The sequence below is a fragment of the Hymenobacter sp. PAMC 26628 genome (assembly GCF_001562275.1).
GTDB lineage: Bacteria > Bacteroidota > Bacteroidia > Cytophagales > Hymenobacteraceae > Hymenobacter.
In genome coordinates this window covers 3131933-3188405 of record NZ_CP014304.1, presented here as the reverse complement: position 1 = coordinate 3188405, position 56473 = coordinate 3131933, and the positions used below count along the sequence as shown (strand labels likewise).

At 63.5% G+C, this 56473-nt stretch carries 51 protein-coding genes and 1 pseudogene; 24 read left to right on the top strand and 28 right to left on the bottom strand.

Annotation, left to right across the window (positions count from 1 at the left end; all coding sequences use genetic code 11):
- Positions 1-26 precede the first annotated feature (26 nt).
- From AXW84_RS13890 to AXW84_RS13880, 3 genes are all read right to left on the bottom strand, one after another.
- Positions 27-896, bottom strand: coding sequence for a DUF58 domain-containing protein (locus AXW84_RS13890; protein ID WP_068234304.1), 870 nt, complete (start codon positions 894-896; stop codon positions 27-29).
- A gap of 227 nt (positions 897-1123) precedes the next feature.
- Positions 1124-2101 (bottom strand): AAA family ATPase, encoded by a 978-nt coding sequence (locus AXW84_RS13885; protein ID WP_068234301.1) that lies wholly within the window; start codon positions 2099-2101, stop codon positions 1124-1126.
- Between the two features lie 217 nt (positions 2102-2318).
- Positions 2319-2939: a DUF4159 domain-containing protein gene (locus tag AXW84_RS13880; protein ID WP_068234298.1), complete on the bottom strand. Its 621-nt coding sequence runs from the start codon at positions 2937-2939 to the stop codon at positions 2319-2321.
- 265 nt (positions 2940-3204) lie between these two features.
- Here AXW84_RS13880 and AXW84_RS13875 point away from each other — a divergent pair, with 265 nt between their 5' ends.
- On the top strand, positions 3205-3831 hold the full coding sequence (locus AXW84_RS13875; RefSeq protein ID WP_068234295.1) for a porin family protein: 627 nt from the start codon (positions 3205-3207) through the stop codon (positions 3829-3831).
- Positions 3832-3925: 94 nt separating this feature from the next.
- On the opposite strand, the gene AXW84_RS13870 is transcribed toward AXW84_RS13875, so the two are convergent.
- The 6 genes from AXW84_RS13870 to AXW84_RS13845 all read right to left on the bottom strand — a co-directional run bounded on the left by AXW84_RS13870 (position 3926) and on the right by AXW84_RS13845 (position 12693).
- Positions 3926-5251 (bottom strand): TldD/PmbA family protein, encoded by a 1326-nt coding sequence (locus tag AXW84_RS13870; RefSeq protein ID WP_068234292.1) that lies wholly within the window; start codon positions 5249-5251, stop codon positions 3926-3928.
- Between the two features lie 114 nt (positions 5252-5365).
- Positions 5366-7018: a TldD/PmbA family protein gene (locus AXW84_RS13865; protein WP_068234289.1), complete on the bottom strand. Its 1653-nt coding sequence runs from the start codon at positions 7016-7018 to the stop codon at positions 5366-5368.
- A 249-nt stretch (positions 7019-7267) separates the two neighbouring features.
- A complete protein-coding gene (locus AXW84_RS13860) occupies positions 7268-8602 on the bottom strand; it encodes a TldD/PmbA family protein (RefSeq protein WP_068234286.1) in 1335 nt (444 codons plus the stop codon).
- Positions 8603-8670: 68 nt separating this feature from the next.
- The gene (locus tag AXW84_RS13855) at positions 8671-9054 is read right to left on the bottom strand and encodes a four helix bundle protein (RefSeq protein WP_236943124.1); all 384 of its coding nucleotides are present in this window, start codon (positions 9052-9054) and stop codon (positions 8671-8673) included.
- A 43-nt stretch (positions 9055-9097) separates the two neighbouring features.
- Positions 9098-10753, bottom strand: a complete 1656-nt coding sequence (locus AXW84_RS13850) for a TldD/PmbA family protein (RefSeq protein WP_068234284.1) — start codon at positions 10751-10753, stop codon at positions 9098-9100.
- 284 nt (positions 10754-11037) lie between these two features.
- A complete protein-coding gene (locus AXW84_RS13845; protein WP_068234279.1) occupies positions 11038-12693 on the bottom strand; it encodes a TldD/PmbA family protein in 1656 nt (551 codons plus the stop codon).
- Between the two features lie 245 nt (positions 12694-12938).
- Between AXW84_RS13845 and AXW84_RS13840 the strand changes: the two genes are divergently transcribed.
- Both AXW84_RS13840 and AXW84_RS13835 read left to right on the top strand, forming a co-directional pair.
- The gene (locus tag AXW84_RS13840) at positions 12939-13304 is read left to right on the top strand and encodes a sugar-binding domain-containing protein (RefSeq protein WP_068234276.1); all 366 of its coding nucleotides are present in this window, start codon (positions 12939-12941) and stop codon (positions 13302-13304) included.
- A gap of 90 nt (positions 13305-13394) precedes the next feature.
- Positions 13395-14162 carry a glycoside hydrolase family 2 protein gene (locus AXW84_RS13835; protein WP_068234267.1) on the top strand — a complete coding sequence of 256 codons (768 nt, stop codon included), beginning with the start codon at positions 13395-13397 and terminating at the stop codon, positions 14160-14162.
- Positions 14163-14524: 362 nt separating this feature from the next.
- Here AXW84_RS13835 and AXW84_RS13830 read toward each other — a convergent pair whose 3' ends face one another.
- From AXW84_RS13830 to AXW84_RS23380, 3 genes and pseudogenes are all read right to left on the bottom strand, one after another.
- Positions 14525-15157, bottom strand: coding sequence for a hypothetical protein (locus AXW84_RS13830; protein WP_068234264.1), 633 nt, complete (start codon positions 15155-15157; stop codon positions 14525-14527).
- Positions 15158-15233: 76 nt separating this feature from the next.
- Complete coding sequence (locus AXW84_RS13825) at positions 15234-16217, bottom strand: P63C domain-containing protein (protein ID WP_068234261.1); 984 nt, start codon at positions 16215-16217, stop codon at positions 15234-15236.
- Between the two features lie 101 nt (positions 16218-16318).
- Positions 16319-16687, bottom strand: a pseudogene (locus AXW84_RS23380) (IS1595 family transposase); the annotation flags it as partial.
- On the opposite strand from AXW84_RS23380, the gene AXW84_RS13820 reads away from it, so the two are divergent.
- Positions 16688-17155, top strand: a complete 468-nt coding sequence (locus tag AXW84_RS13820; RefSeq protein WP_068227630.1) for a helix-turn-helix domain-containing protein — start codon at positions 16688-16690, stop codon at positions 17153-17155.
- On the top strand, positions 17146-17811 hold the full coding sequence (locus tag AXW84_RS13815; protein ID WP_082773621.1) for an IS630 family transposase: 666 nt from the start codon (positions 17146-17148) through the stop codon (positions 17809-17811). The genes AXW84_RS13820 and AXW84_RS13815 overlap by 10 nt, the downstream gene beginning before the upstream one ends.
- On the opposite strand, the gene AXW84_RS13810 is transcribed toward AXW84_RS13815, so the two are convergent.
- From AXW84_RS13810 to egtB, 3 genes are all read right to left on the bottom strand, one after another.
- Complete coding sequence (locus AXW84_RS13810) at positions 17808-18317, bottom strand: IS1595 family transposase (protein ID WP_071891335.1); 510 nt, start codon at positions 18315-18317, stop codon at positions 17808-17810. The two genes, AXW84_RS13815 and AXW84_RS13810, sit on opposite strands and share 4 nt — an antisense overlap.
- 441 nt (positions 18318-18758) lie before the next feature.
- Positions 18759-19730: an L-histidine N(alpha)-methyltransferase gene (egtD, locus tag AXW84_RS13805; RefSeq protein WP_068234258.1), complete on the bottom strand. Its 972-nt coding sequence runs from the start codon at positions 19728-19730 to the stop codon at positions 18759-18761.
- Between the two features lie 140 nt (positions 19731-19870).
- Positions 19871-21187: an ergothioneine biosynthesis protein EgtB gene (egtB, locus tag AXW84_RS13800; protein ID WP_082773894.1), complete on the bottom strand. Its 1317-nt coding sequence runs from the start codon at positions 21185-21187 to the stop codon at positions 19871-19873.
- 263 nt (positions 21188-21450) lie between these two features.
- Between egtB and AXW84_RS13795 the strand changes: the two genes are divergently transcribed.
- The 3 genes from AXW84_RS13795 to AXW84_RS13785 all read left to right on the top strand — a co-directional run bounded on the left by AXW84_RS13795 (position 21451) and on the right by AXW84_RS13785 (position 24941).
- Positions 21451-21708 (top strand): KGG domain-containing protein, encoded by a 258-nt coding sequence (locus AXW84_RS13795; RefSeq protein WP_068234256.1) that lies wholly within the window; start codon positions 21451-21453, stop codon positions 21706-21708.
- 368 nt (positions 21709-22076) lie between these two features.
- Positions 22077-23147, top strand: coding sequence for an o-succinylbenzoate synthase (locus AXW84_RS13790; protein ID WP_068234253.1), 1071 nt, complete (start codon positions 22077-22079; stop codon positions 23145-23147).
- Positions 23148-23639: 492 nt separating this feature from the next.
- Positions 23640-24941: an aspartyl protease family protein gene (locus AXW84_RS13785; RefSeq protein WP_068234250.1), complete on the top strand. Its 1302-nt coding sequence runs from the start codon at positions 23640-23642 to the stop codon at positions 24939-24941.
- A gap of 232 nt (positions 24942-25173) precedes the next feature.
- On the opposite strand, the gene AXW84_RS25000 is transcribed toward AXW84_RS13785, so the two are convergent.
- The 3 genes from AXW84_RS25000 to AXW84_RS24995 all read right to left on the bottom strand — a co-directional run bounded on the left by AXW84_RS25000 (position 25174) and on the right by AXW84_RS24995 (position 27473).
- A complete protein-coding gene (locus tag AXW84_RS25000) occupies positions 25174-25536 on the bottom strand; it encodes a hypothetical protein (protein WP_157887021.1) in 363 nt (120 codons plus the stop codon).
- A gap of 47 nt (positions 25537-25583) precedes the next feature.
- Positions 25584-26879, bottom strand: coding sequence for a hypothetical protein (locus AXW84_RS25385; protein WP_162268268.1), 1296 nt, complete (start codon positions 26877-26879; stop codon positions 25584-25586).
- 93 nt (positions 26880-26972) lie between these two features.
- Positions 26973-27473, bottom strand: a complete 501-nt coding sequence (locus AXW84_RS24995; protein WP_157887020.1) for a hypothetical protein — start codon at positions 27471-27473, stop codon at positions 26973-26975.
- A 204-nt stretch (positions 27474-27677) separates the two neighbouring features.
- Between AXW84_RS24995 and AXW84_RS13775 the strand changes: the two genes are divergently transcribed.
- The 3 genes from AXW84_RS13775 to AXW84_RS13765 all read left to right on the top strand — a co-directional run bounded on the left by AXW84_RS13775 (position 27678) and on the right by AXW84_RS13765 (position 31399).
- Positions 27678-28847: a hypothetical protein gene (locus tag AXW84_RS13775; protein ID WP_068234244.1), complete on the top strand. Its 1170-nt coding sequence runs from the start codon at positions 27678-27680 to the stop codon at positions 28845-28847.
- A 114-nt stretch (positions 28848-28961) separates the two neighbouring features.
- On the top strand, positions 28962-29441 hold the full coding sequence (locus AXW84_RS13770) for a phasin family protein (protein ID WP_068234242.1): 480 nt from the start codon (positions 28962-28964) through the stop codon (positions 29439-29441).
- A 272-nt stretch (positions 29442-29713) separates the two neighbouring features.
- Entirely contained in the window at positions 29714-31399 is a 1686-nt protein-coding gene (locus AXW84_RS13765) for an ABC1 kinase family protein (RefSeq protein ID WP_068234240.1), read from the top strand.
- A 23-nt stretch (positions 31400-31422) separates the two neighbouring features.
- Here AXW84_RS13765 and AXW84_RS13760 read toward each other — a convergent pair whose 3' ends face one another.
- The 3 genes from AXW84_RS13760 to AXW84_RS13750 form a co-directional block, all read right to left on the bottom strand.
- Complete coding sequence (locus tag AXW84_RS13760; RefSeq protein ID WP_157887019.1) at positions 31423-31935, bottom strand: hypothetical protein; 513 nt, start codon at positions 31933-31935, stop codon at positions 31423-31425.
- A 175-nt stretch (positions 31936-32110) separates the two neighbouring features.
- Complete coding sequence (locus AXW84_RS13755) at positions 32111-33847, bottom strand: phospho-sugar mutase (protein WP_068234235.1); 1737 nt, start codon at positions 33845-33847, stop codon at positions 32111-32113.
- 213 nt (positions 33848-34060) lie between these two features.
- Positions 34061-35314 carry a T9SS type A sorting domain-containing protein gene (locus tag AXW84_RS13750; RefSeq protein ID WP_068234232.1) on the bottom strand — a complete coding sequence of 418 codons (1254 nt, stop codon included), beginning with the start codon at positions 35312-35314 and terminating at the stop codon, positions 34061-34063.
- Positions 35315-35408: 94 nt separating this feature from the next.
- On the opposite strand from AXW84_RS13750, the gene AXW84_RS13745 reads away from it, so the two are divergent.
- On the top strand, positions 35409-35795 hold the full coding sequence (locus AXW84_RS13745; RefSeq protein ID WP_068239418.1) for a hypothetical protein: 387 nt from the start codon (positions 35409-35411) through the stop codon (positions 35793-35795).
- Positions 35796-35962: 167 nt separating this feature from the next.
- Complete coding sequence (locus AXW84_RS13740) at positions 35963-36328, top strand: DUF952 domain-containing protein (protein ID WP_068234229.1); 366 nt, start codon at positions 35963-35965, stop codon at positions 36326-36328.
- Positions 36329-36416: 88 nt separating this feature from the next.
- Here AXW84_RS13740 and AXW84_RS13735 read toward each other — a convergent pair whose 3' ends face one another.
- Positions 36417-38330, bottom strand: coding sequence for an ABC-F family ATP-binding cassette domain-containing protein (locus AXW84_RS13735; RefSeq protein ID WP_068234226.1), 1914 nt, complete (start codon positions 38328-38330; stop codon positions 36417-36419).
- 209 nt (positions 38331-38539) lie between these two features.
- On the opposite strand from AXW84_RS13735, the gene AXW84_RS24990 reads away from it, so the two are divergent.
- From AXW84_RS24990 to dinB, 5 genes are all read left to right on the top strand, one after another.
- Complete coding sequence (locus AXW84_RS24990) at positions 38540-38974, top strand: hypothetical protein (protein WP_157887018.1); 435 nt, start codon at positions 38540-38542, stop codon at positions 38972-38974.
- Positions 38975-39398: 424 nt separating this feature from the next.
- Positions 39399-40022 carry an IS630 family transposase gene (locus AXW84_RS13725; RefSeq protein WP_157887017.1) on the top strand — a complete coding sequence of 208 codons (624 nt, stop codon included), beginning with the start codon at positions 39399-39401 and terminating at the stop codon, positions 40020-40022.
- A gap of 7 nt (positions 40023-40029) precedes the next feature.
- Complete coding sequence (locus AXW84_RS13720; protein WP_068230147.1) at positions 40030-41094, top strand: IS701 family transposase; 1065 nt, start codon at positions 40030-40032, stop codon at positions 41092-41094.
- Between the two features lie 177 nt (positions 41095-41271).
- Positions 41272-42369: a Fic family protein gene (locus AXW84_RS13715; RefSeq protein ID WP_068234217.1), complete on the top strand. Its 1098-nt coding sequence runs from the start codon at positions 41272-41274 to the stop codon at positions 42367-42369.
- Positions 42370-42416: 47 nt separating this feature from the next.
- On the top strand, positions 42417-43496 hold the full coding sequence (gene dinB / locus AXW84_RS13710; RefSeq protein WP_068234215.1) for a DNA polymerase IV: 1080 nt from the start codon (positions 42417-42419) through the stop codon (positions 43494-43496).
- 114 nt (positions 43497-43610) lie between these two features.
- Here the strand turns inward: dinB and AXW84_RS13705 are convergent, their stop codons facing one another.
- Positions 43611-44948: a SusC/RagA family TonB-linked outer membrane protein gene (locus AXW84_RS13705; RefSeq protein WP_082773893.1), complete on the bottom strand. Its 1338-nt coding sequence runs from the start codon at positions 44946-44948 to the stop codon at positions 43611-43613.
- A gap of 600 nt (positions 44949-45548) precedes the next feature.
- Between AXW84_RS13705 and AXW84_RS13700 the strand changes: the two genes are divergently transcribed.
- The 4 genes from AXW84_RS13700 (at position 45549) to AXW84_RS24020 (ending at position 49652) form a co-directional block, all read left to right on the top strand.
- On the top strand, positions 45549-46523 hold the full coding sequence (locus AXW84_RS13700; RefSeq protein WP_071891327.1) for a ligand-binding sensor domain-containing protein: 975 nt from the start codon (positions 45549-45551) through the stop codon (positions 46521-46523).
- Positions 46524-46544: 21 nt separating this feature from the next.
- Positions 46545-47192 (top strand): ligand-binding sensor domain-containing protein, encoded by a 648-nt coding sequence (locus AXW84_RS13695; RefSeq protein ID WP_162268267.1) that lies wholly within the window; start codon positions 46545-46547, stop codon positions 47190-47192.
- A 208-nt stretch (positions 47193-47400) separates the two neighbouring features.
- Entirely contained in the window at positions 47401-48762 is a 1362-nt protein-coding gene (locus AXW84_RS13690; RefSeq protein ID WP_071891324.1) for a BNR repeat-containing protein, read from the top strand.
- A 140-nt stretch (positions 48763-48902) separates the two neighbouring features.
- Positions 48903-49652 carry a PA2169 family four-helix-bundle protein gene (locus AXW84_RS24020; RefSeq protein WP_068234203.1) on the top strand — a complete coding sequence of 250 codons (750 nt, stop codon included), beginning with the start codon at positions 48903-48905 and terminating at the stop codon, positions 49650-49652.
- Positions 49653-49883: 231 nt separating this feature from the next.
- Here the strand turns inward: AXW84_RS24020 and AXW84_RS13680 are convergent, their stop codons facing one another.
- From AXW84_RS13680 to AXW84_RS13665, 4 genes are all read right to left on the bottom strand, one after another.
- A complete protein-coding gene (locus AXW84_RS13680; protein ID WP_068234196.1) occupies positions 49884-50714 on the bottom strand; it encodes a tetratricopeptide repeat protein in 831 nt (276 codons plus the stop codon).
- Complete coding sequence (locus tag AXW84_RS13675; RefSeq protein WP_068234193.1) at positions 50711-51199, bottom strand: hypothetical protein; 489 nt, start codon at positions 51197-51199, stop codon at positions 50711-50713. Before AXW84_RS13675 ends, AXW84_RS13680 begins: the two co-directional genes overlap by 4 nt.
- Positions 51200-51340: 141 nt before the next feature.
- Positions 51341-53899 carry an ABC transporter permease gene (locus tag AXW84_RS13670; RefSeq protein WP_335339469.1) on the bottom strand — a complete coding sequence of 853 codons (2559 nt, stop codon included), beginning with the start codon at positions 53897-53899 and terminating at the stop codon, positions 51341-51343.
- A complete protein-coding gene (locus AXW84_RS13665; RefSeq protein ID WP_068234188.1) occupies positions 53892-54599 on the bottom strand; it encodes an ABC transporter ATP-binding protein in 708 nt (235 codons plus the stop codon). Before AXW84_RS13665 ends, AXW84_RS13670 begins: the two co-directional genes overlap by 8 nt.
- Positions 54600-54941: 342 nt before the next feature.
- Between AXW84_RS13665 and AXW84_RS13660 the strand changes: the two genes are divergently transcribed.
- Complete coding sequence (locus AXW84_RS13660) at positions 54942-55625, top strand: arylesterase (RefSeq protein ID WP_068234178.1); 684 nt, start codon at positions 54942-54944, stop codon at positions 55623-55625.
- Between the two features lie 8 nt (positions 55626-55633).
- The gene (locus AXW84_RS13655; RefSeq protein ID WP_068234175.1) at positions 55634-56158 is read left to right on the top strand and encodes a GNAT family N-acetyltransferase; all 525 of its coding nucleotides are present in this window, start codon (positions 55634-55636) and stop codon (positions 56156-56158) included.
- A gap of 16 nt (positions 56159-56174) precedes the next feature.
- On the opposite strand, the gene AXW84_RS13650 is transcribed toward AXW84_RS13655, so the two are convergent.
- Positions 56175-56402: a hypothetical protein gene (locus tag AXW84_RS13650; RefSeq protein ID WP_068234172.1), complete on the bottom strand. Its 228-nt coding sequence runs from the start codon at positions 56400-56402 to the stop codon at positions 56175-56177.
- Positions 56403-56473: the final 71 nt, after the last annotated feature.

Below are 56473 nucleotides of genomic sequence, written 5' to 3'. Positions count from 1 at the left end.
TTTCTCTTCGTTCGGAATGACAATAATCAACTTGCCCGGCGCCGCAAAAACTCGCGCAGGGCCCCGTCGAGTGGCGCGGCGGTGTTCAGCAAGTGGTAGTCGAAGCCCTGGCGGCGGGCGGCTTGGGCGGTGTCGGCCAGCCAGGCTTGCAGTTGGGTTTGGTAGGCGGCGCGCTGCTGGTCGGCGTCGATTTGCAGGGTTTGGCCGGTTTCGAGGTCGCGCAGCGTCACGGCGCCGCGGTAGTTGAAGGTCAGCTCATTGTCGGCCACTAAGTGCAGCAGCAGCACTTCGCCGCTCACGGCGCGCAGGCGCTTGAGGAGGCGGTTAATTTCGCCGTCGTCCTCGTACAAGTCGCTCACGCACACCGTCAGGGCCCGTTGGCGGCGGGCAGTGAGGGGCGCCAGCGTGGCCGCGTCGGGGAAGGTGCCGGCGGCGTCGGCCGTTTCGAGGGCGTGGTAGAGGCGCGGCAGCTGGCGGGCGTCGGCCCGGGGCGGGAGGTGGCGCAAGCCGCTGGGGCTGAGGATGGTCAGGCCCACGGCGTCGCCCTGGTGCTGGGCCAGGTAAGCCAGGGCCCCCAGCAGCAGCCGGCCGTAGTCGAGCTTAGTGAGGCCGTTGGCGTCGCGGTGGTTCATGCTGGCGCTGGCGTCCAGCAGTAGGTGCACGGTCAGGCTGGTGTCCACCTCCGATTCGCGTAGGTAGTAGCGGTCCGAGCGGGCCGCCAGGCGCCAGTCGAGCCGCCGCAGGTCGTCGCCCGGCTGGTAGGGCCGGTACTGGCTGAACTCCATGCCCACGCCGTGCCGCCGGCTGGCGTGGGCCCCCGCGAGGAAGCCCTCGGCCGCCCGTTTGGCGGCTAGCGGCAGGTTGCGCAAGGCGTGCAGGAGTTCGGGACTGAGCATTCTTTAGTTGTTCGTTGCTAGTTGTGCGTTGTTAATTGCTGGATTTAGGGCCCCCAGGTTAATTCCCTCAGGTCGTCATGCAGCGCGCAGCGAAGCACCTCTACTGCTCAACTAATCAATGATTACTGCCGCGGGAGAGATGCTTCGGCTGCGCTCAGCATGACGTTCTGTTTGCACAACGATTACCGCTCAACCGCGCGGACTCGCAGCGTCCGCGCTACAGCACGCTACACCTGCACCGCTTTTAGCAACGCTTCCACCGCGTCGTCGGGTGTCAAATTCTCTGCTTCGGCGTTGAAGTTCAGCAGCACGCGGTGGCGCAGTACGGGCGGGGCCAGGGCCCGGATATCCTCCAGGGTGGCGGCGAAGCGGCCTTGCAATAGGGCCCGGGCTTTGGCGCAGAGGATGAGTGCCTGGCCGGCCCGGGGCCCCGCGCCCCAGCGGCCGTAGTCCTGGATGAACTTCACCTCCGACGTGGCCGGGCGGGTGGCGCGCACCAGCCGGTTCACGAAGCCGAGCAGCTCGGGGCTGAGGCCCACCTGGCGCACCAGCTGCTGGAGCTGGCGCACGTCGTCTCCCCCCAGCACCGGGCGCACCTGGGCCCCGGCGGTGCCGGTGGTGCCGCTCAGCACGGCCATTTCCTCCTGCTCGGTGGGGTAGCCGATGCGCACGTACAACAAAAAGCGGTCGAGCTGGGCCTCGGGCAGCGGGTAGGTGCCGCTCTGCTCGATGGGGTTTTGGGTGGCCAGCAAAAAGAACGGTTTGGGCAGCGCGTGCTCCTGGCCGGCGTAGGTCACGTGGCCTTCCTGCATGGCCTCCAGCAGGGCGGCCTGGGTTTTGGGCGGCGTGCGGTTGATTTCGTCGGCCAGCACCAGGCTGGCGAAAATGGGCCCCGGGTTGAACTTGAACGAGCGGTGGCCCGTGCCGTGGTCTTCCTCCAGCACCTCGGTGCCGAGGATGTCGGTGGGCATCAAGTCGGGGGTGAACTGGATGCGGCGGAACGGCAAATCGGTGGCCGCGGCCAGGGTGCGTACCAGCAGGGTTTTGGCCAGGCCGGGCACACCCTCCAGCAGGGCGTGGCCGCCGGCCAGCAGCGCCACCAGCACCTCGTCGAGCACCGCCGACTGCCCCACGATGACTTTGCCAATTTCGGCCTTCAGCACCGGCAGCTTGGCCAGCAACGTGTTAACGTCTTGTTCGGTCATGTAAAATAGATCAAATGCGAAGGAACAGGCGCGGATAGAAAGAAGAACGGCGGGGTTGAAAACGCGGAAACGCGGTATTGGCAACTCAAAAAATCAATCTAGACCGTCATGCAGCGCGCAGCGAAGCATCTCTACCGCGGCAGTAATCAGAATTAGTTACGCGAAAAAGATGCTTCGCTGCGCGCTGCATGACGGCCTTTACTGCTCATAATTACCATCAGGTCAACGCATAAAGCAAAATATTGACCCCAAACTTGGTGTTGTCTTCGGCCAAAAAGCGCTTGTTGCGGAAGTCGTAGTCCCACTCGCAGCCGTAATCCTTGTTGGAGTACAGCACGCCCAGCCGGCCCTTGATTTCGACGCCCTTGAGGTAGTCGTGCACGAGGTCGTCGCCCCAGCCGTTCAGCTCGAAGCCCGTGTTCGGGGGCCCGTCTTTGAACTGGAAAAACTGCGAGTAGATGGGGTGGGTTTTGGGGATTTTCTTCAGGGCCTGAGGCCCAAAGCACACGCGCATCTGCTCCTCAAACGAGCGGGCAAACAGGCCGTCGATGTCGTGGTTGCAGTCGTCGACGAATACGAAGCCGCCGTTGCGCACGTACTGGGTGAAGTTCTTTTTCTCGGCCGCCGAAAACTGCACCAGCCGGTGCCCGCTCAGGTAGCAAAACGGGTAGCCGAACAGCGCGGGACTGTCGAGGGCCACCACTTTTTCCTTGGCCTCGACGGGCACTTTGGTGTACTGCACCAGCGAGTGCAGCAGGTTGGCGGGCATGCGCTCGTCCACCGCATCCCAATCGCCGGAGTGGTAGCTGAGGCGCACAAACGTGAAGGGAACCGGCATGCAGGAAAAAAAGGCGAACGGATAAACTTCCCAAATGAAACCAGAAAAATGCCAGGGTTGCGCCAACGCTCAGCATTTTAGGGCCCCTGGCCCGAAAATTTACCGCCGGGGCCCCGGGTGGGCCGGCGGCGGGGCGGCCATTGGCGCGGGCCCATTCAGGGCCCCGGCACAACTTTCGGGGGCGGGCTGCGTTGGCGTTCGTGGCGCCTGGCCGGGGCCTATTTTTGCGCCATTCATCCCCTCATTATTCTATTTCGAACCGGTTATGAAATTGCTAGCTTTCCCCCTCGCCGCCGCCCTGGCGGTGGCATTTGCCCCCAAGGCCCAGGCCCAGTTCGGCGTCAAGGCCGGCATCAACGCGGCCGAGCTGCGGGGCCGCGATGGCGAATCGTCGTCGTACAAAACGTACTACCACGTCGGCCTCATCTTCCAGGGCAAGCTTATTGGGCCCCTGTCCATTCAGCCCGAAATCCAGTATTCGCAGCAGGGCGGCAACCTGAAGGGCGCCTTCACCGACTACGACACCAAGCTGCACTACTTCTCGGTGCCGGTGTTGCTCAAGGTCACGCTGGGCCCTGTGTTTGTAGAGGCCGGCCCGCAGTTCGGCCTGCTTGTGGACGCGACCCGCAACGGCCAGGTGGAAATCAGCGGCACCAGCGGCTCGGCGGCCTACGCCAACGTGGACGGCCAGAACGTGAAGGACCAGTACAAGAAAACCGACCTCAGCGTGGCCGGTGGCGCGGGCCTCAAACTGGGCAACCTCACACTGGGGGCCCGCCTCGTGGCGGGCCTCAACGACATCAACGACGCCCGCAGCCTCACCGGCATCAACGACCCGAAGCTGCAAAACCGCGTGTTCCAGGCTTACGCCGGCATCCAGTTCGGCAAGTAACCAACTTGTAGCGTGGACTCTGCGAGTCCGCGCGTTGAACGGTGCCGCTGCAATCGTTCAACGCGCGGACTCGCAGAGTCCACGCTACAGTCGTTTATACGGCATCCGATAAGCTGGTGAAGGTGAAATCCCTGATTTTCAGGGGCGGCACGAGGCAGCCGGCCAAGCGTTGGGGCCGGCCGATGGCTTCGAGGTTGTTGAGCATGATGATGGGGCTCTCGTTGAAGCGCATGTTCTTGATGGGGAACTTGATGGCGCCGTTCTCGATGTAGAACGTGCCGTCGCGCGTGAGGCCGGTGTAGAGCAGCGTCTGCGGATCGACCTCGCGGATGTACCACAAACGCGTGATTAAGATGCCCTTGGCGGTGCCCTTGATGAGCTCCGCGGTGCTTTGCGTGCCACCGCTCATGATGAAGCCGCTGGGGAAAGCCGTGGCGGGCACGTTGTTTTTCTGGGCCCAGTAGCGCGAATACAGCATGTTTTTCACCACGCCCTTCTCCACCCAGCTCATGCGCTGCGTGGGCAGGCCGTCGCCGTCGAAGGCATTGCCGGGCACCTCCGCGTTCATCGGGTCGGAGTAGATGGTCACCTTGTCGTCGAACAGCTTCTCGCCCTTGCGGTTGCCGCCGCCCTTCTTGGTGAGGAAGCTGCGCCCCTCATCGGCCTCGCGGGCCCCCATGCCATACAACAGGCCGCCGAGCAGCGAAAGGTCGTCGCCGGCCATCAGCGCGGCCGGCTCCAGGATGACGGTGTACTTGCCCGGCTCAATGGCCTTGGCGTTGAGCGAGCCGGCGGCTTTGTCGGCCGCGCGCTGCGTGAGCGCCTTGGTATTCAGCTTGGCCGCGTCCGTCACGTCGGCAATGGCGTAGCCTGAGCCGCGGCCGTCGGCGGTGCGCACCGTCACCGAAAAGTCGGTGTTGGTGGACTGCTGGTAGGCGTCGAGGCCCTTATTGTTGCGCTTGGCCACAAAGCTGGTGCCGCCGTCGAGGAAGCCCGCGGCGGTCAGGTTTTTGGCCACGCACAGGTTGATGCTGTCGGCCGCGGCCTGGGCGCGGGCGGCGGGTGCGAGCACCGTAGGCGCCGCCGAGGGTGGCTGGAGGTAGGTCTGGGGCCCCAACAAGGGCACGTACTCGGGGCTTTCGGGGGCGAGGCGGGCAATTTCCTCGGCCCGCTGCACGCAGCGGCGCAGGGTGGCCTCGTCGAACTCGTTGCAGGTGGCCACGCCGCTGCGCTTGCCAAAGCGCGCCTCCACGGCCAGCGAAATCGTGTCTTGGGCGCCGGCCGTGCTCACGCCGTTGCGGGCGTAGCGGATGTTGCCGCTCGTGCGCCCGTTCAGCGAGGCCTCGCACTCGTCGGCCGTGCTGTAGCCCAGCACTTGCTTGAGCAGGGCCTGGGCATCGGTTTGGGAAAGAATGGGCATGATTTCTGGAATGTGAAAATCTGGAAATGAGAAGAATGTGAAAATGACGTGGCCGAATGAAGGGGCGTTTGGGGCCCTAATTTTTCACATCTTTCACATCTCACACATTAAAAATTACCCAATCTTGCGGGCCGTGTTGATGACGTTCACGCCATTGAAGCGGGTGGTGGCCGAGCCGTGGCTCACCGCCGAAATCTGGGCCGGCTGGCCCTTGCCATCGAAGAAGGTGCCAAACAGGCGATAGTCCGACTGGTCGCACGAGCCGGCGCACGAGCCCCAGAATTCCTGGGTGTTCGACTGGTACGCCACGTCTTCCAGGGGCCCCGTAATCTGGCCCTTCTCAATGGCGTAGAACATCTGGCCGCCAAATTGAAAATTAAATCGCTGCTGGTCAATGGAAAATGAGCCCGCCCCAGCAATGTAAATGCCCTTGTCGACCCCTTTGATCATGTCGTCGACGCTCATTTTGGCGGCGCCCGGCTGCAGGCTCACGTTGGGCATGCGCTGGAACTGCACGCTGCTCCACGAATCAGCGTAGCAGCAGCCGTCGGAGGCCTTCTGGCCCACGATGTGCGCCTGGTCACGAATCTTCTCGTAGTTCACCAGCTTGCCCTCCTTGATGAGGTCCCAGCGGCCGGTTTTCACGCCCTCGTCGTCGTAACCCACGGCCCCCACGGAGCCGGGTTGCAGCTTGTCGGCCACGATGTTGACTTGCTTCGAGCCGTAGGGCAGGCCCTTGGCTTTCCACGCCAGGGTGGCGAAGCTGGTGCCGGCGTAGTTGGCCTCGTAGCCCAGTACGCGGTCGAGTTCGAGCGGGTGGCCCACGCTCTCGTGGATGGTGAGGCCCAGGTGGCCGGGGTCGAGCACGAGGTCGTACTTACCGGGCGTCACCGACTTCATGGTGAGCTTGGCTTTGGCCTGCTTGCCGGCCAGGGCGGCGTCGGCGAGGATGTCGTAGCGCAGCTTGTAGCCCACCAGCTCGGTGCCGGCGGGGCCCCGCACCTGCTCGGTGGCGCTGGGGGTGAGGTACTCGTAGCCCAGGCCCATGGGCGAGCTAAGCGCCTCACGCGAGCGGAACTTGCCCGTGGCCTTGTCGATGGCCGTAACGCTGAAGGTGGGCCAGATGCGGTGCACGTCCTGGTCGATGTACGAGCCGTCGGTGCTGGCGAAGTACTTCTGCTCGTTCACCTGGAACAGGCTGGTGCCGATGTAGCTGGCGCCCGCGTCCAGGGCCCGGGCGTTGGCTTCCAGCAGCAAGTCCACCTTCTGCTTGATGGGCACCTCGAAGGCGTTTTGCTGGATGGGCGTTTTCCAGCTCACTTCGCCGTAGCCGGCCTGGGCAGCCAGCTGCACGGGCTCCTTCTGCACCAGGTGGTTGGCCTTGGCAATGGCCACGGCCAGCTGGGCGGTGGCGGCAATGCTGTCGGTGGTCACCACGCTCGTCGAGGCGAAGCCCCAGCAGCCCGCCACCAGCACCCGGATGCCCACGCCGTAGCTTTCGGTGCTCACGATGTTCTGCACCTGCTTCTCGCGGGTGAACACGTACTGGTTGAGGTAGCGGCCGATGCGCACGTCGGCGTAGGAGGCTCCGGCCGACTTAGCGGCGTTCAGGGCCGCGTCGGCCAGGCGTTTTTTCTGGGCCACGTCGGCCCCCGGTTCCAGCAGGCGGGCGGGGTCCACGCGGGTGTGGCCGAAGCCGGGCAAGCTGGGCAAAAACAGGGCCCCGGCGGCGAGGCCGCTCAAGCCCACAAAGTCGCGTCTTTTCATATTCAATGAATGAATGGGTGAATGGGTGAATGAGCGAATGGGTGAATGAGGTGGTGGATGGGTGGATGAGGGTTTTTGCCTTGTAAGGCCGTCATGCCGAGCGCAGCCGAGGCATCTCGCGTGCTTTACTAACTCAATCGATTGGTTTACAGCTGCACACGAGATGCCTCGGCTGCGCTCGGCATGGCGTTCTAGGGCCCGTCTACTCTCTCATTTACCCATTCACTCATTCCTCCATTCCCCCATTGGCTACACCGCGTCCGACAAGCTGGTGAAGGTGAAGTCGCGGATTTTCAGCGGCGGAATCAGGTTGCCGGCCAGGCGCACGGGCTTGCCGATGGCCTCCAGGTTGTTGAGCATGATGACGGGGCTCTCGTTGAAGCGGAAGTTCTTTACCGGAAACTTGATGGCGCCGTTCTCGATGTAGAAGGTTCCGTCGCGCGTCAGGCCGGTGTAGAGCAGCGTTTGGGGGTCGACGGGGCGGATGTACCACAGGCGCGTGACCAGGATGCCCTTGGCCGTGCCCTTGATGAGGTCGGCGGTGCTCTGGGTGCCGCCTTCCATGATGAAGCCGTTGGGGCTGGGCAGGTCGGGGATGCCGGCCTTCTGGGCCCAGAAGCGCGACGAGTACAGGTTTTTCACCACGCCCTTCTCGATCCAGGTGGTGCGCTGCTGCGGGCGCCCGTCGCCGCTGAAGGTGAGGTCGGCAATTTCGGGGTTGGTCGGGTCGGAGTAGATGGTCACCTTCTCGTCGAACAGCTTCTCGCCCTTGCGGTTGCCGCCGCCCTTCTTGCTCAGGAAGCTGCGGCCCTCGTCGGCCGAGCGCGCGTCAAACGAGCGCATTAGGGCCCCCAGCAGCGAAGCATCGGTGTTCGACACCAGGGCGTTGGGCTCCAGGATGACGGTGTACTTGCCCGGCTCAATGGCTCTGGCGCCCACCGAGGCAGTGGCTTTGTCGGCGGCCACTTTGGTCAGGCGCGTGGCGTCGAACTTGCTGGCGTCGGTGTAGTCGGTCGCGGCGTAGCCCGAGCCCGTGCCGTCGGGCGTGCGCACGGTAATGGAAAAGGCCACGTTCGACACTTGTTGGTAGGCTTCCAGGCCCTTGCTGTTGCGCTTGGCCACGAAGCCGGCCGAGTCGTTGAGGAACCCGGCCGAGCTCAGCTTCTTGGTGTCGCAGTACTGCATGCTGGTGGCCACCTGCTGGGCCCGGTAGTCGGGGGTGATGGCGGCCGTGGCCTGGGCGAACGACAGGGGCGAGGCCGTGTAGCTCTGGGGCCCCAGCAGGGGCAGGTACTCGGGGCTTTCGGGGGCGAGGCGGGCAATTTCCTCGGCCCGCTGCACGCAGCGGCGCAGGGTAGCGTCGTCGAACTGGTTGCAAGTAGCCGTGCCGCTGCGCCGGCCGAAGTACGAGGTGACGGCCAACGACACGTTGTCGGTGATGCCGGAGGTGCTGATGGCGTTGCGCGCCGAGCGCACGTTGCCCTCGAGCGAGCCGCTGAGGTTGGCCTCGCACTCGTCGGCGGTGCTGAAGCTCAGCACCTTTTTGAGGATGGTTTGGGCGTCGTCTTTGGAAATGATAGCCATTTTATAAAATGTGAAGATGTGCAGATGTGGGAAATGTGGAAATGCAGAAATTGAGAAATGTGGGGCCCTCAGGCGGCATTGGCTTTGCTGGAGATGATGATGCGGGCCAACAAGCGGCGCACGCTCAGCAGCGTTTCGGTGAGTGGAGCGGGCGGCGTGGGGTAAGCGGGCGCGTGCTGGTAGAGCTGAAGCCAATAGTCGGTTTCCTCGGCTTCCTTGGCGGCGATTTTGCACTTATGCACAAAATCGGCCCGGCTTTCGGCGTGCTGTGCTTCGCGCACGTTGGCGCCCACCGAAGTGCCGCACCGCAGCAGCTGGCGGGCCACCACGTAGCGCCGCCCGGCTTCCAATTCCTCCACATAAGCCAACACTGCCAGTGCTAGCTCGAAGGAGAGCCGCACCACCGGGTTGTCGGCTTTTGCTCCGCCATTAGCCATTGAATCGTTCGCCACATCCATCACATTTCCACATTCTCCTTATTTCCACATTAAAAAACTACCCCAGCTTGCGGCCGGTGTTAATCACGTTCACGGCGGTGAAGCGGGTCGTGGCCGAGCCGTGGCTCACGGCCGAGCTTTGCGAGGGCTGGCCCTTGCCGTCGTTGAAAGCGCCAAACAGGCGGTAGTCCGACTGGTCGCACGAGCCGGCGCACGAGCCCCAGAATTCCTGGGTGTTGGCCTGGTAGGCCACGTCTTCGAGCATTTCCGTGATTTTGCCCTTCTCGATGGCGTAGAACACCTGCCCGCCGAACTGGAAGTTGTAGCGCTGTTGGTCGATGCTGAACGAGCCGTTGCCGGCGATGTAGATGCCCTTGTCGACCTTACTCACCAGCTCGTCCACGCTCATTTTGGCGGCGCCGGGCTTCAGGCTCACGTTGGGCATGCGCTGGAACTGCACATCCTGCCACGACTGCGAGTAGCAGCAGCCGTCCGATTCCTTCTGGCCCACGATGTGCGCCTGGTCGCGGATCTTCTCGTAGTTCACCAGCTTGCCCTCCTTGATAAGGTCCCACTCCTTGCACTTGACGCCCTCGTCATCATAGCCCACGGCCCCCAGCGAGCCGGGTTGCAGCTTGTCGGCCACGATGTTGACTTGCTTCGAGCCGTAGGGCAGGCCCTTGGCTTTCCACGCCAGGGTGGCGAAGCTGGTGCCGGCGTAGTTGGCCTCGTAGCCCAGCACGCGGTCGAGTTCGAGCGGGTGGCCCACGCTCTCGTGGATGGTGAGGCCCAGGTGGCCGGGGTCAAGCACGAGGTCGTACTTGCCCGGCGTCACGCTTTTGCACGTCAGCTTCTGCTTGGTTTGCTTGGCGGCCCGGGCGGCGTCTTCCAGCATGTCGTAGCTGTTTTTATAGCCCACAACGTCGGAGCCCGCCGGGCCGGCCACCTTGTCGGCGGCCTTGGGCGTGAGGTACTCGTAGCCCAGGCCCATGGGCTGGCTCAGGGCCTGCCGCGAGCGGAACTTGCCGCTGGCGCGGTCCACCACCGTCACGCCAAACGTGGGGTAGATGCGGTGGATGTCCTGGTCGATGTAGGAGCCGTCGGTGCTGGCAAAGTACTTCTGCTCATTGATTTGGAACAGGGCCGAGTTCACGAACGACGCGCCATTGTCCAGGGCCGCGGCGTTGGCGGCCAGCAGCAAGTCCACCTTCTGTTTGATGGGCACTTCGAGCGCGTTCTGCTGGATGGGCGTTTTCCAGCTCACCTCCCCGTAGCCCTTTTGCGCGGCCAGCTGCACCTTTTCCTTTTGCACCTTGCTGTTGGCCTTGGCGATGGCAACCGCCAGCTGGGCCGTACTGGCAATGGCCGCCTCGGTCATGTTGTTGGTGGCGGCAAAGCCCCAGGTGCCGTTGGCAATCACGCGGATGCCCACCCCCATGGTTTCGGTGCTGCCGATGTTCTGCACCTGCTTTTCGCGGGTGAAGATGCTTTGGTTGAGGGTGCGCTGGATGCGCACGTCGGCGTAGCTGGCGCCGGCGCTTTTGGCGGCGTTCAGGGCCGCGTCGGCCAGGCGCTTTTTCTGGGCCACGTCCAGGCCCGGCTCCAGCAGCTGCGCGGGGTCGACGAGCATCCCGTTGCCGAAGCCGGGGATGCTGGGCAAATACAGGGCCCCGGCCGCCAGGCTGGTGAGTCCCACAAAGTCGCGTCTTTTCAAAGGGGTAAGAGTTTTAGGATGTGAGGAATGTGAAAATGTGGGGAGGTAGAAGGATGTGGAAATGTGGGAGGTGTGAGAATGTGGAGAATGAGGGAAAGTTATAGGGCCCCAGGCCGTCATGCTGAATAAGGCCGTCATGCTGAGCGCAGCGCAGCGGAGTCGAAGCATCTCTGCTGCTCAACTAATTATGATTACTGCCGCGGTAGAGATGCTTCGACTCCGCTGCGCTGCGCTCAGCATGACCATCTGGGGCCCTATCATTTCCATATCTCCCACATTAAAAATCACCCCAGCTTGCGGGCCGTATTGATGACGTTCACGCCGTTGAAGCGGGCGGTGGCCGAGCCGTGGCTCACGGCCGAGCTTTGCGAGGGCTGGCCCTTGCCGTCGTTGAAGGTGCCGAAGAGGCGGTATTCGGAGGCGTCGCATACGGCGGCCAGCGAGCCCCAGAATTCCTGGGTGTTGGCCTGGTAAGCCACGTCTTCGAGCATGCCCGTGATTTTGCCCTTCTCGATGGCGTAGAACACCTGCCCGCCGAACTGGAAGTTGTAGCGCTGTTGATCAATGGAATACGAGCCGCGCCCGGCAATGTAAATGCCTTTCTCGACCCCCTTGATCATGTCGTCGACGCTCATTTTGGCGGTGCCCGGCTGTAGGCTCACGTTGGGCATGCGCTGGAACTGCACGCTGCTCCACGAATCGGCGTAGCAGCAGCCATCGGAGGCTTTCTGGCCCACGATGTGGGCCTGGTCGCGGATCTTCTCGTAGTTCACCAGCACGCCGTTTTTGATGAGGTTCCAGCGCTTGGTTTGCACGCCCTCGTCGTCGTAGCCCACGGCGCCCAGCGAGCCGGGTTGCAGCTTGTCGGCCACGATGTTCACCTGCTTCGAGCCGTACTGGAAGTTGCCCGTTTTCCACTTATCAATGGTGGCGAATGAGGTGCCCGCGAAGTTGGCTTCATAGCCCAGCACGCGGTCGAGTTCCAGCGGGTGGCCAATGCTCTCGTGGATGGTAAGGCCCAAGTGGTTGGGGTCGAGCACGAGGTCGTACTTGCCCGGCACCACGCTTTTAGCCGTCAGCTTTTCCTTCACCTGCTTGGCCGCTAGCGCGGCGTCGGCGAGGATGTCGTAGCTGTTTTTGTAGCCGATGAGGCCCGTGCCGGCGGCCCCGGCAATCTGGTCGGCGGCCTTGGGCGTGAGGTACTCGTAGCCCAGGCCCATCGGGGCGCTCAGCGCGTCGCGCGAGCGGAACTTGCCCGTGGCCTTGTCGATGGCCGTGACGGAGAACGTGGGCCAGATGCGGTGCACGTCCTGGTCGATGTACGAGCCGTCGGTGCTGGCAAAGTACTTCTGCTCATTGATTTGGAACAGGGCCGAGTTCACGAACGACGCGCCATTGTCCAGGGCCGCGGCGTTGGCGGCCAGCAGCAAGTCCACCTTTTGCTTGATGGGCACCTCGAAGGCGTTTTGCTGGATGGGCGTTTTCCAGCTCACCTCGCCGTAACCTTTTTGGGGCGCGAGCTGCACCTTTTCCTTCTGCACCTTGCTGTTGGCTTTGGCCATTTGCACGGCCAGCTGGGCCGCTTTGGCCAGGCCGGCGTCGCTCACGTCGTTGGTGGCGGCAAAGCCCCAGGTGCCGTTGGCCAGCACGCGCACGCCGGCCCCAAAGCTCTCGCCGCTGGCCAGGTTTTGCACCTGTTTTTCGCGCGTAAAAATGCTCTGGTTGAGGTAGCGGCCGATGCGCACGTCGGCATAAGTAGCGCCGGCAGCTTTCGCGGCGTTTAAGCCGGCATCGGCCAGGCGCTTCTTCTGGGCCACGTCCAGGCCCGGTTCCAGCAGGCGGGCGGGGTCGACGGGCGTGCCGCCGAGGGAAGGGAAATTGGGCAGGAATAGGGCCCCGGTGGCCAGGCCGGTGAGGCCTACGAAGTCGCGTCTTTTCACAAAATGAAGCAGAGATTAGTGAGGCCGCCGCCGCAAAGTAGGACGGAAATACGATTTTCCTTACCGCATTTTTTTAGCCGGGTCGTTTTAAAGGTGAGGGGTGGGGCCCCCGGGTTGCACGGTGCCGGGGCCCCGGGGCCCAAAAAATACCTTGGCCGGGGGGCCGGGCCGTTGCTCCGGCTGGCTGGCGGTGGCCCGGTGCCCGAGCTGGGGCCCGGTTCCAACAATTAGCTGAGCTTCGCAGCATGATGTGCCAAATACAAAAGCTTAAGTGGCTGGTTCTCGCCCTCGTTTGCCTGGCCCGTGTCCCGGCATTTGCCCAAGCCACGGAGGTGCAGTACCTGACTGGGCAGGGCAAGGACGACCCGGTGAAGTGGGATTTCCAGTGCACCCGGGGCCACCACAGTGGCAAGTGGACGAAAATCGGGGTGCCCTCGAACTGGGAATTGCAGGGCTTTGGCAACTACAGCTACGGCTTTGGGAAGGAGGATGTGGAGGAGGCGGGCCTGTACCGGCGCACGTTTGCGGTGCCGGCCGCCTGGCGGCAGCGGCGCGTGTTCATCGTGTTCGATGGCTCGATGACCGAAACCGAGGTGAAAGTGAACGGGTAACTGGCAGGGCCCCCGCACCAAGGCTCGTTCTACCGGTTTCGCTACGACATCACGCCGCTGCTGAAGCCGGGCGGAAAAAACCTGCTGGAAGTGACGGTGCACAAAGTATCGGCCAACGCCTCGGTGAACGAGGCCGAGCGCACGGCCAATTTCTGGGTGTTCGGCGGCATTTTTCGGCCGGTGTTTTTGGAGGCCTACCCCGCCGAGCACCTGGCGCGCCTGGCCCTCGACGCCAAAGCCGACGGCTCGCTGCGCATCGATGCGTATTTAGCAGGCATTCAAAATGCTACCACGGTGCAGGCCCAGGTGAAAACCCGCGCCGGCCAGCCGGTGGGGCCCCCGTTCACGGCCCCCGTGGCGCCGGGCAGCGCCCAAGTGCAGCTGCGCGGGCAGTTCGCCAGCCCAGCGCTGTGGTCGCCCGAATTCCCGAACCTGTACCGGGTGGAGGTGACGCTGAAGAATGGCGCCACCGCGCTGCATTCGGCCACGGAAACCTTCGGCTTCCGCACGGTGGAGCTGCGCCGACGCGACGGCTTCTACGTGAACGGGCAGAAGATTATGTTCAAGGGCGTGAACCGGGGCGGGTTCTGGCCCACGTCGGGGCGCACCACCAGCCGCCGCATCAGCGAGCTGGACGTGAACCTGATTAAAGACATGAACATGAACATGAACGCTGTGCGCATGTCGCACCACCCGCCCGACGCGCTTTTTTTGCAGGTGTGCGACTCGCTGAGGCTGTTCGTGATTGACGAGCTGAACATGAGCAACGGCACAGTGCCCTGCATAATTTTGGCACTGGCGCGGGCCCGCACGGTGGCCGGGGCCGGCAGTCCGGCGTTGTTGAGCGAGGCGTGGTAGAACTCCCAATACTGCTGCAACCACCCTTTCCAGTCGGCGGCGGTGTCGCCCTGGCCCCCGAACCGGTGCGGGTTGGTCAGCGTCATCACCCGGTTCATGAGCACGCCGCTCGTCACGCGGCTAGTGTTGAGCGGACTCACGGCGTCGCGGGCTTCTTGCATGGGGTCCGACAAAGGCGGTGGGTACGTCTGGGCGCGGGCCGTCCCGGCCGCCAGGGCCAAGAGCAGCAAAAACACGTAAAGTTTTTTCATCAGGGCAGCGAAGAAAAAAGTGAAGGACAATTAGGAGAATGGCAAAAGGGGTGGCCGTTCTGCTAAAATTTAGCAGAATTTTACAGATGAGTTGGCCAGAAATAGGTACGTTTAGAAAGGAATTCGCACGGTCAGAGTATCTAATGCTTTCAGATCAACATCTTGGTGAGCACTAGTTTCTAATCCCTTATCGTTAGTGATGAACCAGTTAATACTTTTGGTCAACCCAGCAATGCACGGTCGAATCAGGGCGGTGTCGCGGGGATGACTTATGCGTTCCCCATTTCCTTCGTACCCGGAAATGTATATACTGATTCGGTTTTTGGGCGGTTCGTCGACGAGTTGGATGCGCACCCAGGCGGGGGCTTGCACGGGCACGCGCAAATCGTTGTTTTCCTGGCCGTTGCTCACGCCCACGTCGTAGCCCCAGTTGGTCAGGTAGCCCGGGTCGCGGAAGGCGCGCAGGCGGTAGCTGCCGCCTTCTTCCGCGTCGAAGCCGAAGGCGAAGCGGCCCTGCGCATCGGCCAAGTGCGGGGCCCCCAGCGCCGCGAAGCCCCCGCCGCTGCCCCCCACGCCGCCGCCGCGAAACGCCCAGACCTGCACCTGGGCGTTGGGCAGGGGCTTGTTGGTGCCCATCTCCACCACCTGCCCGGCCGCCGTCGTGGGGCCCTGGCTTTTGTCCGGGCCGAGCGCGCAGCCGCCCAGCAGCGCGGCCAGCCACCACCAGCCGCGGACGCTGCCCAAAAAAATGGTAATGTCCCAGCTATAGGTAGTAAGGTTTACTAAAAAACGGCCTTAAATAATTAAGGCCGTTTTTTAGCTATTCTTCGGTTACTTCTGGCGATTCGCTATCATCATAATCATCATAGCTTTCCAAATTAAGGGTTAATTGGTCATTGAGCTTTGGGAGCGAGCGATTAACCAGCCGCATAAAAGTATTCCAGTTGGGTGCGGCCCGCATCAAGGCGATAAGTACTTCAATGTGCCGCTGCAAGGCAGGTAGTCCAATATCATCCGTCATATACTGGAAATTCTTAACCTTGCGCCGCCCGTTGATTTTTGGATTACGCAACTGTAACTGTTCAAACAGACCGGGGGCAATTCGCTGATAAACGATGTCATTGGTGTACTTGCCAACGATACCAGGGCGCTTCATGGTTTTAAGGTCCAGGGGCCAGGACTTTAGCCGAAACATCTGAATGTAAAACTCATCATCGAATTGCTTGGCCCACTTCGCATAGTCCTTCAACAAATACTTATCAAGGATACGCTGTAGAGCCTCGCGACTTCTCACTGATTGAAAACCAGTGATTTCATCAACTAAAGCAGTGATGCCCACTTTTGCAAGTGCGTCATCAAGTTTCTCGGCATTAGCCCCTATTTCCTCGAATTGAGGTGGCAGCTTGCCGCGCAAATGCGTTTTGGCTATTGCCCTTACAATCTGCTGTAGTACTACTGCTGGATAGCCTAGGTAGAGTGTGCCATTAACAGTGAACGGAATAGGACTTTTCAGCACCACCCCTATCTCACTGTTATCTAATGAGATAATTCCATTGTTCTCAAGAAAATGGGCCAATCTAGCACCACCCCCGAAAGCCTTATACTTTTCGGTATTGCCACTGCCTCGCGTCACACCTAGTGCCCTTAGTAGGCCACGTTGCACAATCACACGCTCGTCATTGTCAAGGACAAAACACTGAATCGGCATCCCCTCTATTACAAGAGGTTTATCTAAGGAGCCATAGGCCGCTTTAGACACGTTTTTTGATTTATCGTCGCCTTGCGGCACAAGTTTTTCACTCATACAAAAGAGAGGGGAAAGGTGAACTAAAGAACTGCTGATGCGGGCGTGTAGGGGTTTAGCCCCCTGTAAAGAACCCGAAGAAATAAATCTGCTACTTTCTCTTTGCGAGCATTATAGCGGAAGCAAAACTCTGTCACATATTTATTCAAATGCTTTGGGGTTACATAGTGATACTGCCCTACAATACCGCGCTTTAGTAGGCTCCAAAAGCCTTCTAGCGTGTTTATATGTGCGTCGCCATTTACATATTCCCCAATGGAGTGCGCGACAACCGCGTGGATATAATCCTCCGTTAGCCCATTATAGGCTCGGTGTTCATCCGTCATGATTTTTGCGCCTTTCGCTATATTCTTCTTGATAATAGCGTGTAGCGTGTCTTTTGTGCGGTCAGGTGCTACTTGGGCCTTTACTTTGCCGTCACGCTCTAGTAGGATAAATCTAGTATCTTGTCGGGTAAAATGACCTGACAAATGGCGAAGTATTATGTCTTAGCGCTGAGGGCCGAAGAACAGGCCTCGCTAACGGAACTCGTGCAGCAGCGGCGCGTGGCCAGCGCCCGGCTTGTGCGGGCTCAGTGCCTGTTGGCCGTAGCTACAAACGGCTTGAACTGGAGCGACACCCAGACTAGCCAAGCCTACGGCGTGAGTACGCGCACCCTGGAGCGCCTGCGCCAACGCGCCTGCGAGGCGGGCGTGGAGGCCGCCCTGCTGGGGCAGCCCCGCCAGCAGTGGCCGGCCAGTAAGTACACCGGGGAGGTGGAGGCGCACCTGGCCGCGGCGGCCTGCTCCACCCCGCCCGAAGGGTACGCCCACTGGACATTGCGCTTGTTGGCCGCTCACCTGGTCACGCTGCAGGTGCTGCCCGAGGCCAGCCCGGCGATGGTGGGGCGGGTACTAAAAAAAATGCGTTACAGCCCTGGAAGCGACAGATGTGGGTGATTCCACCCGCTCAGAACGCGGCCTTCGTCTGCGCCATGGAACGGGTGCTTGACGTCTACCAACGCCCGTACGACCCAGCCCAGCCAGTCGTGTGCCTGGATGAGTCGCCCAAGCAATTACTACGCGAAAGCCGCGTGCCACTCCCGCTGCCCGATGGCAGCACCCGCTACGACTGCGAGTACCACCGCCAGGGCGTGGCCCAGGTGTATATGCTGCACGAGCCGCTGGCCGGTCGCCGCCGGGTGCAGGTCGAAGACCGCCATGACCGACTCACGTTTGCCCGGGCGGTAGCCCGCCTGCTGGAGGAGGACTACGCCCAAGCGACGCGCGTGACGCTGGTGCTCGACAATTTGTCGGCGCACCAGCCCGCCGCTTTTTACGAGATTTTTGACCCGGTACGGGCGCACGCCCTGTTGCAGCGCGTGGAATTTGTGTTCACCCCCAAGCATGGCTCGTGGCTCAACATGGCTGAAATCGAGTTTGCCGCCCTGCTCACCCACGGCCTGCCGCAGCGCGTGCCCGACCGGCCGACGCTGGAAGCGCACTGCTACGCTTGGCAACTAGCGCGCAACCAACTGGGGGCACCCACCAACTGGCAGTTTACAACCGAGAAGGCCCGCATCAAACTCAAACGGTTGTACCCGACAACCGGCTAGATTTGACCTACTAGTGTTCCTACTACGATAGTCTTATCGCCACCATTACCGCCTTGCCCACCATCCACTTTCTTGTCTTCATGGCGATTCTTATTCTTACCGCCGACAAACGTTTCGTCTATTTCTACTACGCCTTGCATTAAGTCGGGGGCATCTACAAAAGCTTGCCGAATACGCATCATGAGCGACCAAGCGGTGTCTTTGTTCACCTCTATATCGCGGGCAAGCTGACGGGCCGAAAATCCCTTCTTAGCATTCAGGGTTAAAGCAATAGCCAAAAACCATTTTTGCAGGTCTAGGCGCGTCTTATGGAAGATGGTGCCAACAGTGACCGAAAATGACGTATTGCAGTTATTGCAATGGTACCGGTGTTCTTTCGGGGCTGGCGTTTGATTCGTGCTCTGGCAATAAGGACACTTAGGCTTACCATTCCAGCGGATGCGCTCCAATTCGGCCAAGCAATCGGCTTGCGTCGGGAACTGCTTGTAAACCTGAATGATGTTCATGGCCTTCTTGCGTGAGTGAATACCCAAAGGTAAAACACATCACGCAAGAAACATAGAGAAAATCACTACCTATAGCTGGGACATTACCAAAAAAATTGAACCTTGTTCCATAGCCTTTGAGATTTAGCAGAACTGACGGGATCTGAATGCTAAATCTACCATCGAAGCTCATCCTTGTCAAACCAATAAATGATGGTCAAGGACTTTTGCCAAGCGCAACAGTAACGAATTAACCGCTGATTTACAGCACAGTCAGATAAAATGGTCAGAACATTGGCAGCTTTAGTCTCCGCCTGCGGCTCGGGCCTCGGGCCGTGCCAGCGCCTGGCTGGGCGCGGGTGTGGGGCCCCGGCCGGCGCGGCGGGGAGCCTGTTGCCCCCGGTGCGCCGCGCCGCCCCGTTCCGGCGCAGCAATCGCGCCTTGGTTCCCGGTTCCGGGGCCCTACGCCCGGGCCAGCACCACGTCTGCAAAGTCGCCGTCGTCGAAGGTGGCCACCACGCGCAGGCCGGCGGCGGCGGCCATGGCGGCAATTTGCGGGTGGGTGAACTTGTAGGAGTTTTCGGTGTGGATGACCTCCCAAGCCGCAAAGTGCACGCTTTGGTCCAGGGCCCCCAGGCGCACGGTCTGGGCGCGGGTGCTCACCAGGTACGAGCGCACGGCGCCGGTCAGCGGGTCGTAGTCGGTGTAGTGCTGCCAGGCGGCGAGGTCGAAGTCGGCGGCCAGCTCGCGGTTGAGGCGCGTGAGCAGGTTTAGGTTGAAGGCCGCCGTCACGCCCTGGGCATCGTCGTAGGCCGCCCGGATGCGGCGCGGGTCCTTCTGCAAATCGAAGCCGACAAGCAGGCGGTCGGCCGCCGCCAGCGGGGCCGCCAATTGCGCCAGAAACGCCGCCCGCTCGGTGGGCGCAAAGTTGCCGATGTTCGAGCCGAGGAACAGCACCGCCTTGCGCCCGGGCCGGGCCGCCAGCTGGGCCAGGGCCGTCGCGTAGTCGGTGGCCACGGGCGTGGTGCGTAGCCCAGGTAGCTCGGCGGCCAGGCTGGCCGCCAGCCCCGCCAGTGCGCTGGGCGAAATATCCACCGGCACGTAGCTGAAGTCGTCGGACGTGGATAGGAGTTCGCGCAGCAGCAGTTTGGTTTTCAGGCCGTCGCCGGCGCCCAGCTCCACCAGTGCCAGGGGCCCCGGCGCATCGGCGGGGTCGAGGGCGGCGGCGATGGCCGCGCCGTGGGCGGCAAAAATCCCGTACTCGGCCCGGGTGGGGTAGTACTCGGGCAGGCCCATGATTTGCTGGAACAGCTCGCTGCCCGCATCGTCGTATAAGTACATCGACGAGAGGGTTTTGGGGGCTCGGCGCAGGCCTTCGGCCACGTGGGCGGCCAGGCTGGAAACAACCGGTGACGGGGCGGCGGAAGGGGTCATGCGGGTACTTAACGAAAAAACGGGTGCCGGGGGCCAGCACGGAAACAAGTTGCGCCGGTGGGGGGACGGACTAAACATACGCCCGGGGCCCCGGCTGTCCCCGCCGCCGGTTGAAAACCGCGCCAGCCGGGGCCCCAAAGCTACCGCGCCAGCCGGATGCCGGTGAACTGCCAGCGCTTGTCGGCGTGGAAGAAATTGCGGTAGCTGAGGCGGCCGTGGCTGCGCGGCGTGGCGCACGAGGCCCCGCGCAGCACCAGCTGGTTCACCATAAACTTGCCGTTGTACTCGCCCAGGGGCCCCGCCGAGCGGCGGTAGCCGGGGTAGGCGTGGTAGGCCGAATACGTCCACTGCCAGCACTCGCCCAGCAGCTGGTGGCAGGCGGTGGGGTCGGCGCCGGCGGGCACGGGGGCGGGGTCGAGGCGGGGGCTTTCGAGCCAGGTGCCGCCGTCAGCGGGCGTGGCCCCGAAGCGGCGGGCAGCCACTTCCCACTCCTGCTCGGTGGGCAGGCGGGCCCCCGCCCACTGGGCATAGGCGTCGGCCTCGTAGAAGCTGACGTGCGTGACGGGTGCGGCCAGCTCCAGTGGCCGCAGGCCGTGGTGCGTGAAACGCAGCCATTGGCCATCGGGGCCCGGCACCCAGTACAGCGGGGCTTGCCAGCCCGCCGCCTGCGCTAAGTCCCAGCCCTCGCCCAGCCAGTGGCGGAACTCGCGGTAGCCGCCGGCCTCCACAAATTCCAGGTACTCGGCGTTGGTTACGAGGCGGTTTTGCAGCTCAAAATCGGGCACCAACGCCTCGTGCACCGGCAGCTCGTTATCAAAGCAAAAGCCTTCGCCCTGAAACCCGACCGGGAAAATGCCGCCCGGCACCGGCAGCCAGGCGGCCGGCGGCGCCAGGGCCCCCGGGTCGGCCGGGGCGGGGCCGGGCGTGTACGCGGGGTTGAGCGGGCTGGTGCTGAGGATGAACTTGATGTCGGTGGCCAGCAGCTCTTGGTGCTGCTGCTCGTGCTGGAGGCCAATCTCGACCAGCTCCAGCGCGGCGGCGGGCAGGGCGTCCTCGTCGGCCAGCAGGGCCAGCAGGTGGGCGTCCACGTGGGCGCGGTAAGCCAGCACTTCGGCCAGGGCCGGGCGCGTAAGGGTGCCGCGCTCGGCCCGGTTCACGCGCGAGCCCAGCGAGTTGTAGTACGAGTTGAACAAGTAGGCAAACTCGGGGTGAAACACCTGGTAGCCTGGGGCGTAGGGCCCCAGCAGCATGGTTTCCCAAAACCAAGTGGTGTGGGCCAGGTGCCACTTGGGCGGGCTCACGTCGAGGGTGGGCTGCACCACGGTGTCTTCGGGCAGCAGCGGTCGGCACAAGGCCTCCGACTGGTCGCGCACGGCGCGGAAGCGGGCAGCCAGGGCCCCGGCCGGGGCGGTGGCAGGGGCGGGCGCGGCCCAAGTGGCAGTCAGCGGCAAGCTCATACGAACGGGAGAGCAAAAAGGAAGCTTAGGCCCTTCAACCGCCGAGCTGCGTGCTTGGTTGCGTAGCCCGCGCCAGTGGCTCCCGCGCACTTGCCGCAAGAGTACAGAATAAATACGTAGAGCTCATCAGTACAAGGTGGTATTTTAAGCTCATTCCGAGGCGATTCGTAACCAAGTTGTGGCTCAGTACGGTACATTAATATCTGAGACAATATGTTTATTGCCTCGGTTAAGTCTTATCTCTTCCTTTAATTGTACCGGCCATGAAAGCAGCCACCACACCCGAAGCCACTACCCCGCGCCCGGCCAACCGTACCGGCGCCAAAAGCCGCCGCGGCTTTGCCGCCATGAGCCCCGAAACGCAGCGCCGCATCGCCAGCGAAGGCGGCAAGGCCTCGCACGCCAGCGGCCGCGGCCACCGCTTTACCGCCGAAGAGGCCCGCGACGCCGGCCGCAAAGGCGGCCTTGTGAGCCGCCGCCCTGCCAAAAATGCCCCAGCCGGGTACAAGGTGGCCGCTTAGAGCGGGCCCCAAGTTCGTGTACAGAACTGAAAACGTTAAATCAAAAATCTACCAGTCAGATTTTTGATTACGAAGCCGTTTAAGAAGTTATCAGACCGTCATGCTCATCTGGCGTCCGCGCCGCCGAAGCATCTCTACTGCTCCGCTAATCATGACTAGTGCCGCGATAAAGATGCTTCGGCGGCGCGGACGCCAGATGAGCATGACGGTCAATCTTGAATTTTTAAATTTCCTAAACAGCTTCTGCTTATAAAAAAATACATCAACTTGGCAGTTGCCTAAGGCGCGCAATTTTTCATAACTGCGGGGGCTGCGGCCGCTAGCGCGCTTCGGCGCGCGGGCGGCCGCGGCCCCCGCATCTTTGCGCCATGCTCCAGCTTTCGGCTTCCCAGCGCGACCTGCGCTTCAATTTCCCGGCCCGCACCTCGCGCGGGGCCCTGGCCGTGCACACGGCCTGGTACTTACACCTGCACGACGCAGCTAAGCCCGCCCAGCCGGCTGGTGTAGGCGAGGCCGCGCCCCTGGCCGGCCTCAGCCCTGACCATGGCCCGGGCTTCGCCGCTGAGGTGGCGGCGTTGTGCGCGCGCTTCAACGCGGCGGCGTACACCGATTTTGTAGCTGCTGATGCCCCGGCGCTGGTGGGCCCCGGGCGGCCGTCCCTGGCATTTGCCCTCGAAACGGCAGCGCTGGACTGGGCCGGTGGGGGCCGGCGGCAGCTGTACGCCAACGCCTTTGCCGCGGGCCAGGCCGGGCTGCCCATCAACGGATTGGTGTGGATGGGCGACGCGGCCTTCATGCGCCAGCAGATTGAGGAGAAGCTGGCCGCTGGCTACCGCTGCCTCAAGCTAAAAATAGGGGGCCTGGACTTTGCCACTGAGTTGGCAATTCTGGCCGAAATCCGAGCCGTGGCCGGGCCTGCCCAGCTGGTGTTGCGCGTAGACGCCAACGGCGCCTTTGCCCCTGCCGAGGCCTTGGGCAAGCTGGCGCAACTGGCCCGGTTCGCTCTGCATTCCATCGAGCAGCCCGTAGCCGCCGGGCAGTGGGGGGCCCTGGCCGAGGTGTGCCGCCACTCGCCGGTGCCCGTGGCCCTCGACGAAGAGCTAATTGGCCTGGAAGCCCCCGCCCAGCAGGAGGCTCTGCTCGACGCCGTGCGCCCGGCCTACCTCGTGCTGAAGCCCACGCTGCTGGGCGGGCACGCCGCCACCCGCCGCTGGGTGGCCCACGCCGAAGCCCGCGGCCTGGGCTGGTGGATGACCTCGGCCCTGGAATCGAACATCGGGCTGAACGCCGTAGCCCAGCTCACGGGGGAATTTGCCGTGGGTGACTTCGCGCAGGGCCTGGGCACCGGCCAGCTCTACCACAACAACGTGGGGGCCCCGCTGCACATCGCCGCCGGCCACCTCCACTATGACCCCACGGGGCCCTGGGAAATGCCGTAGCGGCCAGTAGCAGCGCTCTTTTAGCCGTCGCTCGACCCCGAACAGGCCCGTGCCGCCAAACGGTGCGTGAGCCTCGCGTGTGCCGTCTTGGGGCCCCTGGAACAAAGCCAGGCGCAACTGAACAGTCCAGGCGCGCGTTGCTTACGAAGATATTTAAGTTAATAAAAAACGGTTGTGCTGAACGCAGTGAAGCATCGCTCTCGCTTCATTGAACAACTCCTGCGAAGCGAAAAGCCTGCTTCACTGCGTTCAGCACGACCGCTAAAAATGGTTTTTTGCCAACTCAAATAGTTGCTGAGTTTTGCGCCGACCTAAATATTTTCCGGACGGCGTTTGGGAAAGAAAACACCTCGCCTGCACCACTTCCACAAAGTAGATAGGCTGATTGCAGGGCCTTCTGTGCAATCGATTGTTGCAACAGCTGCTAACTGTTGGTTTTGGGCTCGGAGTCGGCCCAAAAATGCTTTTATAACCCGTATCTTACGGGTGCTGATGAAAACGCTGCTCTGCTTACTCACGCTACGCCGGGCCGGGGCCCGGCTGCTAGTTTTGGCCCTGCTGCTCGCCGGGGCCCAGACTGGCTATGGGCAAGAAGCTGGCCCTTTCCAGTTGGCGCGATCCAGGCAGCGCCACTTGCGTTTGCCGCTGCAAGTGCAGCGCAACTTGCCCGTGGTGCAGGTGTGGCTAAACAATGCCGGGCCCTACAACTTCCTGCTCGACACGGGCGTGGCCTCGTCGCTGTTACTGTCGCGGGCCATTGCCGATTCGCTGCACATGCCCCACGGGCAGGATTTCCGGGTGATGGGTGCGGGGGGCAGGCCCACCGGCCTGCTGGCCTACCAGTCGCCCCGGGTGCGCGTGGGCCTGGGCCGCCACGGCCAAGAAGCCGTCGCTCCAGCCATGGCGCTGCTGGTGCTCGACGGTGATTCGCTCAACCTCTCGGGCTACGTCGGGCTGCCGATACACGGCATCCTGGGGTCGGAGCTGTTCCAGAGCTTCGTGGCGGCGTTTGAGGGGCAAGAGACCGGGCGGGCGCGGCTGGTGCTGACGCCGCCGGCCACGTACCGGCCGCCCCGGGGTTCCCACTGGACCGACTTGCCGCTGGCCATTGAGGGGCGCAAGGCATACTTCACCGTGGTGGTGCGCCAAGTTGGCGACTCGGCCGCCCAGCCCCTGAAGCTGCTGCTCGACACTGGGGCCAGCCACGCGCTGTCGCTCGAAACCACCTCCGACCCGCGCCTGCACCTGCCCGCGCCCGGCCTGCCCGCCGACCTGGGGCACGGCCTGGGGGGGCTGGTGCGCGGGGTGCTGGGCCGCGTCGCCACCGTGGAACTGGGCCGCTACCGCCTGCCTACCGTGCTTACCTCGTTCCCCAACGCGGCCGACGTGCACGCGCGCACCGACGTGTACCGCAACGGCAGCGTGGGCTACGAGCTGCTGCGGCGCTTCCACATCGTCATCGACTACCCCCACCAGCAGCTGTGGCTACGCCGGAGCTTAGCCTTCGGCGAGCCCTTCGAGCACGACATGGCGGGCTTCGACGTGCTGGCCACGGGGCCCGCCCTGCGGCGCTACCAGGTGCTGGGCGTGGTGCCGGGCACGCCCGCCGCCGCCGCCGGCCTGCAAAACGGCGACGAGCTGCTGGCGGTGGGCATTTTGCCGGTCGAGCTGCTCTCACTCACCCAGCTCACCCACCTGCTGCACAGCGCCAGCGGCACGGTGCTGCACCTTATTTTGCGCCACCCCGGCGGCGAGCTGCTCACGGCCAGTGTGCGCTTGGAGCGCCGCATTTAGGGAGCGGGTTTTGAGGAGTGGAAAGCGATTTTCGTGCTTCACTTTCGGCTTCTCAAAACCCACTTCCCGCTTTCCGTTCCTCGAAACCCGCTCCCCAAAACGCGGTACCTTCTTGGCCCCGCCTGCCCGCTGCCTTTTTTAGTCGAGTAATAATTAAATGCTACCGCAGGAAAGCTAACTCGGCCAGCGAGTGCCAGCGAATCAGGACTAATTTTGGCAACCCAAATAGCATCTAGGATAAATAATGCATCAACAGAAAGGGCATAAAGCATACTGCTAATAGTGCCCCTGCTCCCGTTAGCGCTAAACGTAGGCGCTTGGACTCGAACTCAGTATAGGTAGCTAATTGCTGCTGATAAACAGGGTGACGAGCATATGTTCGCACCGCAAGCTGTGCCAACACAAAACAGCACAACGCTGCTGGTACAAAATGCGGCTGCTTATCTAGTATGAGAGAGGCTAATGTATATACATCTAGTAATAAAAATAGAAGAAACAAAGACAGCAAAGTGCGGCTGGTGCCAGTGCGATCTGGCTTTTCGACAGCAGTGAGTTGATAAAAGCACCGACTCAAATAATTAAGAGCGTAAATCATAGGTCGAAAAAATTGGGCCGGTATCCATTAGATACCATCCCATAAGGTTATAGCGAAGAAAACCAATCATATACTTGCTGAGTGTAACCCAGGCTGCTGGCTAAGCCCCAAGCTAAAGCTATTACTGCCAGAGCTACTGCTAGCCACCCCGCTGCCGGAATAGAGGCTAGCGTCAATAAGGCCATACCGATATTTTCCATTGTGGAGAAGTTGACGCTGCCATTCGTATGGTAACTATTATAGGCTGCTACAAAAGAGGCCACTGCCCCTGCGTACCCCAAGCGTCTACCCATTGTGGATAAGACAACTCTTAACTCCGGTGCCAGCGTAGCCGCATCAAATTTGAGGGCATTTACTACACCCTGACCCCAAATATTGATTTCGTTACCCAAAAACATGCCTAGGCTATTTTGGTCACCAGGCTCACCGTACAAAAACTGTAGGCCCTGATTAGTAAAAGAAAGGCTACTAGCGCTGCTTATTACTTCTACTTCATTGATTATCGCCCATCCTTTATCTGACCCGTATATCCAAGTGGAAGTGTTACCTGTGCTATCTGTGTGGCTATAGGTCTGCCCATTGGCTGGGTTAGGCGGGTACTCACCCATAGGTAAATCGTTGCCGCCACTATCCCCGCCACTATCCCCGCCGCCGTCCCCGCCGCCGTCCCCGCCGCCGTCCCCGCCGCCGTCCCCGCCGCCGTCCCCGCCGCCGTCCCCGCCGCCGTCCCCGCCGCCGTCCCCGCCGCCGTCCCCGCCGCCGTCCCCGCCGCCGTCCCCGCCGCCGTCCCCGCCGCCGTCCCCGCCGCCGTCCCCGCCGCCGTCCCCGCCGCCGTCCCCGGGTTCTTCTAGTTCGGTGCCGTCGCCGTCGCCGTTTAGAATCATGCCGGCAAGCGGTGGTTGCTTGGGCTTAGGACGGGAATCCTGTGGTGCCGTGTCCCCAGTTTTCGTTGTAATGGGTTCAAAACCTGTGAGTTTGAACAGAAAGTAACCGGTGGGGGAGGCGACGAGGTGCAGTTCTGCGGGTTCCGCCGCTTCGGACTGGGACGGGCGTTCAACCGGCGTGCGGGCGGGTTGGACCGCTACGGGCAACGAAGTGGTTCTCTGCCGGTGTCGCGCCGGTAGTGCCTCGTCGTCGGGTTGCTTGAGGTCAAGCCTTTCAGGCAAGGTCGCTGATTCCCCCACCGCTGCCAGAATGGTTGGAGCCGGTAGTTGTTGCAGCGAGTCCGTTGCGGCAAGGGCAAGGCCCTCGCTGAATTCGGCCTGCAGGTCGTCGAACCACACACTGGCGCGGCTGGCGTTGCCCAGCGTGACCTGTACAAACCTGTCGCTTGGCGCGACCATGCTCAGGTGCAACGGCTGCCACCCGTCGCGGGCGGCCACGGTGACGAGTTGCCGGGCGCTGCCCACGCACGCACCGGCCGCGTCGTACAAGTTTTATTGCACGTAAGCCAGCGGCTGGCCGGGCTGGGCCGGCCGTAGCCAGCGCGGGGCCGCTAGTGCCAAACCTACCCCTGCTATTGGTAGAAGTCGGCGGTTATTGGCCACTGGCCGGTCACCAGGAGTGGTGTGGACGGCAGGTACGGCGCTTAATACCAATCCGGCAGCCAACGCTTCGGCGGCGGGCACCAGCCATTTGTGTGGCGCAGTGCTGGCGTAGTGGGCGTATACCGTCAGGTCCAGCACTTGGCCCTGCCGCACGGGCACGAGGCGGGAGGCGAGCGTAGCGGGCACTGGCTGTGCGGCGAGGCGCACGGCGGCTTGGCCAGTACGCGCCGTGCGTATGTCGAGGTGGCGTTGCGCGTCTAATTGTGGGAACAGCGTTTCCTCTACAGAGGCATTGGTCGGCTCTGCACTGAGCACGAACAATGGAGATGTTTGGGCGCGCGCTGCGCTGCCGAGCAGCAAAGCTGCCGCGGTAAGTAAGGGTGCTTTCACGGGGTAAACAGGAAAGGATGAAAAGGAACCCCAAGAAAATCAGGCGCTTATGAGTGTATAGTGAAAAATATTTAGTTAATAATTACTTAATATGAATAGCCGTTTGCCAAAACTCGCTCCCCGTTTCTCACTCGCCAAACCCCGCTCCTTAAAACCCGATTCCCCAAAACTCGGTACCTTCCCGGCCCCGCCCGCCCGCCGCCCATGCTCCGCCCAATTGTTGCTTCTGCGCCGCTCCCGCCCGACTTAGCGGCCAACCAGCATATCTACAACGACTACTTTAAGGAAGAGTTTACCCAAACGCTGGACGAGAACATTCTGCAGCTCCTCGACCGGGTGTGGTTCCGCTCCAAGCTAGTGGGCTTCGAGGACTACCCGCAGCGCAACAACCCCGACCGGCCGCTGATTTTTGCCTCGAACCACTCGGGCATGGCCTTTCCTTGGGACGCCATCGTGGCCCTCTCGCACCTGTGGCGCCACTTGCAGCAGCGCCACGGCCACCTGCACGACCTGCCCCGGCCGCTCTCGGCCCCGCTGCTCTCGGCCACCACGCTGATGAACCCCTACCTGGTGCGCGATTTTTGGAAGAAGTGCGGCAGCGTGGACGCCACCACGCGCAACTTCGAAACCATGATGTACTACCAGGACCACAACCTGATGGTGTACCCCGAGGGCGTGCCCGGCATCGGCAAGGGCTTCAACCACAAGTACGAGCTGCAGCGCCTGGCCACCAGCATGATCCGCCTGGCCCTGGAGCACGGCACCGACATCGTGCCCTTCTACACCGTCAACGCCGAGTACCTCAACCCCTACGCCTATACCGTGGGCTGGATCGACCGGCTGGTGAAGAAAATCGGCATCCCGTTCCTGCCCCTCACCGTGCTGCTGCTGCTGGTGCTGGTGCAGCCCTGGGCGTTTTACCTGGCCCTGCCGGCCAAGCTCACCTTCGTGATGGGCACCCGCATCCGGCCCACCGACCTCACCGCCAAGGCCCCTGCCGAGCTGACGCGCCCCGAGTACGAGGCCCTGGGCGAGCAGGTGCGCGGCCGCATGCAGGCCGAGCTCGACGCCGCCGTGGCCGCCCACGGCCAGCACCCCTACCAATGGCGCGAGCTGTGGCAGCGCATGAAAGAAAACCGCCGCTTCTTCCCGTTCTTTTTGCCCTTTGCCTGGCCCGCGGCGTTTGCTGAGTTCGAGCGCCGCTTTGTGACGAACGGCGAGCGGAACTTCAAGATGCGCCTCGACGCGCCCGGCGCGTTCTGGCGAATGCTGTGGCGCAACCCCCTCGTGCTGGCCTACTTCATTCCACTGCTGGGCTGGATTCCGCTGGCCATCAGGGGCTACCGGAACAACAAGCTCGGGCGCAAGCCTTAGGGCCCCGGCCCGCCATTTGCTGAAATATTCGTAAACTGCTCCGGGGCCCCACCAGCTGCGGGCGCACCCGGGCCACCAATTCTTCTCTTTTTCCACTTCAACCCTTTTTTCGTCATGGAAGACCTGTTCAAAAAGTTCATTAATGCCGGGGTGGGCTACCTGGCCCAAGGCAACAAGAAAGTGCAAAGCACCATCGACTCCCTGGTGAAAGACAGCAAACTCAGCGAGCAGGAAGGCAAGAAAATTGTGGACGACCTGCTGAAAAGCAGCGAAACCAAGCGCACCGAGCTAGAAAAACAATTCAAGGGCCTCGCCGAGCGTATGAAGGACTCGGTGGGCCTCAAAGCCAAAGGCAAGGCACCGGCCGCCCCCGCCAAAAAAGCCCCCGCCAAGAAAACCGGAGCCTCCAAAGCCGCTAGCAGCGTGGCCAGCAAAGTGGCCGGCGCCACCAAAAAAGCCGCCGACCAAGTAAGCGCCACTGCTGGCACGGCTCAAAAATCGGCCGCCGCCAAGGCCGGGGCCCCCAAAGCCCCCGCCAAGCCCCGCGCCGCAGCCAAAAAGCCCGCCGCGTCCGCCGGTTCGTCTGAGGCGTAAGCCCCACGTTTAGGTTAGCAAAATAGAAAATCCGTTTGCCGGTGGGCAAACGGATTTTTTGGCTTGTGGGGCCCCAGCGTTGGGCCGCCGGCCGCCTGGCAATTGTTGAACCGATTGGAGACCAGAGGCCCTGGCCGAGTAGCTACTGCCAGGCAGCTGGCGAAAAGCTGGCAGCCCGGGGCCCCGCCGTAGCTTGCCGCCCCAACCCGAAAAACGAGCGGAACCCCAAAAAAGCCGTTGCCTCCGCTAATAATCCGTCAAACCCGCGGTCCATGTTCAAGAATACGATTTCCAACCTCACGCGCCTCAAAGAAGTGGGGGAGGTGCTGCTCAAGTACGGCTTCGAGGACGTGGTGACGACCACGCCCCTGCGCCGGCTGGTGGGCGCCAGCCGCCGCGTGAGCTGGCAGCGCGCCGAGCGCACCGTGTTTGACACCACGCGCTGGGAGCGCGCCCGCCTGGTGATTGAGGAGCTGGGGCCCACCTTCATCAAGCTGGCCCAGGCCCTGAGCAACCGCGCCGACTTGCTGCCCGAGGCCCTCATCGACGAGTTTGAGAAGCTGCAAAGCAACGTGCCGCCCTTCGACGTGGCCGTGGCCCGCCAGATTGTGGCCGACGAGCTGGGCCGGCCTTTGGAGGAGGTATTCAGTGCTTTTGACGACGTGCCGATTGGCTCAGCCAGCATCGGGCAGGTGCACCGGGCGCGCTTGCGCACGGGCGAGGACGTGGTGGTGAAAATCCAACGCCCCGGCGTGCAGGACAAGGTGCGCGGCGACCTGGCCCTGCTGCACGAGCTGGTGCGCCTGACGGGCGGCTTTTTGCGCAACCAGGGCCTGGCCAACCCCCAGGACGTGGTGGATGCCTTCGAGCGCAGCATGAGCAAGGAGCTGGACTACACCGCCGAAGCCCGCGCCATGGAGCAGTTCCGGAAACTCTACGCCGGCTACACCAACTTCTACATCCCGCGGCCCTACCGCGAGCTGAGCACAGCCAAGGTGCTGGTGATTGAGTACGTGGACGGCTGCAAAATCACGGACCGGGCGCAACTCGAAGCCTGGGGCCTTAGCCCGGCCAAGGTGGCCGAAACGGGCATGGACATCTACCTGACCCAGATTTTTGAGTTCGGGGTGTTCCACGCCGACCCGCACCCGGGCAATGTGCTGGTGCAGCCCGACGGCCGCATCGTGCTCATCGACTTCGGCATGGTGGGCAAGCTCACCAAGCAGCAGAAGTATGCCTTTGCGGGCGTGTTCATCGGCATGGCCCGGCAGGATGCGCGCGGCATGGCCGCCAGCTTCCGCCGCCTGGCCCTGACGGCGGAAATCCCCGACATGCGCGCCTTTGAGAGCGACCTGAGTTTGCTGATTGAGGATTTCGCTTTGCTCGACGTGAAGGAGATGAGCATGAGCGACCTCGCCGACCGCCTCCAAACCGTCATCTACGACTACAAATTGCAGGTGCCGGGCGCCATCTTCCTCATCCTTAGGGCCCTGGTTATTCTCGAAGGCATCGGCAAGGTGCTGCACCCTAGCTTCAACACCTTCGAGTTTGTGCGGCCCTACGGGGCCCGCATCGTGCGCGAGCAATACTCGCCCGAAAACATCCTCAACGAGGCCGAGTACACCGGCACCCAACTGCTGGCCCTGCTGCAAACCCTGCCCGCCGACGTGCGCCAAATCGTGCGCAAAATCAGCAAGGGTGAGCTGCGCGTGAAAGTGGAGCTGAGTGGCTACACCACGCTGCTGCGCAAAGCCGACCAGCTCGTGAGCCGCACCATCCTGGGGCTGCTGTGCGTGGCGGGGCTGGTGTTTTCGGGCTTCACGCTGGTGGGCCACTACGCGCCCACCATGCGTTACTACCACGGCGTAGCAGCCATTACGTGGTGGAGCCTGGGCACCACCGCCTTCTTCCTGCTGATTCTGCTACTATTGGGCACCAGCCGCGAGCGGAAAGGGTAACTTATAGGGCTCCACTTGCCGGCTTACCCAAACACGAAGCCTTCCACGTCCAGGTACATGGCCACCACTTTGGCGAAGAGCAGCGCTTCGAACTCCTGGTCGGCGCGGAACTTGCCGGCGATGATGGCCTGGCGAGACGCGGGCACCGAGAGCAGCACTACCCGCGCCCGGGGCGGGCCCTTGCGCAGGGCGGTGGGGGCGGCCACGGCGGGCTCGTCCTGCGTGAAGGGCTTCACGATGACCTTGCTCACGCGGGGCAGCGGCTGCCAGGCGCCCAGCGCAAGGCCGAAAACCGTGGTGAAGTAGCGGAACTGGCCGTGGGGCCGGTCCAGGGCCAGTTGCTTGGTTTTGGCGAGCAGCGGCAGGATGGTGCAGTACGGAACCAGGGCCCCCACCGCCAGCAGGGGTTGCCACGCGCCCCAGGGCACAAAAAGGGCCGCCGCAACCAGGCCCGTGCCCAGCCCGGCCAGGTACCAGATACGCCGCTGATAGGTGGCACCGTGCCGGTGCAAATAACAGGTAAAATACCGGGCCATCGTATAAAGGTTTGGGTTATAAGTACAAGGTGTTCAGGCAATAATGAATAAAAATCGACGAATAATGTAATCCTTCCCAATGTACGCAGTGGGCACAAAAAAACGGTCCCAAACCGATGAGATTTGGGACCGAAACGTAAAATTTACTGCCGGGCGGCGGAGTGGGGCCCCGGGGCTATTTCAACTGCATGTCGTCGATGATAGCCTGGATTTTCTCCTTGGCCTGGCGCTGGGTCAGCTCGAAGTCCACCACCGACTTGAGGGGGTGGCGCACGCTGAAGTAGAACTTAATTTTGGGCTCGGTGCCGCTGGGGCGGGCCGAAATCTTGCTGCCATCTTCGAGGATGAACTGGAGCACGTTGGAGCTTTCCATGCCGGTTTCGGTGGCCACGCCGGTGCGCAGGTCGCGGATTTGGCCGGTTTGGTAGTCGCGGATTTCCACCACCGGCTGGCCGGCGATGGTGGCGGGCGGGCGCTGGCGCAGGCCGGCCATCATCTCCTGGATTTCTTCGGCGCCGCGCTGGCCCTTCTTGGTCAGCGAAATCAGGTCTTCCTGGTAGAGGCCGAACTGGGCGTACATCTGGGCCAGCTCCTCGTAGAGGGTGCGGCCCTGGCCTTTAGCCACGGCGGCCATTTCGGCGGCCAGCGCGCAGGCCGACACGGCGTCCTTGTCGCGCACAAAATCGCCGATGAGGTAGCCGTAGCTTTCCTCGCCGCCGCAGAGGTAGTTCTCCTCGCCCGCCAGGTCGCGGATGAGGCCGGCGATGTACTTGAAGCCGGTGAGCGTGTTGTAGCTCTTCACGTGGTAGTGGCGCGCAATGTCGCCGAGGATGTCGCTCGTCACGATGGTGTACACCATGAAGTCGTTGGGCGCCAACTTCTTGGCGCGGTGGCGGGCCCCCAGCAAGTAGTTGGTGAGCAGCGCGGCCGTCTGGTTGCCGTTGAGCAGCACCCACTCGCCCTTATCGTTTTTCACGCCCAGGCCCACGCGGTCGGCGTCGGGGTCGGTGGCGAGCACGATGTCGGCGTCGAGCTCCTTGGCCAGGTCCAGGGCCATTTGCATGGCCGATTTTTCCTCCGGGTTGGGGCTTTGCACGGTGGGAAAGTTACCGTCGGGCGTGGCCTGGGCCTGCACGATGTGCACGTTGTCGAAGCCAAAGCGTTGCAGAGCCCCCGGCACCAGCGTGATGCCCGAGCCGTGCAGTGGCGTGTACACAATCTTCAAATCGTGCTGCCGCTTGATGGCGGCGGGGTCCACGCTCAGCTTTTGCACCTCGGTGAGGTACTGGTCGTCCAGGTCGTGGCCGATAAGGTGGATGAGCGTGTCGACGGCGGCAAATTTTACCGCGCCGATGTCGGTGATTTTATTGACTTCTTTGATAATGTTCGCGTCGTGCGGCGCCACTACCTGGGCCCCGTCGTTCCAGTATACTTTATAGCCGTTGTACTCCTTGGGGTTGTGCGAGGCCGTGATGACGCAGCCGCTCTGGCAGCCCAGCTGGCGGATGGCAAACGACAATTCGGGCGTGGGCCGCAGGCTGTCAAATAAGTACACCGTGATGCCGTTGGCCGAGAAGATGCCCGCCGCGATGCGCGCAAACTCGGGGCTGTTGTTGCGCGAGTCGTGGGCAATGGCCACTTTGATTTCCTGGTCTGGGAAGCTCTGCAGCAAGTAGTTGCACAGGCCCTGGGTGGCCATGCCCAGCGTGTAGCGGTTCATGCGGTTCGAGCCGGGGCCCATCACGCCGCGCAGGCCGCCGGTGCCGAACTCCAGGGTCCGGTAAAAGGCGTCGGTGAGGGCATCGTCCTGCCCGGCGTCGAGCTGGGCGCGGATGGCCGCCTGGGTGTCGGCGTCGTAAGCCGGCGTGAGCCAGGCGTTTACTTTTTGCTGGATGTCGGGGGCGAGGGCCATGCGAACGGAAAGAATAGGAGGGAAGAGAGTAAACGAGTTGTCAGTTGCTAGTTGTCGGTTGTTAGTCAGCGGCTTACAAGCCTGCCAATAATTACCTGGCAACGTAAGAACGGAAAAATGCGGGCGGCCACCGGCGCGCCCGCCGCCCCCGGCTTAACGGGAGTTGGGGCCCCGAAGATACCGGCCGCCGCCAATCCGGTGCGCCGGCCGCCGCTAGCGCACCACTATTTTCTGCGAAACCACGCCCGCTGCCCCCTGGGCCCGCAGCACGTAGGCCCCCGGGGCCAGCCCGGCCACGTCCAGGGCCCCCGCCGGGGCCCCGGCGGGCAGCTGGCCGGTGGCCACGGCGCGGCCCCGCAAATCGAGCAGCGTGAGGGCCAGCGCGCCGGGGCCCGCACCGGCCCGCTCCACGCGCAGCGTGTGGGCGACGGGCACCGGGTACACGCGCAGGCCCGCCCGGGGCCCCATCGTGGCCGCGGCCGTCACCACCGCCGGGGCCGGCAGCCAGCGCCCCACGTTCAGGGCGTACAGCCGTTGCGGCACGGTGAGGGGCCCCACCGTCACCCGCTCATTAGACACCAAAAGCCGGCGGCTCCCGGCGAAGCACACGCCTTCGACTTGCCCCACCAGCGCCGCGCTGGGCAGCTCGATGCGCCGCTTGTTGCCCCGGAAAAACTGCGTGCCCGGGAAGTCCGACAGCAGCCACACGAAGGTGGCCCCGGTGGTTTCGTCGTAGCCCAGCAGGGCCGCGGCGGTACCGTCGGCGCTGAGGTCGGCGGCCGTAATCAGGCCGTTTACATTAAAGGTGGCCTTGAGGTGGGCGGCGTGGGTGCCGGGCACGGCCGGCACGGTATAGTAGCGGGTGCGGTGGTCGGCCCAGTCCTTGGTGAAGAGGTGCAGCGAGTCGTTGCGGAAAAACACGGCCTCGCAGTCGTAGTCGTGGTTGTTGAGGCCCCCGCCGAACGTCGTTTGGTCGGGGTAGTAGAAGTTGATGGCCTGGGCCGACACCGTATCGGCCGCGGGGCCCAGGCCGGCCAGCGGCACGCGCAGCAGGCGCAGGTCGCGCCGGTTGCCATAGTTGTTGCCAAAGTCGCCCAGGTACAGGTAGCGGGCGTCGGCGGCAATGTCCTCCCAATCGGTGTTGGGGTAGTTGACGACGCGCACTTGCTGCACGGCGCGGCCGGTGGCTGAGTCTACCCGGAACAGCACCGGCGGGTTGCCCCCGTCGTTGAAGGTCCACAGGGCCCCGGCGGCCAGCTGGAGGCCCGAGGTTTCGGGCACGGCCGCGTCGAGCGGGGCCTTGGCGGGCAGCGCCGCGGCGGTGGGGGCGTACTGGCACGAGCCGTCGTTGAGGCGGGCGGCGGGGTTGTAGTTGGTGGCCTGCGGGTCGGGGCAGCCGGTTTGGGCGCGAGCGGGGCGGCTCAAGGCCAGGACCGACACTAGCAGAAGCAACGCGGTGGTTTTCATGGCGCTAAAAGTACGGCCGGGGCCCCAACGCGGCGCCCCGGGCCGCATTTACGGATTTCGTAGCACCTTTGCGGCCCGCACCTCACTGCTTTTTATGAAAACCGAAGACCTGAACCAAGCCCTGGTGGCCCTCATCGAAAAGAAGGCCGAGCTGCACACCCTCACCTACGACGACGCCCGCTACGACGAGGTAGAGGAGGCTTTGCACGATTTGGAAGACGATTTCAACGACGAGTACGGCGACTACCTCGAAGAGGCCCTCGACAAGGTGCACGGCGACCTGAAATCGGACACCGACGTGCTGCTGCCCACCGCTTACCTGCCCAGCGACCCGCGCTCGGCCCCCTCGCCCAAGGAAGGCGTGTGGGTAGACTCGGAGAAGTACCCCGGCAAGGAAGCCCGCATCACGCTCGTGCCCAACCCCGTACGCATCATGCTCACGGTGGGCAAGCAGGTGCAGCAGGAGCTGTGGAAGGCGTAAAGCGGCTTCTGTAGAAGCCGTTGAATGAATAAAAACGGTCATGCTGAGCTTATCGAAGCATCTCTCCCGCAGCAGTAATTAGTTACTTAGCGGGGGAGGTGCTTCGACAAGCTCAGCATAACCGTTTTTAGCGTGACCGTTCAACTACCCCAAACCGCTCCCAGACCTTGGCTAACTTCCTCTATCGCCTCGCCGACCTCGCCGACTGGGAGCAGGCCCAGCGCACCGGCTTCTTCGCCAGCGCCGACCTGGCGGCCGAGGGTTTTATCCACACCTCCGAGCGCCAGCAGGTGCTTGAAACCGCCCGCCGCTACTACGCCGGCCGGGGCCCCCTGGTGCTGCTCGAAATCGACGAAAACGCCCTGGCCGCGGCGGGGGTACGCGTCGAGCGCGAGTGGGCCGCCGTGCGGCAAGAGCACTTTGCTCACGCCTTCGCCCCCATTCCGGTGGAGGCGGTAGGGCGTATCTGGCCCTTCTCCCCGGGCCCCCACGGCACCTTCGCACTGCTGCCGGCGCTACGCGACGATGCCTAGCGCAGCTTCTTACGACCTTCCCTCAAACGCAAAAAAAGGCCGCGCTCTCAGCGCGGCCTTTTCTATGCGGGCAAGCGGCGCCGGGGCCCTAAACCAACTCGGCCAGCTCCAGCCAGCGTTCCTCTTTCTGGGCCAGCGCCTGCTCCACGGCTTGGAGGCGGGCGCCCCAGGCGGCGAATTCCTGCGGGGTGCCGCTGCCGCCGTTTAGGTTGGCGGTGATGGCCTGCTTCTCGGTTTCGAGCTGGGCCAGGATGCCTTCGAGCTGCTCGTACTCTTTCTTCTCGGCGAAGGTGGCGCGGCGCTTGGCGGGGGCCGCCGGGGCGGGCGCGGCCACGGGCGCGGGGGCCCCCTTGGCGGCGGCGCGGGCGGCCTTGGCGGCCTTCTCCTCGGCCTCTAGCGCAGCTTCGGTTTCGCGCTCCTCCAGGTAGTCGCGGTAGTCGGTGTAGTTGCCGGGGAAGTTGAGCACGGCCCCGCCCGGCTCCAGCACAAACAGGTGCTCGGCGAGGTGGTCGAGGAAGTAGCGGTCGTGGCTCACGATGAGCAGGCAGCCGGCGAAGTGCAGCAGGAAATCCTCCAGAATGTTGAGCGTGGCCAGGTCCAGGTCGTTGGTGGGCTCGTCGAGAATCAGGAAATTGGGGTTCTTGATGAGCACGCGCAGCAGTTGGAGGCGCCGCTTCTCGCCGCCGCTCAGCTTGTTCACCAGCGTGTACTGCTGGGCGGGCGGGAAGAGGAACAGGTTCAGGAACTGGCTGGCCGTGAGCACGTCGCCGTTGGCCAGCTCCACCACCTCGGCCACTTCCTTCACGATGTCAATTACCCGCTGGCTGGGGTCGAACTCCAACTCCGTCTGGGTGTAGTAGCCAAACACAGTGGTGGTGCCCACGTCGATGGTGCCGGAGTCGGGCGCGAGCTTGCCGGTCAGCATGTTCAGCAGCGTGGACTTGCCCGCGCCGTTGGGGCCCACCAGGCCAATCCGGTCCTTCTTCTTGAACACGTAGCTGAAATCGTCGAGCACCACGTTGTCGCCGAACTTCTTGTTCAGGTGGTCGGCCTCGATGATTTTGCCGCCCTGGCGGGTCGTTTTCACGCTCAGCTCAATCTGCTGCTTGCTCAGGTTGGTGCTGGCCTTTTCCTTGGTCACGTAGAAGGCGTCGATGCGGGCCTTCTGTTTGGTGCCGCGGGCCTGGGGCATGCGGCGCATCCACTCCAGCTCCTTGCGGAACAGGTTACGGGCCTTCTCCACTTCGGTGGCTTCGCGCATCTCGCGGTCGGCCTTTTTCTCCACGAAGTAGGCGTAGTTGCCCTGGTAGCGGTACATGGTGCCCTTGTCGAGCTCCACAATCTCGTTGGCCACTTTGTCGAGGAAGTAGCGGTCGTGGGTCACCATCAGCAGCGTGAGGGTGGGGGAGGAAAGCCGGTTTTCGAGCCACTCAATCGTGCTCAAATCCAGGTGGTTGGTGGGCTCGTCGAGCAGCAGCACGTCGGGCTCTTCGATGAGCACCCGGGCCAGGGCCACGCGCTTGCGCTGCCCGCCGCTCAGCATGCTCACGTTACGCGTCAGCAGCTCGCCCAATATGCCCAGCCGGCCCAGAATCTGCTGCACCTGGGCTTCGTAGTCCCAGGCATTCAGCGCGTCCATGCGCTCCAACACCCGCTGCAAGTCGTCGGGCTTGTGGTTGGCGTCGTTGATGACGTGCTCGTACTCCTTGATGGCCTTGAGCGTGTCGTTCTGGCTGGCGAAGATGGTTTCTTCCACGCTCAAGCTCTCGTCGAACACCGGCTGCTGGCCCAGGTAGGTCACCCGGATGCCCTTGCGGGTGCTCACCAGCCCGGTGTCGGGGATTTCGAGGCCGGCCAGCACGCGCAGCAGCGTGGTTTTGCCCGTGCCGTTGATGCCCACAAAGGCCACGCGCTGCCCTTGTTGCAAGCCAAAGTTGAGGTCGCGGAACAGCCAGCGGTCGGCGTAATTTTTCGAGATATTCTCGGCGGATAACAGATTCATAGGCCGCAAAGGTACGGCCGCCGCGGGCGGGGTTGGGAATTGTAGTAGCTGGTTGAAGTCAAAGCGTTTGCACAGGGATGAGGTCAACGTTTCCATCTTCCAACTTCGGTTCACAGGTAAGTTTGTAGTCTTCTCAAAGGCATTATGTTAGTTTTGTTCGATAAAAAATAACAAATTACAATAGCTGTTATTTCGTCAGTGTCTTGATAATGGATTTAAAAAAAGCTTGCGCGACTAAATTATTTGGTGTTGCGATAATAGGACTGATGTTGCAACTTGTTGCTTGCAGTTCTATAAAGGAAAAAGAAGGATGTAACCGATTTAGAACAGGAAGATTTGCTTATCATTTCAGGGAGCCGCAAGGGAATTTTCCACTCACAATTACACGCAGTGACTCAATACAAACTGAAAGTAGTCAATTCACAGGTATCACTAAAATGACTATTAAATGGACTAGTGACTGCACATATGAACTCAGGCTTATAAGCAGCAGCGTGCAATTGCCGGACTCAATACAAAAAGTAATGAAAGCTCTGCCTCTTGAAAATGAAATAATTAATTCGACGGATAAGTACTACATTTTTAGGGCTAAACGAGCGCACACCGGCTTTGTATTGATTGATACAATTTGGGTGGGCAAGTGAAAGGTAACGGTTGAATCTATGCTGATGAATCTACGCTAAAAGGCTATTTAGAGCGGTTCCCAAGTTATTGTACACGTTTTGGTTTAGTTTCGGTCATGAAAGCATATTCGCTTGATTTACGCGAGCGCGTCGTGGCAGCCTGCCAGGCTGGGGGAAAGCAAGCGGCGGTGGCCGGCCAGTTTCGCGTTTCGCTCTCCTTTGTGGCAAAGCTCTTGCGCCGCCACCGTACGCATGGCAGCGCGGCAGCATTGCCGCCGGGCCGGGGGCCAGCTCCGCGCCTGGATGGTCCGGCCTTGGCCCAACTAAGGGCCTGCTTGCGCCAAACCCCGGATGCCACCTTAGACGAGCTGCGGGTCTGGCTGGCGGCGGTCGGCGGGCCGGCCATGAGCCAATCCGCGCTGGGGCGGGCCGTGCAAGCGCTGGATTGGCGGCGAAAAAAAAGAGCCTCCACGCCGCCGAGCGCGACACCGAACGGGTGAGGGCCTTGCGCGGGGCTTTTGTCGAAGCGGTGCAGGAAGAAGATTTTACGTGTTTTAAGTTTGTGGACGAGACCAGTACCAATCTCACCTATTGCCGCCGCTACGCCCGCGCCGCAGGCGGGCAGCGCGTTGGGCAAGGGGTGCCGCTGCATGGCGGGCCGAACGTGACGTTGGTCGCCGCCCTGACCCCGAACGGGTTGCAAGCGGCCATGACGGTGAGCGGAGCCGTGAGCGGAGCCGTCAACGGCGACGTGTTCGCGGCCTATCTTCACCACGTGCTCGGCCCCACCCTGGTGCCGGCCGACGTGGTCGTGCTCGACAACCTGCCCGCCCACAAAGTGGCCGGGTTGGCCGAAATCGTCGCCGCACGGGGTGCCCGCCTGCTGTATCTGCCGCCCTATTCGCCCGATTTTAATCCCATCGAACTCGCCTTCAGCAAACTCAAAACCTGGCTGCGCACGGCCCAGGCTCGCACCCGCGAGGCATTAGAAGCCACCATCCAAGCGGCAACCGAGTGGATAAGTCAACAGCTGATGTTACGCAGTCGTTGGCTTAGGTTGTCCGTTTAATCGATTGATGATGAGTTGCACGCTGGACCTGTACACGGATTATTTGCTGAGCTCGACGGGTCCGACGACGGCCACGGGCTTGTCGCGGCTGCTGGACGGGGCGCTGAGCCACGACCACATCACGCGCTGGTTGAGCAGTACGCCGTGCGGGTCAGCGCAGGTTTGGCGGCAGGCCAAGCCGTTGATTCGCCAGGCCGAAGCCCAACGCGGGGCGGCGGACTTCGCCGTGCTCATCGTGGACGATTCGGTCCTGGAAAAGGCCCACACCGATGCCAATGAGTTGATTTGCACCCATTGGGACCACAGCCAGCAGCGCTACGTCAAGGGCCTGAACTTCGTGAGTCTGCTTTATCAGGCCGGCGACTTGGCCCTGCCCATCGCCGTCGAGCTGGTGCGCAAAACCGTGCCGGTCTACCACCCCAAGACCCAGCAGACCAGCTACCAAAGCCCGTTCACTAAAAACGAATACCTGCAACAGATGCTGCGCGTGGCCCAGCAGCAGGTGGCCTACCGCTACCTGCTGGCCGACAGCTGGTACGCCTCGGCCGAGAACATGGCCTTGGTGCGGGCCCTGGGCCATCACTTTGTATTTGCCCTCGAAAGCAGCCGCACCGTGGCCCTGAGCGCCGAGGCGCGGGCCGCCGGCCAGTTCCAGGCCGTGCAGGCGCTGGTGTTCCCCGATACGCAGCCCTTGCGCGTCTATTTGCGGGCCGTCCAGCAGGCGGTGCTCGTGACCAGACAAGTCTTCACAAACCGAGACGGTAGCCAAGGTATGCTGTATCTGGTCAGCAGCGACACCGACCTGGACCAGGCCCAACTGACCACGATTTACCAGAGACGGTGGAAAGTGGAAGAATACCATAAGTCGCTCAAACAGAATGCCTCCATGGGCAAATCGCCCACCAAAACCCTGGCCACGCAGGCCACCCATTTCTTTGCCGCCGTGTTGGCTTACACCAAGCTCGAAGTGCTCAAGCTCAAAGGCGGCATCGGCCATTTTCGCCTCAAAGCCCAACTCTATACCGTTGGCCTCAAAGCCATGTACCAGCAACTCGTACTGCTCCGTGCGTAACATCAGTCAACAGGATGCCAAAAATTGGTTTGACCATTGCGGATATCATGTACAATGACTTGGGAACCGCTCTAACTACCCCTGTTACGGCTCCCGACACTCCCCGTTGTAGCGGTTACGCCACTTAAATGCGGAGAATACTCCCTACATTCGCCGCATAAACTGCGGAGAATAGTCATGTACATCTACCAGCGTCCTGAGTGGCCCAACTTCACCTGGCACCACGCGCAACTGGAGCCGCTGCTGGGGCCCCTGCGGCACCAGCAGGGCCGGGTGCTGGGGCACATGCAGGCGCTGGGCTTCTCGGTGCAAGCCGAGGCCACGCTCCAGACGCTGACGCTGGACGTGCTGAAATCCAGCGAGATTGAGGGGGAAATGCTGCCGGCCGACCAGGTACGCTCCTCGCTGGCCCGGCGGCTGGGGCTGGACGCGGGAGGGCTGGTACCGGCCGAGCGGCGGGTGGAAGGCGTGGTGGAAATGCTGCTGGATGCCATGCAAGGGTTCGCGCAGGAGCTGACGGCCGAGCGGCTACTGGGGTGGCAGGCGGCCCTGTTTCCGGCCGGCCGCAACGGCTTGCAGCGCATCGAAACCGGCGCGTGGCGTACCGGCCGCCGGGGCCCCATGCAGGTGGTATCGGGCGTGGCGGGGCGGGAGCGGGTGCATTTTGAGGCCCCCGCCGCGGGCGTGGTGGACGCGGAAATGAGGCGTTTTCTGGCCTGGTTTAATGGCCCGGGGGCCCTCGATGCCGTGCTCAAAGCGGCCGTGGCGCACTTATGGTTCGTTATCATTCACCCGTTTGAGGACGGCAACGGGCGGCTGGCCCGCGCCATCACCGATTTGCAGTTGGCCCGGGCCGACGCCACGGCGCAGCGTTTCTACAGCCTGTCGGCACAAATCCGGCTGGAGCGTTCGGCGTACTACGCCCAGTTGGAAGCCGCGCAAAAAGGCGGCCTCGACATCACGGGGTGGCTGCAATGGTTTCTGGGCTGCCTGGGCCGGGCCCTTGTCGCCACGGAACAGACGTTGGCCAAAGTGCTGAAAAAAGCGTGGTTCTGGGAGCAGCACGCGGCCAAATCGCTCAACGCCCGGCAACTGAAGCTGCTCAACCGGTTGCTGGATGGCTTTGAGGGCAAGCTGACTTCCTCCAAGTGGGCGACGATTGCCAAGTGCTCGCAGGACACGGCCGTGCGCGACATTCAAGCTCTGGTGGAGCAAAACATCCTGGTAAAAGAAGCCGCCGGCGGGCGCAGCACCGCGTACCGGCTGACTCTGTAGGAGCGGGGCCCCGGAACTGTGCCTGCGATATTACGCTTCTCATTCCCATGCCCGCCCCCGAACCCCGCAAAATCATTCACCTCGACATGGACGCGTTTTACGCCGCCGTGGAGCAGCGCGACGACCCTGCCTTGCGCGGGCGGCCCGTGGCCGTGGGCGGGGCCCGCGCGCGGGGCGTGGTGATGGCCGCCAGCTACGAGGCCCGGCAGTACGGGGTGCGCTCGGCCATGCCGGCGGTGGTGGCGCGGAGCAAGTGCCCGGAGCTACTATTTGTGCCGCCACGCTTCGAGGTGTACAAGGACGTGTCGCGGCAAGTCCACGCCATTTTCGCCGAGTACACGCCGCTGATCGAGCCGCTCTCGCTCGACGAGGCCTACCTCGATGTGACCGAAAACCTGCAAAACGAGCCGCTGGCCACGCGCATCGCCGCCGAAATCCGGGCCCGCATCCTGGAAAAAACCGGGCTGACGGCCTCGGCGGGCATTTCTTACAACAAGTTTCTGGCCAAGCTGGCCTCCGACTACCGCAAGCCCAACGGGCAGTTCGTGATTCGGCCGCACCAGGGCCCCGGCTTTGTGGAGGGGCTGGCGGTGGGGCAGTTTCACGGCATCGGGGCGGCCACGGCGGCGCGGCTCAACGGGCTGGGCATCTTCACGGGGGCCGACCTGCGGGCCCAGCCCGAGGCGCTGTTGCGCCAGCACTTCGGCAAGGCCGGCGGCTACTACTACGCCATTGCCCGCGCCGAAGACCACCGCCCCGTGGTGGCCGACCGCCCGCGCAAATCCGTGGGGGCCGAAACCACGTTTGAAAACGACCGGCGCGACTTTGACGAGCTGGCCGCCGGCCTGGGGCCCTGCATTGCCAAGGTATGGGCCCACTGCGAGCGCGCCGGCCTGCTGGGCCGCACCGCCACGCTGAAGGTGAAATACGCCGACTTCCAGCAGATTACCCGCAGCCGTAGCCTAGTGGGCCCCGTGGCCGGCCCTGAGCAGCTAACCGCCGTCAGCCACGACCTGCTGCGGACGCTGCTGCCCGTGCCGCAGGGCGTGCGCTTGGTGGGCGTGTCGCTCTCCAACCTCGTGCCGGCGGCGGAGGCCGTGGGCCAGCAGCTGGCGCTAGGCCTGTAGTGCGGGCTCTGCGAGTCCGCGCGGTTGAACGATGCAGCGTGGACTTTGTAGTCCGCGTCGTTGAACGGTCACTAAATGGTAATCGTCGGGACGAAGCGAGAGCCGCGGCAGTAACTAACCCAAGTTGCGGCCTAGTATCCGCTTTGGTCGAGGGTGTGGACAAAAATGAAGAGCACCAATGTTGGGGTTGTAGGGCAGGCCGTAGGGGCTCGAGGACACGGCCAGGTTCAGGTCGGTGCGGCCCGCGTCGTCGTTGGAATTGGAATAGAAAGCCGACGTGCCCACCCGCAGCCAGGGCGTGAGGTTGGCGTCGAGGTTCGAGCGAATGCTGATGCGCCGGAACTGGTAGCCTTGCAGCACGCCCTGCTGCTTGAAGTAGTCGCCGGACAGGTAGTACTTCACGTCGTCGGTGCCGCCCGACACGGCCAGGTTGTGGTCTTGGATAAAGCCTTGCTGGCCAATTGTTTTAATCCAGTCCGTTTCGGTGCTGGCCTGGTAGTTGGGCAGCTCGCCGTAGTTGGGCACCGGGTCGCCGGTAAGGCCCATCTGGGTTTTGAAGGCGGCATACTTGGCCGTGTAGCCGGCGCCGTCGAGCAGCTGGAGCTTGTGGGCAATGTACTCGGGGCCGCCGTAGCCGGTGTAGCGGATCTGGGCCTTGCCCGACTTGCCGTGCTTGGTCGTGACCAAAATAACCCCATTGGAGCCGCGCGTGCCGTAAATGGCCGTGGACGACGCATCCTTCAAAATCTTAATCGAGGCAATGTCGGTGGGGCTGATGTCGTTGAAATTGCCCGGAAACGGCACCCCGTCCAGGATGATGTACGGGTCGGTGCCAGCCGTAATGGAGCGCACGCTCCGCACCTGAATGCTCGGCTGCGCTCCCGGCACGCTCGAACTGGTGGAGATGTTGACGCCCGCCACGGCCCCTTGCAGGGCTTGCGCCACGTTCGAAACGGGCAGCCGCTCCAGGCGGTCCATGGGCACCGAGGCCACCGAGCCCGTTACGTCGGCGCGCTTCTGGGTGCCGTAGCCTACTACTACCACCTCGTTGAGGTCTTGTGTATTAGGTACTAGCTTGATGGTGAACGTGGTGCGGTCGCCCACCGCAATTTCCTGCCGCACGTAGCCGATGGACGACACCACGAGCGTGGGCGCGGCCGTGCCGTCGGGGATGCGCAACGCAAACTCGCCGTCGGCGTCGGTGGTCGCGCCGACGGTTGTGCCCTTCAGCACGATGGTGGTGCCGGGGAGGCCCTGGCCCTTCTCGTCGGCCACGATGCCGGTCACGGTGAGGTCGGGCAAAGCCGCGGCGGGCCTGGGTACGCTAACGATTGCGCCGGGGCCCCGGCTGGTGGCCGCGGCCGGCGGCAAGCCCAGCGCTTTGTGAGGAGCGCGGCGGGCCAGCGCCGCCGCGGGAGTTAGCGGGGCCAGGGCCCCCAAAAGAGTAGCCATTTTACGCGCATATAAACAAAAAATTAAGGGTCCGGCAAGCGCCGGGACGGGTGAGAAAAGTGCAGACCGGGGGCCCGGGCAGGTGGGAGCAGGGGAGCCGCTGGCGGAACAATCATTATCCTTGCAGGCGATGGACTGCCCGGCGGCGAATGGCCGTGGGGCTCGGCTGGCCTAAAAGTACCGGGGCCCGGCACTGCGCTAGGGGGTATTTTTGGGCAAAGGGCGGGGGTAAATTGGTCACGCTTTCCTTTGCGAATGGGCGGCGGATTAGTCCCGGCGGGGCGTTGAATTATGTTATTGATTGATAATTGCTTATACATGTATGCGGCGGTTTCGCTCAGAACTTTAGTAGTACTTTTTTAGCTTTCTCCACTACTGAAATGTCACTGATTCGCTTTTTCTCCGGTGCGCGGTGCGCGGTTTTGCTGGTGCTGTGCCTGTGGCTGCGAGCTGCGCTGGGGGCCCCGGCAGCCCTGGCGCCGTTGGGGCCCCGGGGTTGCCGGGGGCCCCTAGCGCGTTCCGCTTCGAGCACCTGACCGTGGACAAGGGCTTGGCGCACAGCGACGCCATGGCGGTGGCCCAGGACCACGCCGGCTTCCTGTGGGTGGGCACCAACAAGGGCATCAACCGCTACGACGGCTGCAAGCTGCAAGCCTACACCCTGCCCAACAACCCCCTGGCCTGCCCGCCAACCGCATTCGGGCGCTGCACGTGGGGCCCGACGGCCGCCTTTGGGCTGGGGCCGAAAGCGCGGGCCTCAGCCTCTACGACGCCGACCACAACCGCTTCCAACCCATCAACGCGCGCTACGCCGGCCCCGCGCACCGCCGCCTGGCCCGCCTGCTGAGCCAGGCCAGCGTGGTAGCCCTGGCCGCCGGCCCCGGTGGCCAGCTGTGGGTGGGTACCGAGCGCAACGGCCTGTTTGCCCTGCGCTTTGACGGCCAGCGCCGGCTGGTGGCGCTGCGCCGGGTGCCGCAGCCGGGGCCTCAGCCGGGGCTAGCCTATCACGCCGCCGCCCTGGCCCTCGATGCCGACGGTCGCCTGTGGGTGGGCACCATGGGCGCCGGCCTGCGCTGCCTCGACACGCGCATCCCAGCCGGGGCGGGGGACCTGGCGGCCGCGCTGGCTGGGGCCCCCAACGTGCGCGCGCTGCACCTCGACCGCCGCGGCGACCTGTGGGTGGGCACCGACCGCCAGGTATTGTGGGTAGCCAGCGCCCAGCGCCGTGCCCCGGGGCCCCTGGTGGCCAAGGCCTTGCCCACGCCCTACGCCGATATTCAATCGGTGCTGCTCGATTCGTTTGGGCGGCTGTGGGTGGGCACCACCTACGGCTTGCACCTGTGGGAGGCCGCTGCGGCCACCGGTACCGAGTTGCCGCTGCGCCTCGACCATTACAGCCAGTTCCTGCCCGTCGACAACGACCCGAACAGCATCAATTCCGAGCGCGTGCACCAGGTATTTGAAGACCGCAACCAAGTGCTGTGGCTGGCGGCTTCGGCCGGGGGCCTTAATAAGGTAGACCTGCGCCAGAAGCCGTTCCACAACTTGCAGCGCCAAGGCGCGTTGGCCGGGTAGCCCGCGTTGGCCAGCAACTTCGTGAACGCCATCTATAAGGAAGAAGCCCACGACCGGCTTTGGATTGGCACCCGCAACGGCTTTTCGTGCTATGACCTGGCCCGCCGCACCTACCGCAACTACCTGAGCCCCGCGCAGCCTAGCCACACCGCCGGCACCGACGTATTGGCCCTGGCTCAAACCGCCGACGGCACCCTCTGGGTGGGCACCATCAACCAGGGGCTGTGGCAGTTGCGCCGCCCCGGCACCGCCCGCGAGCAGCTGGTGCCCTGCACCCGGCCCGCTGGCGTGCCGCAGGGCAGCGTCGAGAGCCTGGCCGAAGACCGCTACGGCACCGTGTGGGCGGCCTCGCTGGCCCAGGGCCTGCGCCGCTACGGGCCCGACGGCCGCGCCGAACTACCCACCGACCAGTCCATGTTTTTGCTTTATGACCGGCCCCACGACGTGCTATGGGCCAGCACCCGCGACGCGGGCCTGCTGAAGCTGCGCGTGTTGCCCGATTCGCTGGTGCTGCTCCGGCAGTTTGTGGCCAACCCCAACGGAGTTGATGGATTGAGCGTCAGCTACACCTGGCCGCTGCTGCTCGACCGCGCTGGCACGCTGTGGATTGGTACCATCGGCGGGGGGCCGCACCGCTCGGCCGCCACAGCTACTCCTGCCGAGGCCTAGGGCCCCCAATCCGAATTCAGGGCCCCTGGTTCCCGAAAATGCCCCCGCTCCCCGGGGCCCCCGGCGGCTACTATTGTGCCGCCAAGTAGTCGTGCGCGAGTAGGCGCTTACCAAAAAGACGGTCATGCTGCGCGGACGCCACATGAGCATGACGTTCAGTTAGCTGTAAGAGCTTCTTTATGAGTAATTATTTGCCTGTTTGCTTCTGATGGCCCACGCCTTTCCCCTAGCCGCCCGGCCGCTGAACGGGCTATACAAAGCCAGCGCCGCCCTGTCCATACTTCTGCTGCTGGCGGGGCCCCTGCGGGCCCAGGCGCCCGCCAGCGTGGTGGGCTACGGCTGGGCGCGCAACGCGGTGAATACGGCCGTGTTCCGCAAAAACTCGCTGGCGACCTTTAAAAACGAGCAGTTTACCGCCTTTTACGATTCGGCCGGCTACCTCGTGCTGGCCAAGCGCACGCTGCCCCGGGGCCCCTGGCAGGTGCAGAAAACCGCCTATCGCGGCCACGTCGAAGACGCCCACAACGACATTAGCCTGATGGTGGACGGCGCTGGCTACCTGCACATCGCCTACGACCACCACAACAACCGGCTGCACTACAACCGCGGCCTGCGCCCCGGGGCCCTGGCGCTGGGCCCCATGCTGCCCATGACCGGCCAGCAGGAAGACAAGGTGAGCGACCCCGAGTTTCACCGCTTCCCGAGCGGCGACCTGGCGTTCCTTTACCGCGAGGGCGGCTCGGGCAACGGCAACTTGGTGATGAACCGCTACGACGTGAAAAACCAGCGCTGGACGCGCCTGCACACCGTGCTCATCGACGGCCAGGGCCAACGCAACGCCTACTGGCAGGCCGCCGTCGACGAGCAGGGCACGTTCCATATTTCGTGGGTGTGGCGCGAAACGCCCGACGTGGCCACCAACCACGACCTGGCCTACGCCCGCTCGCGCGACGGCGGCCGCACCCGGCAGAAAAGCACCGGCGAAGCCTACCAGCTGCCCATCACCGAAGCCACCGCCGAGTACGCCCTTCGCATCCCGCAAAAAAGTGAGCTGATTAACCAAACTTCGATGTGCGGCGACGCCCAGGGCCGGCCCTACATTGCCACCTACTGGCGCCCGGCGGGCCGTGCCGCAGTACCAGTACCAGCTGGTGTACCACGACGGCAAGCGCTGGCAGGTCAGCCAAGTGTCGCAGCGCACCCCACGCCCTTCAGCCTGAGCGGCGGCGGCACGGAGAAGATCCCCATCGCCCGGCCCCAGGTGCTGGTGCGCACCCTGGCCGGCAAAACGGCGGTCTACGTGGTGTTCCGCGACGCTGAGCGCGGCGACAAGGCCTCGCTGGCCACCTGCCCCGACCTGGCCCGCCCCCAGTGGGCTGTGCAGGACTTCCCCACCGCCGGCCTCGGCAACTGGGAACCCACCTACGATACCGAGCGCTGGAAGCAAACCAAGGTGCTGAACCTGTTCATCCAGCGCACCGGCCAGGGGGACGGCGAAACCCTGGAAGGCCTGCCCCCAGCCCGTATCGGTGCTGGAGTGGACGCCGTGAGCGCGGCCTCGCGGCGTTAGTGTGTTCAACCGAGGTAGTGGAAAGCGGCCCTACGGAACGCGGCAGATTGGGGCCCCAGCGGCGGCCACTAAAAATTGTACTTAACGACTTGGCCGCGGGCCCGTATAGGCGAATGTTCTAATTAAATTTTCTTCGCAACATGGACAATCTCCCGAATTCCGCACCCGCCGATAAGGCCAAAGACCTGATCGACAAAACCAAGAACGCCATCACCGACGGCCCGGTGGCTGATTTAATCGATAAAGTGCCGGCTTCCGTCAAAGAAGCCAGCAATAAGGCCATTACTTCTGTCAAAGAGGCCAGCGATAAGGCCGTTACTTCTGTCAAAGAGGCCAGCGACAAAACCGTTAGCGGCTTTAATTCTCTCAGCACTACCCAGAAAGTGGTGGGCGGCGCCCTGGTGGCGCTGGGCCTGACTTACTTGGTGGCCCCCAAGAAAAAAGGCAAAGCCAAGCGCAAAGCCGCCGCCCTCGACCAGCTGCTGCTGTTCGTCAACGACCGCACCGAAGGTTACAAGCGCGCCGTGGCCGAATCCAAAGAGGCCGACTTGCGCGGCTATTACGAGCTGCTGGTGGCCCAGAGCCAACAATTTTCCAGCACCCTGAACAGCTACCTTAACAAGCTGGGCGGCGAGCGCGAAACCGGTACCACGCTCAAAGGCAAGCTGTACCGCAAGCTGATGGACGCCCAAGCCGCCGTGACCGGCCGCGACGAGAAGTCCATCCTGGCCGCCAACGTGTTCGGTGAGCGTTGGGCCATCCGGGCCTATAAAAAGGCGCTGCGCCGCAAAGCCCTCAAGGGCGAAATGCGCGACGCCGTGAAAAAGCAATTCAGCCAGTCGAGGAAGACCTACAAGCACCTCAAGCAGTTGACGGCGCAGCAGCGCTAGCCAACGCAGCCTGAAAAAGCCCCCGGCGCAACCGTAACAACGGTCGTGCCGGGGGCTTTTTGTTGTCAGTTGTGCGTGATCAGTGGTTCCTCTGCACCGTTCCAGGCCCAAAAAATTAACTCAAACAGCCTTTTAGCCTTCCGCATGCAGTATTTCCAAGGCGGGACGGGTCAGTAAGGCGCGGCGGTGGAGTAGGCCAGCAACGGCCGCCGCGCCGTTTTCGCCCTTCGCTCATCTGCTTGCCAGGGCTTGCTGAATATCTGCCAGGTACACGGCATCCAGTGGCTCGCAGTAGTCGTGGTAGCGGCGGTGGCCTTGCTGGAACAGGGCTTCGGCCCGAACAAAATGCTGCCGGGCCAGGGCTTTATTTTTCTGCCGCCGGTAGGCCAAGCCGACGTAATACTCGGTATCGGCCAGCTCCTTGGCTTGCCCTTGTTCGCGCTTGAAGTCGCGCAGGGCCCCGGCGTAGTCACCGGTCCGAAGCCGGGTCACGCCGCGGTGCAAGTAGTCGTAGAGGCCCACGCGCTGCTGCGCTTCGTTGGCTTGAATGCACTGGTTGAACACGGCCAGGGCCCCCCGGGGGTCGCCCAGCTCGCGCTTGCACAACGCCAGCACGATGCGCAAATCGTAGTCGCCGTCGTTGCTGTAGCCGGCGTTGCCGTGGGTGAGGGCCAGCAGCCGGGTCAGGTCGGCCGCCGCGCCCTGGTAGTCACGCAAAAACTCGAAGCGGCACCAGCCCCGGTAGCCCAGGTACTGCGCGGGTTGCAGCCGCACTACTTCGTCCATCATTTTCTTCCAGGTGCCAAAATCGCCCCGCTTGAGGTAGGGCACGGCCTTCTCGCGCAAGGCCGCGGCAAACGTGGGGCACAGCGCCAGCACTTCGTCGAAGTATTGCTGGGAGCGGGCACTGCCCTGGCTGGTGGCTTCCCGCGCGGGCGACTCGTACAGGTCGCAAGCCCGCCGGCAAGGGCTACCGGGCGGGTACAGGGCGCAGTTCACGTCCTGCGCCCGCGCCGCTGGGGCCCCCAGCGAGCACGCCAGGGCTAGTAGCAGCTTTTTCATGGCAAAATATCGACTACGCGGCCGTGGATAATCTTGAACATCAAGTAACAGTAGCAATCCAGGGCTTCGCCTTGGTGGGCCCCGGGCCCGGGAAAGTGGCCGGGCTGCCAGCCGTGCAAAGCCTTGGTGCGGCGGAGCAACTCGGCCACAAGGGCCGGGCTGAACTGCGCCGGCCGGTAATCGGCGTCGATTTGCGTAACCCGGAACCGGTCGGTGTCGCCGTGGCAGTTGACGAGGAAGCGAACCGTGACGTAGCCGCTCAGCGCCGCGGTTCCGCGGGGCAGGCTGGGGGTGACGAGAAGCTGCCGCAGGGCCTGGGTGCCGCCGGCGTAGGCCGTTTTGCTTTGGTAGTACTGGGGCACGTCGTACTGGCCCTCGCCGCAACGTTTGAAGTCGGCGCGGTCCGTGGCGGGGTCAAAAGCAATGTCCCCGACGTTGGCATTGGGGGCCACCTTCGGCAAAAATACCTGCTGCGCGCAGGCCAAACGGGGTGCTTGGAGTAGCAAGCAGCTGAGCAGCCCAGGCAATAACCAGGAGTAATCTGTCCTCATTTTATCGCAAGTGGGCCGCTGGCCCCGGCAGTGGGACCAGCGGCCATTGGCTGGCAAATTAAGACGTGGCTTGGTTTAGCCTTCGGCGCGCAGCACTTCCAGCGGCGGGCGGGTCAGCACGTCGCGGCTGTTGAAGAGGCCGATGGCCGCCGTGAGGGCCGCCACGCCCGCCGCCAGGCCCAGCAGCGGCAGCAGGTTGGGCGCGTAGGGCGAATCGAACACCCACGTGGCCAGGGCCCACGCCGCCAGCCCCGACAGCATGATGCCGGCCAGCGAGGCCAACAGGCCCAGCAGCGCATACTCGACCAGCGTGATGCGCAAAATTTGGCGGCGGCTGGCCCCCAGGGTGCGCAGCAGCACGCTTTCGCGCACGCGCTGGTAGCGGCTCACCACCACCGAGCTGGCCAGCACCAGCAGGCCGGTGGCGATGCTGAAGCCCGCCATAAAGCGGACCACGAACGAAATCTTGCTCAAAATGTCATCTACGGTTTGCAGAATCAGCCCCAAATCAAGGGCCGACACGTTGGGGAACTGCCGCACCAGGGCCTGCTGCACCGCGCCCAGCGCCGCCGTGTTGGGCGTGCGCGTGAGGATGACGTGGAACTGCGGGGCTTCCTCCAGCACGCCCTTCGGGAAGAGCACCAGGAAGTTGGTCTGCACCCGGCTCCAGTCCACCTCGCGGGTGCCGCCCACGATGGCCACCAGCGGGGCCCCCTGCACGTTGAAGGTGAGCGTGTCGCCGAGTTTCAGCTTGGCCCGCTCGAAGTAGGAGTTGTCCACCGACACGTAGGGCGTGCCGGTGGGGCCCCGGCGGGGGAGGGTGCCGGCGGTTAGTTTCTCGCTGGCGCTCAGCGTGTCGCGGTACGTCACGCGGTACTCGCGCGACAGGATCCAGGCCGGAATGCCTTTGCCGCCCGCGGTGTCCCGCTTTAGTTGCGTCACCGTGCGGCGGTTGATAGCCGAGAGGCGCATCGTGACGATGGGCACGCGCTGCACAATGGGTAAGTTGCGCTGGACAAGTAGCGCCTCCACACCAGCGCGCTGCTCGGGCTGAATGTCGTAGAGCACCAGATTGGGCTGCTTGCCCGAATCGGCGGTGGCCACGCGGCTCAGCAGCAGGCCCTGGGTGAGGTATAGCGTAGCCAGCAGGAACGTGCCCAGACCGATGGAGATGATGAGCGTAAGCGTCTGGTTTTGGGGGCGGTACAAGTTGGCCAGCCCCTGCCGCCACACGTAGCCCCAGCCGCCGGGAAAGTAGCGGCGCACGGCCCACGTCAGGGCCCAGCCCAGGCCGGCCAGGGCCCCCAGCGCCGCCGCCAGCCCCGCGCCGAAGCCCAGGGCCAGCTTCCACTCGTGGGTTTGCAGGTACGCAAAGCCCAGGATGCCCAGCGCCAGCACGCCCAGCACCAGCCCGCGCAGCGGGTCGGGCGCGGCCGTATCGGCCTCAAACGCGGCGCGCAGTACCCGCAGCGGCGCCACCCGCCGGATGCTCAGCAGCGGCAGCAGCGCAAACAGCACCGCCAGCCCCAGCCCCGCGCCCACGCCGGTGGCAATGGCCGGCCACGACACGCCCACGCGCACCGCCACCGGTAGAAAATCGCCGAGCACGCGCGGCAAAACCGCCTGCACCCCGGCCCCCAAGGCGGCCCCAATCAGGGCCCCCAGCAGGCCCAGCCCGGCCGTCTGAATCAGGTAAATAAGCAGCGCCTGGCGGCCGCTGGCGCCCAGGCAGCGCAGCACGGCCACGGCGGCCAGCTTCTCGCGCACGTAGAGGCTGACCGTGCTGGCCACGCCCACGCAGCCCAGCAGCAGCGCCACGAAGGCCACCAGGCTCAGGTAGCGGGTGAGGTCGTGGAAGGCGCGGCCGGTGCGCTGCTGCCGGCTGGCCACGGTGTCGGAGTCAATGTTGGCCCGGTCGAAGCGGGCCTCGAAGGGCTTGATAAGGGCCGCCACGTCCACGGTGGGCGCAAATTGGAAGTACTGCCGGTACTGCACCCGGCTGCCGCGCTGCACCAGCCCGGTGGCCGCCACCTGGGCCCCCGGCACGAACACCGTGGGCGCCACCGCGCTGCCCAGGCCCGACTGCCCCGGCGTGTGCAGCACCGTGCCCAAAATCAAAAAGCCGCTGCGGCCCACGCGCACCGAGTCGCCCACTTTCGCCCCAAACTGGCTCAGCAGCACGTCGTCCACCAGGGCCCCGCGGCCGGCCCGGAAGGCCGCCACCGCCGCGCGCGGCTGCACGTCCCACTCGCCGTAATAGGGGAAGCCGCCCGTGATGCCGCGCACCTGCGCCAGCCGCACGCCCTGCACCCGCGGGAACTGCACCAGCGAGCCAAACGCCCGCTCCTGCGCCTGCACCGGGCTCAGCCGCCGCAGTGCCGGCACCAGCGTCGAATCAAACGGCTGGTTACTCGACAGTACCAGATCGGCGCCCACCAGCTCGCGGGCCTGCTCGTTGATGCTGCGCGCCAGGTTGTCGCCAAACGAGTTGATGCCCACCAGCGCCGCGATGCCCAGCGCCACGCCGGCCACAAACAGCAGCAGCCGGCCCCGGCCGCGGCGACTGTCGCGCCAGGCCATGCGCAGCAGCCAGCCCCAGCCGGCCGCGCCTTCCGTCGTCGGGGCCCTATGCACGGGCTTGGTTACTAACGGGTTGGTTGCGCACGTCGTCCTGCACGGTGCCGCCGCGCACGCGCAGCGTGCGCTGGGTGCGGGCGGCCAGCTCCAGGTCGTGGGTCACGAGCACGAGCGTGGTGCCAGCCTCGCGGTTCAGCTCGAAGAGCAGGTCCACCACCGTGTCGCTGGTGTCGGGGTCGAGGTTGCCGGTGGGCTCGTCGGCGAAGAGCAGGGCCGGGCGGTTGGCGAAGGCGCGGGCCAGGCTCACGCGCTGCTGCTCGCCGCCCGAGAGCTGGGCCGGGTAGTGGTGGGCGCGCTTGCCCAGGCCCACGCGCTCGAGCAGGGCCCGGGCCGACGCGGCGCTGCCTTTTTCGCCGCGCAGCTCCTGGGGCACCTGCACGTTTTCGAGGGCCGTGAGGGTGGGCAGCAGCTGGAAGTTCTGGAAAATGAAGCCCACGTGCTGGTTGCGCACGGCGGCCCGCTGGTCTTCGCTCAGGTTATCCAGTTGAATGCCGTTGAGCCACACGCTGCCCGAAGTGGCGCGGTCGAGGCCGGCGCACAGGCCCAGCAGCGTGGTTTTGCCCGAGCCCGAGGGCCCCACGATGGCGAACGTGTCGCCCGCGGCCAGCTCAAAGCTGACGCCGTGCAGCACCGTGAGCGGCGCCCCCCCGGCGCTGGGGTACGATTTGGTGAGGTTTTCGACTTTAAGAATGCTCATTGCGAACGAATTGCGAAGGAAATCGGGCCTTGGGGCCCTAATTGGGGTAGACGCGGAAACGGGGCGGATATTTAGTGTTTATGGAAAAAATTGGCAGAAATGCTAGTACGCAAGGCCGTCATGCTGAGCGCAGCCGAAGCATCTCGCCCGCTGACTAACCAGCCGATTGGATTGATTAGTCAGCGGAAGAGATGCTTCGGCTGCGCTCAGCATGACGGCCTGGTGGGTTCGCTGCTTCCTGTTCACATCCGCCGCCTCCATAACGGCCGGGGCCCCTGCATCGTTTGAGGACCGGCACAAACTTTCGCCCGAGGTGCCGACTTTTGCCCCAAACCCCTGCCCATGAAATTGCCGCTCCCGCTGGTTGCCGCGCTGCTCGCCCTCGGGCTGGGCGCGTGCAACTCCAACGCCCCCGCCGAAAAAACGTCCGCCGCCGCATCGGGGGCCCCCGCCGCGGCGCCCGTGCCCGGCACCAAAAAGCGCATCCTGTTCTTCGGCAACAGCATCACCGCCGGCTTGGGCGTCGACCCCGAAGAAGCCTTCCCGGCCCTAATTGGCCAGAAAATCGACTCCGCCAAGCTGAACTACGAAACCATCAACGCCGGCCTGAGCGGCGAAACTACCGCTGGCGGCCGCAGCCGCGTGGGCTGGGTGCTGCGCCAGCCGGTGGCCGTGTTCGTGCTGGAGCTGGGCGGCAACGACGGCCTGCGCGGGCTGCCCCTAAGCGCCACCCGCGCCAACCTTCAGGGCATCATCGACACGGTGCGGCGCCGCAGCCCCGGGGCCCAAATCGTGCTGGCCGGCATGCAAATTCCGCCCAACCTGGGCCAGGCCTACGCCGCCGATTTTAAAAAGCTCTACCAGGAAATCGCCGCCAAAAACCAGGTGGCGCTCATCCCGTTCCTGCTCGTGGGCGTGGGCGGCGACCCCAAGCTCAACCAGAAAGACGGCATCCACCCCACGCCGGCCGGGCACCGCATCGTGGCCCGCACGGTGTGGGGCACGCTGCAACCGATGCTGAAATAACTCCTGCCATGACCGTCCCCGTCCTCGAAACGGAGCGCCTGCGCCTGCGCGGCCACTACCCCGCCGACCTGGCTCCTTTTCTGGCGATGTGGCAGCAGCCAGCCTTCTACCAATACCTCGGGGGCCGGGCCCTGCCCGCGGAAGAAGTCTGGACCAAAATGCTGCGCCACACCGGCCTGTGGTCGCTCTGCGGCTACGGCTTTTGGGCAGTCGAAGAAAAGGCCACCGGCCAATTCATCGGGGCCGTCGGCTTCGGCAACTGGCACCGCAACATCGAGCCCTCGCTACAAGGCTGGCCCGAGGTGGGCTGGGTGCTGGCTCCCCACGCGCACGGCCGGGGCCACGCCACCGAGGCCACGCGGGCCGCGCTGGCCTGGGGCGACGCCCACCTGCCCACCCCGCGCACCGTGTGCCTCATCGACGAGGCCAACTCCCCCTCGCGGGGCCTGGCGGCCAAGCTGGGCTACCAGGAGTTTGGCCGGGCCGCCTACCACGGGTGTGCCGTGGTGCTGCTGGAGCGCCTAGCGCCGTAGTGGCGCTTGCGAAGCACTAAATCAACCGCAGGCTGTCCAGGTCCACTTCGTCGCGCAGCAATTCCAGGTGGCGGTAGGTGAGGGGGCGGCCAGCGTCGGTGCTAAGGCCAGGCAGGGGCGCGTGGGCCGCGTCGAGCGTAAGCTGGGTGAACTTATGGGCCCCTAAGTAGATGGCCACGGGCCGGCCCCGCCGCGGGTCGTGGGCCGCTAAAGCGTTATCAATCTCAGCCAAAACAGTGCTCATAATGGGCGAACGGGCAAGAAATGGAGGCGGCAAGGTAGGGCACCGCGTGGCAAAAACCAGCGGGTCCCTGG

Coding starts and splice junctions, on each gene's coding strand:
- AXW84_RS13890 (WP_068234304.1), bottom strand. CDS start 896: ATGCTCAGTCCCGAACTCCTGCACGCCTTGCGCAACCTGCCGCTAGCC.
- AXW84_RS13885 (WP_068234301.1), bottom strand. CDS start 2,101: ATGACCGAACAAGACGTTAACACGTTGCTGGCCAAGCTGCCGGTGCTG.
- AXW84_RS13880 (WP_068234298.1), bottom strand. CDS start 2,939: ATGCCGGTTCCCTTCACGTTTGTGCGCCTCAGCTACCACTCCGGCGAT.
- AXW84_RS13875 (WP_068234295.1), top strand. CDS start 3,205: ATGAAATTGCTAGCTTTCCCCCTCGCCGCCGCCCTGGCGGTGGCATTT.
- AXW84_RS13870 (WP_068234292.1), bottom strand. CDS start 5,251: ATGCCCATTCTTTCCCAAACCGATGCCCAGGCCCTGCTCAAGCAAGTG.
- AXW84_RS13865 (WP_068234289.1), bottom strand. CDS start 7,018: ATGAAAAGACGCGACTTTGTGGGCTTGAGCGGCCTCGCCGCCGGGGCC.
- AXW84_RS13860 (WP_068234286.1), bottom strand. CDS start 8,602: ATGGCTATCATTTCCAAAGACGACGCCCAAACCATCCTCAAAAAGGTG.
- AXW84_RS13840 (WP_068234276.1), top strand. CDS start 12,939: ATGATGTGCCAAATACAAAAGCTTAAGTGGCTGGTTCTCGCCCTCGTT.
- AXW84_RS13825 (WP_068234261.1), bottom strand. CDS start 16,217: ATGAGTGAAAAACTTGTGCCGCAAGGCGACGATAAATCAAAAAACGTG.
- AXW84_RS13820 (WP_068227630.1), top strand. CDS start 16,688: ATGGCGAAGTATTATGTCTTAGCGCTGAGGGCCGAAGAACAGGCCTCG.
- AXW84_RS13815 (WP_082773621.1), top strand. CDS start 17,146: ATGTGGGTGATTCCACCCGCTCAGAACGCGGCCTTCGTCTGCGCCATG.
- AXW84_RS13810 (WP_071891335.1), bottom strand. CDS start 18,317: ATGAACATCATTCAGGTTTACAAGCAGTTCCCGACGCAAGCCGATTGC.
- egtD (WP_068234258.1), bottom strand. CDS start 19,730: ATGACCCCTTCCGCCGCCCCGTCACCGGTTGTTTCCAGCCTGGCCGCC.
- egtB (WP_082773894.1), bottom strand. CDS start 21,187: ATGAGCTTGCCGCTGACTGCCACTTGGGCCGCGCCCGCCCCTGCCACC.
- AXW84_RS13795 (WP_068234256.1), top strand. CDS start 21,451: ATGAAAGCAGCCACCACACCCGAAGCCACTACCCCGCGCCCGGCCAAC.
- AXW84_RS13790 (WP_068234253.1), top strand. CDS start 22,077: ATGCTCCAGCTTTCGGCTTCCCAGCGCGACCTGCGCTTCAATTTCCCG.
- AXW84_RS13785 (WP_068234250.1), top strand. CDS start 23,640: ATGAAAACGCTGCTCTGCTTACTCACGCTACGCCGGGCCGGGGCCCGG.
- AXW84_RS25000 (WP_157887021.1), bottom strand. CDS start 25,536: ATGATTTACGCTCTTAATTATTTGAGTCGGTGCTTTTATCAACTCACT.
- AXW84_RS25385 (WP_162268268.1), bottom strand. CDS start 26,879: ATGGTCGCGCCAAGCGACAGGTTTGTACAGGTCACGCTGGGCAACGCC.
- AXW84_RS13775 (WP_068234244.1), top strand. CDS start 27,678: ATGCTCCGCCCAATTGTTGCTTCTGCGCCGCTCCCGCCCGACTTAGCG.
- AXW84_RS13770 (WP_068234242.1), top strand. CDS start 28,962: ATGGAAGACCTGTTCAAAAAGTTCATTAATGCCGGGGTGGGCTACCTG.
- AXW84_RS13765 (WP_068234240.1), top strand. CDS start 29,714: ATGTTCAAGAATACGATTTCCAACCTCACGCGCCTCAAAGAAGTGGGG.
- AXW84_RS13760 (WP_157887019.1), bottom strand. CDS start 31,935: ATGGCCCGGTATTTTACCTGTTATTTGCACCGGCACGGTGCCACCTAT.
- AXW84_RS13755 (WP_068234235.1), bottom strand. CDS start 33,847: ATGGCCCTCGCCCCCGACATCCAGCAAAAAGTAAACGCCTGGCTCACG.
- AXW84_RS13750 (WP_068234232.1), bottom strand. CDS start 35,314: ATGAAAACCACCGCGTTGCTTCTGCTAGTGTCGGTCCTGGCCTTGAGC.
- AXW84_RS13745 (WP_068239418.1), top strand. CDS start 35,409: ATGAAAACCGAAGACCTGAACCAAGCCCTGGTGGCCCTCATCGAAAAG.
- AXW84_RS13735 (WP_068234226.1), bottom strand. CDS start 38,330: ATGAATCTGTTATCCGCCGAGAATATCTCGAAAAATTACGCCGACCGC.
- AXW84_RS24990 (WP_157887018.1), top strand. CDS start 38,540: ATGGATTTAAAAAAAGCTTGCGCGACTAAATTATTTGGTGTTGCGATA.
- AXW84_RS13720 (WP_068230147.1), top strand. CDS start 40,030: ATGATGAGTTGCACGCTGGACCTGTACACGGATTATTTGCTGAGCTCG.
- AXW84_RS13715 (WP_068234217.1), top strand. CDS start 41,272: ATGTACATCTACCAGCGTCCTGAGTGGCCCAACTTCACCTGGCACCAC.
- dinB (WP_068234215.1), top strand. CDS start 42,417: ATGCCCGCCCCCGAACCCCGCAAAATCATTCACCTCGACATGGACGCG.
- AXW84_RS13705 (WP_082773893.1), bottom strand. CDS start 44,948: ATGGCTACTCTTTTGGGGGCCCTGGCCCCGCTAACTCCCGCGGCGGCG.
- AXW84_RS13690 (WP_071891324.1), top strand. CDS start 47,401: ATGGCCCACGCCTTTCCCCTAGCCGCCCGGCCGCTGAACGGGCTATAC.
- AXW84_RS24020 (WP_068234203.1), top strand. CDS start 48,903: ATGGACAATCTCCCGAATTCCGCACCCGCCGATAAGGCCAAAGACCTG.
- AXW84_RS13680 (WP_068234196.1), bottom strand. CDS start 50,714: ATGAAAAAGCTGCTACTAGCCCTGGCGTGCTCGCTGGGGGCCCCAGCG.
- AXW84_RS13665 (WP_068234188.1), bottom strand. CDS start 54,599: ATGAGCATTCTTAAAGTCGAAAACCTCACCAAATCGTACCCCAGCGCC.
- AXW84_RS13660 (WP_068234178.1), top strand. CDS start 54,942: ATGAAATTGCCGCTCCCGCTGGTTGCCGCGCTGCTCGCCCTCGGGCTG.
- AXW84_RS13655 (WP_068234175.1), top strand. CDS start 55,634: ATGACCGTCCCCGTCCTCGAAACGGAGCGCCTGCGCCTGCGCGGCCAC.
- AXW84_RS13650 (WP_068234172.1), bottom strand. CDS start 56,402: ATGAGCACTGTTTTGGCTGAGATTGATAACGCTTTAGCGGCCCACGAC.